We start from the raw sequence: 57,671 nt of genomic DNA on the forward strand, positions 1-57,671 counted from the left end.
TCGGTATTGCCGAGGCTGGCGGAAATGGCGGCGAGCGAAAGCGCCAGCAGGATCAGCGCAAAGCCGGCCTTCAGATTGCCGATGCCAAGCTGCAGGCCGCCCGGCAGCCGAAGGACCGCTTTGCCATCGGTGGCGAATTGCTTCCTCATGACAGCCCCCGCGCCGAAGGCGAAAGATAAAAGCGCTTAACGATGACGATGAAGACAAGGCCGCCGAGCAGGTCCATGAACAGCCCGGTATTGACCACATAGGGCCTGAACAGGGTCTGCGCGCCAAGGTCGGCCAATATGCAGAGACTTGCACCGACAAGGGCGGAAGCCGGCAAAGCGAGCCTGAAGTCCACCCCGACCAGCGGCCGGACCATATGCGGCACGATGAGGCCGACAAAGCCGATCGGACCGCAAATGGCAACGGCCGAGCCGGAGGCCAGCATGGTGGCGAAAAGTGCGACCCGCGAAATGCGCGTGACGTTGACGCCGGCGGAGGCGGCTTTTTCCGTACCCAGCAGAACAAGCGTCAGCGGACGGGCGACCGACCAGAGCATTGCCAGTGCAATGGCGCCGATCCACCAGAAATCGGTGAGGCGCTCGGCATAGACATGGTTGATGTTGCCGCCGACCCAGCTCAGGAATTCGGCTCGCCGTGTGGGGTTTGACAGAAGCAGGGCGTTGGTCATGCCGATCAGCAGCATCGAGACAAGCGCGCCGGAAAGGATGAGCGACAGGCCGCGCGGATCATTTGCCCGTCCGGCCAGCCGGGCGACAAGGAAGCAGGCGCCAAAGCCGAAACCGGCACCGAAAAGCGCGACAAGCCCCTGCACCTCGGAAGGGAAATCGAACACGAGCGCGCCGGAGACCACAAAAAGCGTCGCACCTGCATTCAGGCCCAGGGTGGAGGGCGAGGCGAGGGGATTGCGGGCAAGACCCTGCAGCACACAGCCGCTGACGGCGGTGGTGGCACCGACATAGATCGCAATCAGCAAGCGCGGGATCTGTTGATAGAGGAGAACCGACTGTTCATAGGTTTCGGCTTCGCCACGCAGAAGTGTCGCCACGATTTCGGCAAGTGGCATGTCGGCAGCCATCAGCACGAGGTTGATGACGAGAATAATGACTAGCAGCAGGGCCGCGGCGAAGATCAGCGTTATTTTCGACGTCATGCCGGAATGGCCTGTTCCTGCCGCTCGACGCGGGGCACGCAGATGAGCCGCCCCTGCCGGGAAAATATGTCGGCCTCGAGATCGAAGACCTCCGCGACATTTTCGGGCGTGACCGTTTTTTCAACCGGTCCGGATGCCAGAACCCGCCCTGCCTTCAGCATGATGACGTCGTCGGCGAAAGTGGAGGAGAGGTTGAGATCGTGCAGCACGACGATGACCGTCTTGCCGTGCCTGTCCGTCAGCTCGCGCACGAGGCCGAGAACGGCATATTGATATTTCATGTCGAGGTGGTTGACCGGCTCGTCCATCAGGATCACTTCCGTGTCCTGCGCCAGCACCATGGCGATGAAGGCGCGCTGACGCTGGCCGCCGGACAGCGTGTTGACCTGTGCTCTTGCCTTGTCTTCCAGCCCGACGATCCTCAGCGCCTCCGCAAAAAGTGCACGGTCGCGCTCTGATGGACCGCCGCCAAGCCCGTAACGCGCATAACCCGCAAGCTCGATCAATTCACCAAGCGTCATATAGTCGGGGCAATGGCATTCCTGCGGCAGATAGGCGATGCGGCGGGCCAGTTCGCGACGCCCGATCTCGCCGATCAAACGCCCGCCAAGGCTTATCTCACCGGCAGACAAAGGCACGAAACCCATGATGGTTTTCAACAGCGTCGACTTGCCGCAACCATTGGGACCGACCAGCGCGGTCACGCGGCCGGCCTGAAAGCGGGTGGACAGTCCCTGCAAGACGGGGATGGGGCCGTAGCTGGCGTGAAGGTCCGTGGCGTCAAGCACCGGATACAACTCCTGTTATTCATGGATCCATGCGTCGAGACGCCGCAAGGAAAGTATAAGGTATTGAATTTAAACATCGAACGAGCGGAAATGGGATTTCCTTCCGGCAAGGACGACGGTGCGGTCTTGAAGCGACACTAAACTATAGTAAAACTCTCCACAAATCGAAATTTGCCGATTCAGGGTGTGGATTTCTTTCGGATTATTTCAGTCGAGGTGAATTATGTCAGTCGCGCTCAAGCTTCACGTCGGCATGTCGCTGGCCCCAACCTGGCTCAGCGGCGAGGCATGGCGGCGTGCGGACAGCGATATAGGCGGGGTGTTTTCCAGCGATTATTTCGTCGATCTGGCGAAGCGGGCGGAATCCGCGCATGTGGATTTCGTGTTTCGTCCCGACACGCTTTTCCTGCGCACCGAAGGGCTGGAAACCGGCGGCGCATTTGCGAGCATGGACCCGACTATGCTTCTTGCCGCAATCGCGCGAGAGACCAGCCATGTTGGTCTGTTATCCACCGTTTCGACGACATTCCTGCCGCCCTATGTGGTTGCCCGCCAGATACAGTCGCTGAACTGGCTGAGCAACGGCCGGGCGGGCTGGAACATCGTCACGGCGCTGGATGGCCACGAAAATTTCGGCCTCAAGGAAATGCCGTCGCCGCAGGAGCGTTATGAGCGCGCCGCCGAGTTCACGCAGGTGGTGCGGCAGCTCTGGGCGAGTTTTCCAAACGAGGCGCTGAAGCTGGACAAGGAAAGCGGTCGTTTTGCCGATTCGTCGCTGGTGCGGCCGCTCGCGCATGCGGGGAAGCATTTCAGCGTCAAAGGCCCGCTCAACCTGCCGGCCCATGCCAGCCGCATTCCCCTGGTGCAGGCGGGGGCTTCGCCGGAAGGGCGCGATTTCGCCTCATCCGTTGCGGATGCGGTCTTTGCCTCCACGCCGGATATGCAAGCGGCCATCGAACTCAGGGCTGATTTGCGACGGCGGGCTGAGGGTCATGGTCGCAAGCCCGACGGGGTGAAGCTGATGCCGGGTCTCAGCCTTTATCTGGCGGACACGAAAAAAGAGGCGCTGGACCTGTTTGCGGCGACCCATGGGCGGGCCAATCACGCCCGTACCTTTGCATCCATTCATAATCTGACGGGTCTGGATCTCTCGGACTGGCCGCTCACGCGGGTCGTCACCGCCTCAGACTTGCCTCCACCGCCCGACACACCCAGAAGCCGCACCCATGCCAACCTGCTGCGCCGGTTGATCGAGCGGGAAACGCTGAGCGTCGGCGATCTGCTGCGGCGGCCCGAAGTAATGGGGTCGGGCCACTGGCAGATCATCGGCACGGTGGAGGATGCCTTCGAGACCATTCGTGAATGGACGGAGGCCGGTGCGATAGACGGATTTGTCGCGGTGCCAGGTGGTTCCGTTGCGTCAATGCGGCTGGTGCTGGAGCGGCTGCTTCCCCGGCTTGGCGATGCGGGGCTTTTCCGCACGGCCTATTCCGGCCGCACCTTTGCGGAGCATCTGGCCGAATAGAATTACGATCCGCCGGATTCCGTCGTCGCCTTTCTGGCGGCTTCGAGAAGCTGCTGAAAATGGCCTTCGGTCTCGGCAGTCGCCAGGAAGGATACGGTGGTGACGACGCAACAGATTTCGCCCTGGGCGTCGAAAACCGGGGCGGCCTTGCCTGTGAGGGCTGAAAACAGATGTTCGTTGAGTTCCGCGCCGCCTGTTTCCCGAATGCCGTGCAGAATTCCGGTGTCGGGACGGGAGCCGCGAAAGGCTGCCGGTTGCAGCTTGCGCACTGCCGCTATTCTGTCAGCGCTCAGATAAGCCTGGAAAACCAGCCCGCAGGCGCTGTTGTCCAGCGGCAGAACATCGCCGAGCGCCACGGTGCTGATGGAGAAACTGGCGCTCCGGTGCCATTGCACCACAGTTGGGCCACGATCGGTCCAGATCGCCACACCGCAGCTGGCGCCGATCTGCGAGGCCAGGTTCTTCATCTGCCGACCGGCGGTTTCGACCGGATTGATTCGCCTGAGCGCGCTGATGCCGATCCCAAGCGCCGCCGGACCGAGATCGTAGCTGCCGCTTGCGGGATCCTGCGTCACCAGCCCTTCGCGCACGAGGCTTTGCAGGTAGCGATGGGCGGTCGAGCGGCCGGTGCCGGCGCGTTTTGCAAGTTCGCCGAGCGCAAGCGCCCTGTCCGATCTGGCGAGAAGATTGAGAAAGCGCGCCGCAATCGACACCGACTGGATGAGGGCAGAGCGCTTCTCTCCCTCGTTTTCCGACAGATTTTCCGGCTCTTCATCCATGGCGTTCAAGCCCGCTCCCCCCATTCATGGCGTGACCATGCCTAACCCATCGGCCGGGAAATCGGAATCGATTTCTGTCGCGCTCGCCATGCAGTTCCGGGTCCCATCGTTGAGGTGCGGAAAGGCAGGTCGATAAATTTTGTTGTAAATATGGCACATCCCCTTGCGGAACCCTGATTGTCCGCAATACAGAACGCATTCTCTATTGCGAAACATATAACGCTTCCGTTACTTGAATATGACTTTAATACTCATGTTTATTTAGGGGTGTGTGATGGGGTTTCGTTCTAGCGGTCGTTTGATGAGCGGGGTCAGCGTTTTGACGCTGTCGGCTTTGTTTGTGACACCGGTTTTCGGCCAGGATCAGCAGGCTGCGGCGCCGGGAACGACCGTTCTCAAGCCGATTGTCGTGACCGGTGAAAAAGTCGCGCGCGACATGAAGAACACGGCGTCGTCCGTTTCGGTCGTCTCCAGCGAGAAAATCAAGAAAGAAAAGACCGGCGACCCGACCGTATCCGAAGCGATCAAGGATATCCCGAACATCGTCTACACCGACAATGTCAGCGCGCCCATCATTCGCGGGCAGGACACGCAGGGACCGAATACGGGCTCCATCGCCTTTTTCACCGGCACGGTGCCGCGCGCAACCATCAATGTCGACGGCCACTATCTCGGTTATAACGAGTTCATCTATGGCGCGAGTTCCATCTGGGACGTCGAAAGCATCGAGGTCTTCCGCGGCCCGCAGACCACGTCGCAGGGTGCCAACGCTATTGCCGGCGCGATCATCGTCAATACCAATGATCCGACCTTTACGCCGGAAGCATCCTATCAGGCTGAAATTGGCAATTACCACCAGAAGCGGGCTTCATTCGCTCTTTCAGGGCCGCTGATCGAAGACGAGCTGGCAGCGCGCATGGCGATTGACTATTCCGGCCGCGACACCTTCATCGATTACATTAGCTCGGCTTTTGCCCATGACGGCACGGACCAGAACTTCAAGGAGTTCAACGGACGCTTCAAGCTTCTGTGGGAACCGGCTGAAATTCCCGGCCTTTCGACCAAGCTGACCTATTCCTACAACGCTTCGAACCGGCCAAGCCAGGAGGCGGCGTCGCGCCCCTTCGAGGATCTCAACCACATTACCACGACGATGCCGAGCTTCAGCCAGTATACCAATACCGGGATTCTGGACGTCAATTATGATTTCGAAAACGGCGTGAAACTGTTCAACCAGACGCAGTTTTCCTCGTCCATCGCCAAGCGCCGGGTCGGCATTGCGAATAATGGCGATGCGGATGTCGATCTCAAGAACACGTCGCATGAAACGCGCGTGACCTTCGGCGATCAGGAAGATGTGCTGAGCGGTGTTGCCGGTATTTATTACGCCCACACGCAGGCTGACGAAGTTCTTTATCTGCGCGGGACGTCCAGATTTGACGATACCAAGGACAATCTCGGTCTTTTCAGCGAGTTGAGCTATCGCCTGACCGACCAATGGACCCTGACCGGCGGCCTGCGCTACCAGCAGGACCAGATTCAGCGCAGCGGTTATCGCACATTGAGCGCGACCTCCAGAAGCTCGGTCAATTATGACGAAACCTTCTCGGAAATTCTGCCAAAGGCCTCGCTTGCCTACGCCATCAATGACGACTGGACAGTGGGCGGCCTGATCAGCCGCGGTTACAATCCCGGCGGTGTCGCATTCGACCTGACGACCAGCAAATGGCGGACCTTCGACAAGGAAACCATCTGGAACTACGAGCTGTTCACCCGTGCCAACCTGCTGGACGATACGCTGACGGTAAACGGCAACCTGTTCTACATGGACATGAAGAACGCCCAGTTTAACGTGCCGGTGGTTGTCTCCACGGGCATCAGCGAATCCTACACCGTCAATGCCGAGGAGGCGCATGCCTACGGTCTGGAAATCGGCGTGGATTATCAGGTCCTCGACAATCTGACACTGAAGGCCAGCGCCGGTCTACTGAAGACGAAGATCGACGAGATTTCCAGCAATGCCGCCTATGTCGGCAAGGAATTCGCCAAATCGCCGGGTTACAGCTTCACCGTCGGCGCCAGCTGGGACGTGACCGATAAATTCACCGTTTCAGGGCAGGTGCGCCATCTCGACGGTTATTATTCGGACACGGACAACAAGGCCATTTATGCGATCGACCCCTATACGATCGCGGATCTGCGGGCGAGCTACAAGTTCAAGGAAGAGCTTGAATTCTACGCCTACGTCAAGAACGTCTTCGACGAGCGCGCACCGACGCTGATGAAGGAAAACCGCGGTATTGGCGGCATCGAGGCCAGCATGACCGAACCGCGCATGTTCGGTATCGGCGTGCGCGGCACGTTCTGAGCCGCCACCTGAGTTGAAAAGCAAAAGGCCTTCGAAGCGATCTTCGAAGGCCTTTTTTGATGCAGAACCCTTCACACGCGCCGTCATCCTCGGGCTTGTCCCGAGGATCCAACCACGTAGCGTTAGATCAATCGGTTGCAGATGCTCGGGACAGGCCCGAGCATGACGAAGGAGAGGTTTCAGGCCTCTGTAAAACCTGACTCCTCGACGCCGAGAAAGCCTCAGAAAAACGCTTGAATGCCCGTCTGCGCCCGGCCGAGGATCAGCGCGTGGACGTCATGCGTGCCCTCATAGGTATTGACCGTCTCAAGGTTCTGGGCGTGGCGCATGACGTGATATTCGATCTGGATACCGTTGCCGCCATGCATGTCGCGGGCCTGGCGGGCGATGTCCAGCGCCTTGCCGCAATTGTTGCGCTTGATGATGGAGATCATTTCCGGCGCCATCTTATGGTCGTCCATCAGTTGGCCGACGCGGAGCGATGCCTGAAGGCCGAGCGCGATTTCGGTCTGCATGTCGGCGAGCTTCTTCTGGTAAAGCTGCATGCCGGCCAGCGGCTTGCCGAACTGCTTGCGGTCGAGACCATATTGCAGGGCGCGGAACCAGCAATCTTCCGCCGCACCCATGACGCCCCAGGAAATGCCGTAACGGGCGCGGTTGAGGCAGCCGAACGGGCCTTTCAGGCCGGAGACATTGGGCAGCAGCGCGTCTTCGCCCACTTCCACACCGTCCAGAACGATCTCGCCCGTAATGGAGGCGCGCAGCGAAAGCTTGCCGCCGATCTTGGGGGCCGAAAGTCCCTTCATGCCCTTTTCCAGCACGAAGCCCTTGATCTGGTTGTCATGGGCTTCCGATTTCGCCCAGACGACGAAGACATCGGCGATCGGCGCATTGGAAATCCACATTTTCGAACCGCGCAGGCGATAGCCGCCAGCGATCTTTTCAGCGCGGGTCTTCATGCCGCCCGGATCGGAACCGGCATCCGGCTCGGTCAGGCCGAAACAGCCGATCAGTTCCCCCGAGACGAGGCCGGGCAGATATTTCTTCTTCTGCTCGTCGGAGCCATAGGCGAAGATCGGATGGATGACGAGCGATGACTGCACGCTCATCATCGAGCGGTAACCGCTGTCGATCCGTTCCACTTCGCGGGCGACGAGACCATAGGCCACGTAACTTGCATTGGCTGCGCCGTATTCTTCCGGCAGGGTGACGCCGAGAAGGCCGGTTCGGCCCATCAGGCGAAACAGTTCCGGCTCGGTGGTCTCGGAAAGATAGGCCTCGGAGACACGCGGCAGAAGTTCCGATTTGCCGAAGGCGGCGGCGGCGTCGCGGATCATCCGCTCGTCGTCGGTCAGTTGGTCTTCGAGCAGAAAAGGGTCCTGCCAATTGAATGCTGCGTGTTCGCTCACGTGATGCCTCCGGATTTGCTGGCCGGATTATTGGTATTCGAGCCAGTCGGCACAAGCCATGTTTACTCATTTTTGCATTACATATAGTAATGGCTCATGACGTCTCTCAGCCGCAAACTTCTGCCCTCCACCAGTGCGCTCGCCGCCTTCGATTCCGTTGCCCGGCTCGGCAGCTTTTCCGCCGCAGCGGACGAGCTTGCATTGACGCAGGGGGCGATCAGCCGGCAGGTTATGTCACTGGAAGAACAGCTTGGCGTGCGCCTGTTCGAGCGCGGCGCACGCGGGGTGGCGCTGACGACCGAGGGCAGCGCCTATGCGAAATCGATTGCCGCAGCCCTTGGCGAGATACGCTCCGCGTCCCTCCAGATCATGACCAAAACGCATGGCAATACGCTGAACCTCGCCATGCTGCCGACATTCGGCACCCGCTGGCTTCTGCCGCGTATTCCGGATTTCGTGGCGAACCATCCCGAAATCACCATCAATTTCGCCACCCGTATCGGGCAATTCGATTTTGAGCGCGAGCAGCTGGATATGGCGATCCATATCGGTCAGGCGGACTGGCCGGGGGCGGAAAGCACCTTTCTGATGCATGAAATGGTCGCCCCGGTGTGCAGTCCCGAGTTTCTGAAGGCGCATCCAATCGAAAAGGGCGAACATATTGCGGCGCTTCCGCTTCTGCACATGGCTTCGCGGCCGGGCGCATGGAGCCACTGGTTCGAAAGCCTCGGCCTGTCGCTTGCCCTGCCGCAGGGCATGCGCTTCGAGCAGTTTTCCAGCGTGGCCCAGGCCTGCATCGCCGGACTGGGCGTGGCGCTGATGCCGCTTTTCCTGATCGATAATGAGCTGAAATCGCGGCAGCTGGTGAAAGCCTTCGATCATCAGGCCAAAAGCCCCAGCTCCTATTATGCCGTGGCGCCGCTTTCGCGCGCCAACCACGTTCCGGTCGTGCTGTTTCGCGACTGGCTGGTGCGGCAGGTGGAGGCCTATCGTGCGGCCAGCAATCCACAGCTCTAAAAAATAATAGCACTTTTTTCGGGCATTTAGACTTTATGCCTCGGTTTTCGCCCGGTTTTACCCCGGCCCGGACTCGACAGGGCGGTTTTGCTCGACTATCGTGATTAAACGTTTAATCAGCCCTTTCGGACCATCATGGCGTCTTCACGGCCTGCCACCAATCTGAGCGCGATAGCAGCGGCACTCGGCGTGTCGGTTGCAACCGTGTCCAATGCGCTGTCGGGCAAGGGTCGGGTTTCGCCGGAGCTGGTGGAGCGCATCCGCAAGACCGCAAGCGAGCTTGGTTATGTGCCGAGTTCGGCGGGCAGGGCGCTTCGCACCGGCAAGAGCGGGGTTCTGGGGCTGGTTTTGCCCGATATTGCCAATCCTCTTTTCCCGCAGATTGCACAGGCCATCGAAAAGGCGGCCGTCAATGCGGGTTACGGTGTGCTGATCGCCGACTCGCGCGGTGAGATCGCCATGCAGACGGATGCCATCAACCGGCTGATCGAGCGCGGGGTGGATGGCATGGTGGTCGTTCCCCGCCGGGGGACGCGCATCGCCGATGTCGACTGTCCGGTGGCGGTGATCGACAGTCCATCGACACCTGGAAACACGGTTGCCGCCGACCATTGGGATGGTGGCAGGCAGGTCGGCGAATATCTGGCGGGGCTTGGCCACGACCGGGTGGTGCTGGTGGGCAAGAACCGCGATTCCAACGTGCAGAACGACCGCCTTGGCGGCATTCGCGATGGGCTCGGCAAGGCCTGCTCCACGCAGACGCTATGGATAGATGCCATTGAAAAGGTTGATGGCGCGGGTTGCCGTCTTGGCCTCGCTGACCGGGTTGCGGATGGTTTTACCGCCTTTGCCTGCGTATCGGACCTGCATGCGCTGCGCGCGCTTACCGAATTGCAGCGCGAGGGTATCGAGGTGCCGGAAGAGGCCAGCGTGACGGGTTTCGACGATCTGATTTTTTCGGCCGTCGTGACGCCGCCGCTGACGACGATGCGCATGGATATGGGCCGCATCGCCGATCTGGCGGTCGAGGCACTGCTGCGCGCGATCGATGGCGAAGCCGGCTTCGAAAACGGCATCGCCGCCGAGGTGAAGGCCGAAATATCGAACATACCGATGGCGCTGATCATGCGCGGCTCCACCGGCAGAAAAAAGCATGATGCGATTGAAGCCAAAAACACGACAGCAGGAGAACTCACACCATGAAAAAAATCATTCTTGCATCGGGCACCGCCCTGATGCTGACGATGGGTGCCGCGCAGGCGCAGGACAAGACGCTGACGATCTCGGTCTATGCCTTCGCGCAGGACGAATTCAAGGAACTGGTCTATACGCCGTTCGAGAAGCAATGTGGCTGCAAGCTGGTCGTCGAGACTGGCAACAGCGTCGAACGTCTGGCCAAGATGGAGGCCAACAAGGCCAATCCGGTGGTCGATCTCGCCATCGTTTCCATGGCGGATGCGCTTTCCGCCACCCGCAAGGACCTGATCCAGAAGATCGACGCTTCCAAGGTCCCGAATATCGACAAGCTCTATGATATCGCCAAGGACCCGAATGGCGACGGCATGAGCGTCGGCGTCAATTTCTACGCCACCTCAATCGTTTACCGCACCGACAAGATGAAGGTCGATAGCTGGGCCGATCTCCTCAAGGACGGTATCGTCGATCACGTCGCTTTCCCGAACGTCACCACCAATCAGGGCCCGCCGGCGCTTTACATGCTCGGCAAGGCCATCGGCAAGGATACGCCGGATCTTTCCGGCGCGATCGAGGCCGTGGGCGAAAAGAAGGACGATATCGTCACTTTCTACGTCAAATCCTCGCAGCTGGTGCAGTTGATGCAGCAGGAGGAAATCTGGGCCGCCCCGATCGGCCGCTTCTCCTGGGCGCCTTTCACCAAGCTCGATCTGCCGCTTGCCTGGGCAACACCCAAGGAAGGCCAGACCGGCGGCATGAATGTGCTCGTGGTGCCGAAGGGCACGAAGAACGAAGATCTGGCGTTGCAGTTCATGGATTTCTGGCTCTCGACCGACGTTCAGAAGGCGCTGGCCGAAAAGCTGGTGGACAGCCCGACCAACAGGGAAGTCAAGGTTTCCGACGAGGTGGCGAACAACATCACCTATGGCGACGAAACCGCAAAAAGCCTGCAGCTCATCCCTTCCGACGTGACGCTGGATAACCGCGACAAGTGGCTGTCCGAGTGGAACTCCAAGGTCGGGCAATAAGCCGGGACAGTTTCAGTCAGGAACGGGGTGATTTTCAGCGTCCGCAAGGGCTCGCCCCGTTTCAGGAAAAGCGGTTTGGTCGTCCCCTGACCGCTTTTCCAACCTTTCCAGACCGCAAGCCGGCATCCCGGCTTCAACCGTAACCGGCCGCGTGGCCGTTCAGGGAATAAACCCATGTTTCAGAACCGGGCCGAAGCGCTGGCGCTTGCCTTGCCCGCCGCTATTTTTGCGGCGGCGGTCTTTCTTGTGCCGGTCTTCATGCTTCTGTCGGAGGGCTTCCACAGCGCCGATGGCTGGACATTGTCCGCTTACGCCGATTTCTTTTCCGATCCGCTGAACCAGACGGTTTTCCTGCGCACCCTGAAGCTTGGCGCGCTTGTCACCATCGTCTCGGCGGTGGTGGGTTATGCGGCCGCTTTCGCCATCGTCAATCTTTCGCCGGGGGCAAAAGGCCATGTGGTCAATCTGGTCGTGCTGCCGCTGATGATTTCGCCGGTTGCCCGCACCTATGCCTGGATCGTCATTCTGGGCAGAACCGGCATCGTCAACCAGGCGCTGCAGGCTGTCGGCCTGAGTGACGCGCCGATCCGCATCCTGTTTTCTGAAACGGCCGTCTTCATCGGTCTTTTGCAATTGTTTCTGCCGTTGATGATCATCTCCCTCATCAGCGCACTGGAGAATATGCCGAAGGACACGATCGCCGCCGCGCGCGTTCTCGGCGCAAACTGGTTTCAGGTGTTCTGGAAGGTCATCCTGCCGCTCACCAAGGAAGGGCTGGTCGTCGGCGGCACGCTGGTCTTCACCGGTTCGCTGACGGCCTATATCACGCCCGCCATTCTTGGCGGCTCCAAGGTGCTGATGCTGGAAACCCTGCTTTACCAGCAGGTGACGGTTTCCAACAATTTCGTCGCCGCCAGCGTCATCGCATTCATCCTGATCGTCATGAGCTTTGCCGCCAATATCCTGCTGAAGCGCATCGCCACCGCAAGGAACAAGAAATGACCCGGCAGCTCTTCATTCCGCTCACGCTCCTTCTTGTCGTCGGTTTCCTCATCGGGCCGTTCCTCATCATCGTTGCCGCCTCGTTTTCGGCCGGCGATACGCTTGCCTTCCCGCCGCAGGGCTTTTCGCTGAAATGGATCGCCAAGGTCTTTACCGTTGAGAGCTTCCGGGAAAGCTTTGCGATGTCGATGTTCCTCGCCATTGGCGGCACCTTTGCAGCGCTGATCCTCGGCATTCCCGCCTCCTACGCCATGTCGCGCTACAAGCTGCCTTTTGCAGAGACGGTGCGCACCATCGTTTCCGCGCCGATCATTGTGCCCGGCATCATCGTGGGTCTGGCGCTGCTGCGTTATTTCGTCGTGCCTTTCGGCATCGGCATCACGCTTGCTTTGTTCCTCGCGCACACCGCGCTCATCCTGCCCTATGCGGTGCGGGTGGTATCGGCCAGCCTCAACAATCTGCGCTCGGACATCGAAGAAGCGGCGGTGCTGCTCGGCTCGTCGCGGGTGGGGGCGTTTTTCCGCGTGGTGCTGCCGAATATTCGTGGCGGCATTCTCTCCGCCTTCATTCTCGGTTTCGTGACGAGCTTCAACCAGGTGCCGGTATCTCTGTTCCTGTCGGGTCCGGGCGTGCGCACGCTGCCCATCGACATGCTGGGTTACATGGAAATCGTCTTCGATCCTTCCGTGGCCGCACTCTCCTCGCTGCTCGCCTTCCTTTCCATCGGCATCGTCTTCATGGCCGAACGTTTTCTGGGGTTCTCCCGTTATGTCTGACGCAAATTACCTTTCGCTCCAAAAAGTCTCGCTCGCTTATGGCAACAGCATCGCCGTCAAGGATCTCGATCTCGATATCCGCAAGGGCGAACTGCTCGCCCTTCTCGGGCCTTCCGGCTGCGGCAAGACCACGACGATGCGCGCCATTGCCGGGCTGATGCCGGTGGCGGGCGGACATATCGATCTCGATGGGGCCGATATCACCCGCGTTGCCGCCAACAAGCGCGCCGTGGGTCTGGTGTTCCAGTCCTATGCGCTTTTCCCGCATCTGACGGTCTATGAAAACGTCGCCTTCGGCCTGAAGCTCAAGGGCATGAGCGGCAAGACGCTGGAGGACAAGGTCGCCTCCGGCCTGAAATCGGTGGGCTTGTCCAATTTCGCCTCGCGCAAGCCGGCTGAGCTATCAGGCGGCCAGCAGCAGCGCGTGGCGCTGGCGCGCTCCATGGTCATGGAACCGAAGGTGCTCCTGCTTGATGAGCCGCTTTCCAACCTCGATGCCCGCCTGCGCCTTGAAATGCGCACCGAATTGCAGCGCGTGCAGAAGGAAACCGGCGTGACGATGATCTTCGTCACCCATGACCAGATCGAGGCGCTCGCGCTCGCTGATCGCATCGTCGTCATGAAGGGCGGTAAGATCGAACAGATCGGCACGCCGGAAGAAATTTACAACGCGCCGGTTTCGTCCTTCGTGGCGGATTTCGTCGGTTTCGAAAACATCTTCGCGCTGGAAGGCGGCGCGCTCAAAACCGCAAACGGCACGACACCGCTTCCCGGACCAGTCCTTTCAGCATCCGGACTGGCCTGGCGGCCGCGCATGGTCACCCTTGGTTCAGGTCCTTTCCAGGGAACCGTGCGCGGCACCTCCTTTGCCGGCAACAGCCGCGAATATCTGCTGGATACGCCGCTTGGGCCCATCAAGGCGGAAACCGATGCGGCGCTTGCCGCCCATACGATTGGAGATACGCTCGCTTTCGATCTGCCGGTTGAAAAGGCGGCGAGCCTCAAGGTGTTCAACTGACCATGGGTGTATGGATCGATACCGATATGGGCTTTGACGATATTGCCGCCATCATGGTGGTGCAATCGTCGGGCCTTGCCATTGACGGCATTTCGCTGGTCTTCGGCAATGCGACGCTTCAGGCGGTCTGCCGCAACGCTGCCGGGGCCGTTGCGAGCTTCGGCTGGTCGATGCCGATCCATCAGGGCCGCGCCATGCCGGTGCTCGGCGCGCTCGAAACCGCGCAATGCATTCTGGGCGATAGCGGCATTCCAACCGTCGGCCAAAGCCTGCCGGATGCGCCGGCTCTGCCGAAAAGCGATGCTTTCGCCGCTCTCTGCAGCTGGCTGGAAGGAGCAGGCGAAAAGCGTATCCTCGCGCTTGGACCGCTGACCAATATTGCCGCCCTGTGCCTTGCCAGACCTGATCTTGCGGCCAGAATTTCCGATCTGACCTGGATGGGTGGCGGCGTGACCAGCGGCAACCACACCGCCTCGGCAGAATTCAACGCCTTTGCCGATCCCGAAGCGCTGGCCATCGTGCTCTCCCACGGCCTGCCGTTGCGCATGGTCGATCTGGACGCCTGCCGCAAAGTCACCGCCTCGCCTGCCGATGTGCTGCCGATCCGCAATGCTGGCGGTAAAAACGCCGGGCTGATTGCCGATCTGCTGGAAGGTTTCATCGGCATCGCCACGAGACGTGGCCGGCCGGCCATGGCGCTTTACGATCCTGTCGCCGCCGTCGGCTTCACCTCCGACCTGCTTGGCTGGCGCCATGCACGCATCGATGTCGAACTGCACGCAGCGCTGACACGCGGGCGAACCGTGGTTGAAACGCGCCTGGAGAAGGTTCAGGCCTTCAACGCGCATTTTGCCGAAAGCGTGAATGCCGAAGCCGCGACGGCTGCCGTTCTTGAGGCGCTGCGCCAGGAGGCCGCCCGATGAAGACGCAATTCCCGACGCGCGAGCCGGCGGATCTCACCGACGATGCACTCCGCACCCGCGCGGTTGCCGCCGCACGCGGCGATGCGCCATTTGATGTTCTCATCACTGGCGGAACGCTGGTGGATGTCGTCACGGGAGAGCTTCGCGCCGCCGATATCGGCATCGTCGGCGCGCTGATTGCCAGCGTGCACGAGCGTGCAAGCCGCAGCGACGCTGCACGGATCATCGATGCGGCAGGCGCCTATGTCTCGCCCGGCCTCATCGACACGCATATGCATATTGAAAGCTCGATGGTTACACCGGCCGTCTATGCGAAGGCTGTGGTCGCCCGTGGCGTTACCACCATCGTCTGGGACCCACATGAATTCGGTAATGTGCACGGTGTGGAAGGGGTGCGCTGGGCGGCGAAAGCAATAGAAAACCTGCCGCTGCGCGCCATTCTGCTTGCGCCGTCGTCAGTGCCGTCAGCACCGGGGCTGGAGCGCGGCGGTGCAGATTTCGACGCCGGAATTCTCTCTGATATCCTCTCCTGGCCGCAGATTGGCGGCGTTGCGGAAATCATGAACATGCGCGGCGTCATCGAGCGTGATCCGCGCATGAGCGGCATCGTGCAGGCGGGGCTCGTCTCGGAGAAGCTGCTCTGCGGCCATGCGCGCGGCCTGAAGGATGCCGATCTCAACGCCTTCATGGCGGCGGGCGTTTCTTCCGATCACGAGCTGGTCTCGGCCGAAGACCTGATGGCGAAGCTCAGGGCGGGGCTCACCATCGAGTTGCGCGGCTCGCACGATCACCTGCTGCCGGAATTCGTGGAAGCGCTGAATGCGCTGGGCCATCTGCCGCAGACGGTGACGCTCTGCACCGACGACGTGTTTCCGGATGACCTGCTGCGGGGCGGCGGACTTGACGATGTGGTACGCCGCCTTGTCCGTTATGGACTGAAGCCGGAATGGGCGCTACGCGCCGCAACGCTGAATGCTGCGCAAAGACTTGGCCGTGCCGATCTCGGCCTCATCGCTGCCGGCCGTCGCGCCGACATCGTCATTTTCGAGGATTTGAGCAGCTTTGCCGCCCGCCACGTTCTGGCAGGGGGCAGGGCGGTTGCGGAAGGCGGGCATATGCTCGTTGACATTCCGGCCTGTGATGCGGCGGTGCTCGAAGGCTCGATGAAGCTGCCGCTGCGTGAAGCCGATGACTTCAGGGTTGCCTCCGAGGGCGCGAGGGTGCGCCTTGCCACCATCGACCGCCCGCGCTTCACGCAATGGGGCGAGGTGGAGGCCGAGGTGAAGGACGGCTTCGTCGTTCCGCCTGAGGGCGCGACGATGATTTCCGTCACCCACCGCCACGGCAAGGCCGAGCCGGTCACCAGAACCGGCTTCCTCACCGGCTGGGGAAACTGGAACGGCGCCTTCGCCACCACTGTCTCGCATGACAGCCACAACCTCACAGTTTTTGGCGGCAATGTCGAAGACATGGCGCTCGCTGCCAATGCGGTGATAGTGGCAGGCGGCGGTATGGCTGTCGCCTCTGAAGGCAAGGTCACCGCACTGCTTCCCCTGCCGCTCTCCGGCCTCGTATCCGATGCGCCTCTTGAAGAGGTGGCAAAGGCTTTCGAAGAATTGCGCGAAGCCCTCGGCACGGTGGTGGAATGGCAGCCGCCCTATCTCGTCTTCAAGGCCTGCTTCGGTGCGACGCTTGCGTGCAATATCGGCCCGCACCAGACGGATATGGGCATTGCCGATGTGTTGACGGGCAGGGTGATGCAAAGCCCGGTGATTGCGGTGGTGGGCTGAGCGCCGGGCATTCTGGTGCTCTCTTCCCATTCCGGTGAATCGGCGCAGGCATAAGCGCGGAGATTAAACGGAGAGGGGGCCGCCCACCTGCTTTTCGGCCCAGTCATGCGCCCAGCTGGCGCGCGAGCAATAACCGCGACTGCCATCTTCGCCGAAAAACACGCCAGCCCAGAGCGGCGTCGCATCATCCGTCAGAACCCAGCCGCCGGAATCTCCCTGCGTCGGCATGGGCGTGACGAGATGCCCGAGCGCACCGCCAATCGGAATGACCGGCTGCGGCCGAAGCTCGATCTGGTCGCGAAAACAATAGGTCGAGGTGCCGTCCGTGAAGGCGTAGCTGATCGCCAGCGAACCGAGCTTGCATTTATAGGTGCCGCTTTTGCCCCTGAGTGTCACGTTTTGCCCCGGCGTCAGGCTGGCGGCCACCCCGCCCAAGGAAGGCGCTGCCGGTGCTTTGGTCAGCTCGATCAGCGAGAAGTCGAACATATTCACCGAACCGCTATTGCCGGGATAAGGTTTCGGCATCGGCAGCGCCACCGGATCGCAGATCGTATGGGCCGGCAAAGGGTGAAGGATGGTATGATGTTTCACCGTGCCGATCTGGTAACCCATCGCATCGAAAATATCGACACCGGTTTTGGCGACATGAGCGCATGTCATGCCGTATTCGTTGTTGTTCGTATCCCTCAGCGTCCCGCCATAGGTGCCGATTTCACCTGCGCTGGTGGTGATCTCGTCGCCTGCCGCAAAGGCAAGCCTGGCTCTTGGACGTTCCTCTATCCGGGCGGAAGCGAGACTTTGATCAATGAGAGCGGTTAATCGGCGAAGTGCCACAATATCACCGCCGTCCTCCAGAGCCTCCGGAGTCCCTTTTGCCGGGGTCTTGAGCGGGCCGTAAACGATGGTCATCACGACAGGACCGCTTTTCGTTGGGCGCGGGATTGCGTCCCACAGCGAAACGTCACGCTTGAGGTCGCGGCGCCTATATCCCTGATAGGGCGTCTGGAACGGCCATTCCGGAAAAGCCAGGGGCAATCTCCACCAGTCGCGGAAAGGGCGACCGTCAAGAAGATACTCATACCGGTAGCGCTCGCTCTCCGGCAGGACGCCATCTTCGATATCGTAAAGCAGCATCCATAACGGATCCACGTCGAGGGTGAAGCCGTGCACGATGGGGATTTCCGAGGCCGCCCTCGCCAATTGCGTCATGGCATCGGAAGTGTCGAAATAGGCGCGCAGGTCCTCATAGGTCGGCATGGACGCTTACTCCGGTTTGGGTTCGAAAAATCCGGCGACGAAGGTGAAGATCGGCGCGAGCAGGCCGGCCCAGAAAACGCTGTACCATTGGTGCACGAGAAAGACCGAGCCGCTCAATGTGTAGGCCCAGAGCACGAAGGCGATGGTGGAGATGCCGGCATTCAGCATCCAGGGCTGGCCCGGCAGTCTGCGGCGATAGAGATAGATGGGCGTGCCGATGATGCCGAGGGCCAGAATGGCCCAGCTGACGATCGCGGCCTGCGTGGAGACGACGCTGTCCGCCGTGAGCGTGCTCAGCCCATAGTGGGAATTGACCATTTTATCGACGGCAACGTAAAGCGCGACGGATTCCGCCGGGATATATTTGATTAGACGGTCGCGATAGTCATCGGGCGGCAGGTTTTTCAATGACTTGGCGGAAGCCAAGCGCCCGGTGATCGCACTTTGTGGCACAACAAGTCTCGCCATGATGCTTGCCCGCTTAAAAATTTGAACCGAAAATAAATAATAAATACGACTATGCCGTGTATGTATACTAAATAATTGGTTGAGTCCATTGAATAGTGATGTATACGCTGCGGATTTATTGGGTATGCGCAGTATTGTTTCGTTGCAGTCTTCCGGGGAAGGGAGGCTTCATGGTTGAAGCCGCCCCGGCTCGTGTGCCGGAAAGGCGGACTTCACTCCGCCGCCAGCTCCTGCTCTACCAGTGTCGCCCAGAAGGCCGCACCCGGAACGATTGCGGCGTCGTTGAAGTCGTAGGACGTGTTGTGGTGCAGCGCGCCATCCACCGCCGGGCCGTTGCCGAGCCAGACGTAACAGCCGGGCGCTTCACCGGCGAAGAAGGCGAAATCGTCGCCGGCCGTCGAGGGCGGGAAGGCGGTGCGGGCCTTGTTGCCGAAGACGGTCTTGGCGGCCCGGAGCGCCCGTTTCGTCGCATCGGCATCGTTGATGACGGGTGGAATGCGGCGGATGAATTCGTAATTCGCCTCGATGCCGAACATGGCTGCCGTACCCCGGACGAGCCTGCCGATTTCCGTTTCAAGCTGGTTGCGCACGTCTGGCGCATAGGCACGCGCCGTGCCGCCGATTTCAACGAGATCGGGGATGACATTGAGCGCCTTCGGGTCACCCGCCTGCACCGAGCAGGCGCTGACGACGGCAGGTTGCAGCGGATCGACGACGCGGCCAACGATGCTTTGCAGCGAAGCGAGGAAGGTGCCCGCCGCCGTCACCGGGTCGCGGCCGAGATGCGGCTTGGCGCCGTGGGTGCCGACGCCCCGGAAGGTGACGCGCCAGCTATCGGAAGAGGCAAGCTGTGGTCCTTCCACCACGGCCATCTCGTCAATGCCAAGCCCCGGCATATTGTGCAGGCCATAAACCGCATCGCAGGGGAACAGCGTAAAAAGCCCGTCCTCCACCATTTTTTTCGCGCCGCCGCGGCCCTCTTCAGCCGGCTGGAAGATGAAATGCACGGTGCCGGAAAAATCGCGGCTCCTTGCGAGATAACGCGCGGCACCCAGCAGCATGGCGGTATGGCCGTCATGGCCGCAGGCATGCATCTTGCCGGGGAACTTCGATTTATAGGGCCTGTCAGGCACTTCCGGCATGGCGAGCGCATCCATGTCGGCGCGAAGACCGATGCTGCGGGTGCCGTTGCCGACCTGCAGGGTGCCGACCACGCCGGTGCCGCCAAGACCGCGATGGACCTTCAATCCCGCCCTTTCGAGCAGGTCGGCGACGATGGCGCTCGTCCGCTCCTCTTCAAAGCCCAGTTCCGGATGGGCGTGGAGATCGTGGCGAAGCTCCGTCAGGAATGGCAGGTCCTCGCCGATGCGGTCCAGCAGTCTCATAGCTTGTCCTTGAATATGGGAAAAACTCACGCCATAGGTGAGCTTGTCCGAATGCCTGTTGCTTTGTTTCCTTCTAGCTGAAAAAGCCAATGAAAAGAACCCGCCGCATGTTTGCGGTTGTTGAAATGCCTGATGTGAAGAACCGGGTTGGCGTGGCTGAAAATTGCGAGTGCTGCTTGCCGCCCCGTTCCTGAAAGGAAAAGACCGATGCCGCAATCCGCATCGCCCGCCGCCCAGTCTCCCGCTGCGCCGCATGAGTTCTGGCAGGATATCTGCGCGCCCCGCACATTTGATACGGCAGGCCCGCATTCCGCCTTCTTTCCGGCGGAACTGGATGATGGACGTCAGATCTGCCTGCCTATCCGGCCGCTGGCGGATGGTGAGCACGCGCTGGCCTCGCTTATCGTCAATCAGGCCTCTTTTGAGGTGCTGGAGGCGCTGGCCGCCGATCTTGCCCAGAAGCTTCTCCCCCTCAAGCCCGATGTGGTGATTGGCCTGCCGACGCTCGGGCTGACGCTCGCCGCCGCCGTTGCCCGTCACCTTGGCCATTCGCGTTACGTGCCGCTCGGGACATCGCGCAAATTCTGGTATCTGGAGGAACTGTCGGTGCCCATGTCCTCCATCACCACCAAACAGGAAAAGCGGCTTTATATCGATCCGCGCATGGTGCCGCTCATCGAGGGCAGGCGGGTGGCGCTGGTGGATGATGTCATATCGAGCGGCAGTTCCATCATTTCAGGTCTTTCGCTTCTCGCCTCGTCCGGCATCCGGCCGGTGGTGATCGGCGCAGCCATGCTGCAATCGGATCGCTGGCGGCAAAAAATCGCCGCTTTCGGGCCGGAATGGCCGGAGCGGGTGAGGGGTGTTTTCGTCACGCCGCTGCTGAAAAAGGCGGAAGGTGGCTGGCGGGATTGACGTTTCGCAATTCCCGGTAAAAGGCAAGTGGTGATAATTTCATCGTTGCCTAATTTGCGTCTTGCGGAGCCGCGAGAGATCGTCCTAAGATCATCTTCGACAGATTACAGCGGTCGGCGAAAAATGCGCCGGTTTGCTTTCGCGCGGTGTCATTCCGGCGTCTGCCCACCCCCTTTGGTCTTGCCGCTTACTGGAATTTCTTGACATGCATGCAGTGTTCGACGGTCATAATGATGTGCTGCTTCGGTTGTGGCGCAACAGCAAGGCCGGCGCCGACCCGGTTGCGGAATTCAAAAACGGCACGCGCGAAGGCCATATCGACGGTCCCCGCGCAAGGGCGGGTGGCCTTGGCGGCGGTATCTGCGCCATCTACATCCCCTCGGGCGATCTGATCCTGCAGGAGCCGGACCAGAACGGCCACTACAACACACCGCTTGCCGCCCCACTTGAACGCCAGCCCTCGCTTGATATCGCCATGGAAAAGGCGGCGATCGCGCTGAGGCTCGATCGTGCCGGCGCCTGGCGGCTTTGCCGCTCCACGGCGGAAATCCGCAAAGCCTTTGCCGAGGATGTTTTCGCCGCCGTGCTGCATATGGAGGGCTGCGAGGCGATCGGAGCCGATCTCGACGCGCTGGAGGTGTTTTATGCCGCCGGCCTGCGCTCGCTCGGCCCGGTCTGGAGCCGGCACAATGTTTTCGGCCATGGCGTTCCCTTTTCCTATCCCATGTCGCCCGATACCGCGCCCGGCCTTACCGATGCCGGTTTTGCGCTGGTGAAGGAGTGCAACCGGCTCGGCATTCTCATCGATCTTGCGCATATCACCGAAAAGGGCTTCTGGGATGTGGCGAAGACCACGAACCAGCCTTTGATCGCCAGCCATTCCAACGCGCATGCGCTCACCCCCGTCGCCCGCAATCTCACTGACCGGCAGATGGATGCCATCAAGGAAAGTGGCGGTCTGGTCGGCCTCAACTATGCCGTGACCATGCTGCGGGCGGATGCGCGCGACATTGCCGATACCCCGCTTTCCGACATGGTGCGCCACATCGACTACATGGTGGAGCGCATGGGCATCGACTGCGTGGCGCTCGGATCGGATTTCGACGGCGCGACGGTACCCGTCGGCGTTGCGGATGCGAGCGGCAATCACAATCTGGTTGCGGCGCTGAAATCGGCGGGCTACGGTGACGGAGAACTGGCCAAAATCTGCCGGGAAAACTGGCTGCGCGTCCTATCACAGGCCTGGCATGAACCGGCCTGACGACAAATAAAAGCGAACTAAATCAATCTCATAACAAAAGGGGAGATACTATGATCAAATCGCTCAACAAGTCCATGCGTATCCTTAGCACCAGCGCTGCCCTGTCGCTGATGATGCTGTCTGCGCCGCACGCTTTCGCCGCCACGCCGGCCGACACGCTGGTCGAAGGTTTCGCCATCGACGACATCATCACGCTCGATCCGGGCGAGGCATTCGAGCTGTCCGCAGCCGAAGTTACCGGCAATACCTACAGCAAGCTGGTTTCCATCGATCTCAACGACACCTCCAAGGTGATCGGCGATCTCGCCGAAAGCTGGACGACCTCCGAGGACGGTCTCACCTACACCTTCAAGCTGAAATCGGGCCTGAAATTCGCTTCGGGCAATCCGGTCACGGCTGACGATGTGGCATTCTCCTTCGAGCGCGCCGTCAAGCTCGACAAGTCGCCCGCGTTCCTGCTGACGCAGTTCGGCCTCAAGGGCGACAACGTCAATGAAAAGGCGAAGGCTGCGGATGCGAACACCTTCGTACTGACGGTCGACAAGCCCTATGCGCCGAGCTTCGTGCTGAACGTGCTCACCGCAACTGTCGCTTCGGTGGTCGACAAGAAGCTGATCACCGAAAAGGCGAAGTCCGTTACCCCGAGCGCCGATTACAAATACGACACCGATTTCGGTAATGAATTCCTGAAGACCGGTTATGCCGGTTCCGGCCCCTACAAGATCCTTGGCTGGAAGGCCAATGAAGCAGTCATCCTCGAGGCCAACCCGAATTATTACGGTGAGAAGCCGAAGCTGAAGCGCGTCGTCTATCGTCACATGAAGGAAAGCTCGGGCCAGCGCCTGGCGCTTGAAAACGGTGATATCGATGTGGCCCGCAACCTCGAGCCGGGCGATATGGAAGCCGTTTCCAAGAAGGAAGGCCTTGCCGTCACCTCCGCGCCGAAGGGCACCGTCTATTATTTCAGCCTCAACCAGAAGAACGAGAACCTGAAGAAGCCCGAGGTCATCGAAGCCTTCAAATATCTGGTCGATTACGACGCCATCGGTGCGACGATCATCAAGGGCATCGGCGAAATCCACCAGACCTTCCTGCCGAAGGGCCAGCTGGGCGCGCTTGACGAGAACCCCTACAAGCTCGACGTCGCCAAGGCGAAGGAACTTCTGGCCAAGGCCGGCCTGAAGGACGGCTTCACCGTGTCCATGGATGTGCGCAATACGCAGCCGGTAACCGGCATTGCCGAAAGCGTGCAGCAGACGCTGGCGCAGGCCGGCATCAAGCTGGAAATCATTCCGGGCGATGGCAAGCAGACGCTGACCAAGTACCGCGCCCGCACGCATGATATCTACATTGGCCAGTGGGGCTCGGACTATTTCGATCCGAACTCGAATGCGGAAACCTTCACCATCAACTACGACAATTCCGATGAGGGCAAGAACAAGACGCTCGCCTGGCGCAATGCCTGGGACGTTCCTGACCTGACCAAGGAAACCCAGTCGGCGCTTCTGGAGAAGGACAGCGCCAAGCGCGCCGCCATTTATGAAAACCTGCAGAAGGAAGTTCTGGCGAAAGGTCCCTTCGTCATCATCTTCCAGCAGACGGAAGTGGCGGGATATTCCGCCAAGCTCAAGGGCCTGAAGCTCGGACCGAGCTTCGACACCAACTACGTCTATACGATCTCCAAGGAATGATCCGGAAGGATCGGTCTCTTGAGCATCGTTGAAACGAACAGCCGGGCGAGGCAGGGCAAACGCCGTGCCAACGCCCGTGTGAAGGCCATTCTCGGCTTCGCCGTCACCGTCATCACCACCTTTCTGGGGTTGATGGCGGTCACATTTTTCATTGGCCGTGTGGTGCCGATCGATCCCGCATTGGCGATCGTCGGCGACCGCGCGCCTGCGCATGTGGTCGAGCGGGTGCGTGAGCAGCTCGGCCTCAACCTGCCGCTCTGGCAGCAGTTCTTTCTTTATCTGAAGCAGGCGCTTTCGGGAGATTTCGGCATCTCCGTCCTCACCACCAATCCGGTGATGGAGGACATCAAGCGGGTGTTCCCGGCGACGATCGAACTTGCGACAATCGGCACCATCATCGGCGCCGTTTTCGGCATACCGCTGGGCGTGCTTGCCGCCGTCAAGCGCGGCAGTTTTGCCGACCAGGTGGTGCGCGTCATCGGCCTCATCGGTTATTCCGTGCCGATCTTCTGGCTCGGCCTCCTGGCGCTGCTGGTGTTTTACGCCCGGCTGCAATGGGTCGCCTATCCCGGCCGCATGGATATCGTCTATGAATTCACCTTCACGCCGGTCACGGGCTTTTTCCTGATCGACGCGATCTGGCAGCGGCAATGGGACGTGTTGTGGGACCTGTTCCGCCACATCATCCTGCCAGCCTCTCTGCTCGGTTATTTTTCACTGGCCTATATCAGCCGCATGACGCGTTCCTTCATGCTGAACGAGCTCGCCCAGGAATATATCGTTGCGGCACGCGCCAAGGGGCTTTCGGAAACCCGTATCATCTGGTTCCACGCGCTGCGCAACGCCGCCGTGCCGCTGGTAACGGTGATTGCGCTGTCCTATGCCGGTCTACTCGAAGGTTCGGTGCTGACCGAAACCATCTTCGCCTGGCCGGGGCTTGGCCTCTACATCACCAATTCCCTGCAGAATGCGGATATGAATGCCGTTCTTGGCGGCACGATCGTGATCGGCGCCATTTTCGTCGGCATCAATCTCTTCTCCGATCTGCTTTACCGGACGCTCGATCCAAGGACGCGCAGCCGATGACGATTTCGACCGACACACTGAAACCCTACAGCCGCGAATGGCTGCTCTCCGACCGGCCCGCCTCGCGCAGACAGGCGCGGCTTGGCCGTGCCTATGTCATCTGGCGGCGCTTTTCGGAAAACCGGCTGGCGCTGCTGGGCCTCGGCATCATTGTTGCGCTGCTGTTCGTCGCGCTGTTTGCCAATGTGCTGGCACCGCACAATCCGGTGCAGGGCGATCTGCGCAATGCCCGGCTTCTGCCGCCGGGGACGGAAGGTTACCTGCTCGGCACGGATGATCAGGGGCGTGATATTCTCTCGCGTCTCATTCATGGCTCGCGGTTGACCCTCTTTGTCGTGCTGCTGGTGGCCATCATCGCGGCCCCCATCGGGCTCATTGTCGGCACCGTCTCCGGTTATGCCGGCGGCTGGGTGGATGCCGTTCTGATGCGCATCACCGATATCTTTCTGGCCTTTCCGAAACTGGTTCTGGCGCTGGCGCTGGTGGCAGCCCTTGGGCCGGGCATTGAAAATGCCGTGCTCGCCATCGCGGTCACCTCATGGCCGCCCTATGCGCGCATCGCACGCGCCGAAACCATGACCTTCCGCAATTCCGATTTCATCGCGGCGGTGAAGCTCATGGGGGCCTCGCCCTTCCGCATCGTCCTGAAACACGTCATGCCGCTTTGCATGTCGTCGCTCATCGTGCGTGTCACGCTCGATATGGCCGGCATCATCCTTACCGCCGCCGGTCTCGGTTTCCTCGGCCTTGGTGCGCAGCCGCCGTTGCCGGAGTGGGGCGCGATGATCGCCTCCGGCCGCCGGTTCATTCTCGATCAATGGTGGGTTGCCGCCATGCCGGGCATTGCGATCCTGATCGTCAGCCTCGGTTTCAACCTTCTGGGCGATGGCCTGCGCGATGCGCTGGACCCCAAGGAGGCAAACCAATGAGCGCACCGCTTCTGACCGTCGAGAACCTGCGCGTTTCCTTTCCAACCCGCACCGGGATGGTGGAGGCGGTGCGCGGCGTCTCCTTCACGCTGGGACGCGAACGCCTCGGCATTGTCGGCGAATCCGGCTCCGGCAAATCGCAGACCGGCCGCGCCATCATGGGGCTGACCCCGAAAAGTGCGCGCATCGAGGCCGATGCCCTGCGCTTCGGGGATATCGATCTTCTCAAAGCTTCGGCGAAGGAAAGGCGGCTCATGCGCGGCAAGCGCATGGCCATGATCCTGCAGGACCCGAAATATTCGCTGAACCCGGTCATGCCCATCGGCCGCCAGATCATGGAAACGCTGCGCACCCATGAAAATATCGGCTCCAGCGAGGCGCGCCAGCGCACGCTCGCCATGCTGGAAGCCGTGCAGATCCGCGATCCCGAGCGCGTCTTCGATCTTTACCCGCACGAGGTTTCAGGTGGCATGGGCCAGCGTGTCATGATCGCCATGATGCTGGTCTGCGGCCCGGAATTGCTGATCGCCGATGAACCGACTTCGGCGCTCGACGTGACCGTTCAGCTCGAAGTGCTGGACATTCTCGACAAGCTGGTGCGGGATCGCGGCATGGGGCTGATCTTCGTCAGCCACGATCTGCGGCTAGTATCGTCCTTCTGTGACCGTGTTCTCGTCATGTATGCCGGCAAGGTGGTGGAAGAGCTTGCTTCCGCCAATCTGAAAGAGGCAAAGCACCCCTATACGCAGGGCCTGCTGAACTGCCTGCCTGAAATCGGCGGCCACCGGCATCCGCTGCCGGTTCTGGAACGCAAGCCGGAGTGGCGAGCATGAGTTCAGTTCTTTCCGTTCGCGACATGGTGGTCGATTTCGACGGTTACATCGCGCTCGACAGCGTCAGCATCGATGTGGCCGAGGGTGAATCCTTCGGTATTGTCGGCGAATCCGGTTCCGGCAAGTCGACACTGCTGCGCGCCATTGCCGGTCTCAACCATTTCGATGAAGGCTCCTTGATGGTGGCCGGGCGCTCCTATTCCGGCAAGCACCGCGACAAGAGCTTTTATAGCGATGTGCAGATGGTGTTTCAGGACCCCTATGGCTCGCTTCACCCGCGCCAGACGGTGGATGCGCTGCTGCTCGAGCCGCTCGTCATCCACGGCCTCGACAATCGCGAACAGCGCATTGCCCGGGCGCTGGATGAAGTGGGTCTCGGCACCGGTTTCCGCTTCCGTTATTCGCACCAGCTTTCCGGCGGCCAGCGGCAGCGTATCGCCATTGCCCGCGCGCTGATCGTCGAGCCGAAAATCCTGCTGCTGGATGAGCCGACCTCGGCCCTCGACGCCTCCATTCAGGCGGAAATCCTCAACCTGCTCGAACAAGCCCGCAAGGACCGCAATCTCACCTTCGTCATGGTCAGCCACGATCTCGGTGTCATCAGCCACATGTGCGATCGCCTTGCGGTGATGAAAAGCGGCAAGGTGGTGGAAATGCTGGAGGCGGAAGCGCTGGAAAGCCGCGAATTCAGTGCGGATTATACAAGGCAGCTGCTGGTGGCGAGCGAGGGCTTCAAGCGCGCTTGAGGTGCCGCTATAGTCGGGTCAAATGACATCTTCCGTCATTCCGGCCTTGAGCCGGAATCCAGCGACCGCGCGTCTGCGCGGTCAGAGACTCTATTGCGATCAAGGACTTGATCGCGCTGGATGCCGGGTCAAGCCCGGCATGACGGACGGTGTCGGCCAAAACAAGGTATCCAGACCATGCAACTGCGCGCATTGATGTATTTCGACGAACTGGTCCGCACCAATTCCATGCGCGCCGCGGCGGAAAACCTGAATGTCGCGCCGACTGCGGTCAGCCGGCAGATCGAGAACCTCGAATATTATTTCGGCTCGCCGCTGGTGGAGCGTTCCAGCCGCGGCGTGAAGCTGACCGCTGCAGGCGAGCTGCTCGCCGCTCGCGCCGGCAAGACGTTGCGGGAACTCGACCATGTGCACCAGCTGATCGACGATCTGAAAGGCCTGCAGCGCGGCCGGGTCACGGTCTATGCCAATGGCGCGACGGTGGCGAACCTTCTGGCGCCGGTGCTGGCGCAGTTCAGCCTGAAATACCCAAAACTGCGCTTCGAGGTGCATATTACCAGCGCCCGCCAGGCAATGGAGGCGCTGGGCGCGGCGGAGGCCGATCTGGTCGTCAGCCTGTTTGCCCCGAAGGTTTCCGGTGTGAAAGTGCGCTCGCGCACCCGTATCAGCTATGACGCGATCTTTCCCGCCGGTCATGCGCTCGCCGGGCAGGCGGAAGTCTCGCTCAAGGAGCTGGCCAGCCTGCCGCTCGCCCTGCCTGACAAGAGTTTTGCCGCGCGTCAGGCCTTCGACACGCTGTTTGCCGATGCGGGCATCGAGCTTGATCCCGTCTTCATCACCAGCTCTTTGGAAATGCTGAAGGAACTGGTGCTGGGCCACGCCGCCGCCACGCTTCTGCCGGCGCTTTCGGTGGCGCGGGAAATTCGCAGCGGCCAGATGGTCGCCGTTCCGCTCTCCGGCAAGAAGGGTATCCACACCCAGATCGATCTCTGCGTTGCGCCCGACCGGCAATTGTCCTTCGCCGCCTCCAAGCTTGCTGATTTCATTGAGCGCTTCATGCGCGAGGCGACGGCGGGATAAGCGAGATGGCCGGCAATCTGCCCGAAAGGTTGATTTCCATCCGCATTTCCGTGTAGCCATTTCAGCTACACGGAGCACACAAAAATCGAGATTGTGTGTGCGCCTGCAACATGACACTCTTTTTGCAACGGGCGGTCTTCCGAGGGCAAAAATGCCCCGGCCGCCAGACAGGGGACAATGATGCCACGCACTTATCTTTCGCAGGCGGCAACGCTTTCGCGCCGTACCGCGCTGACCCTTGCATTGGGCACGGCGCTCTGGCTGCCGCTTTCGGCAACGGTCGCCGAAGCCGCGCCGAAAACCGCGCTGACGCTTGGCATGGCCGTCGAGCCGGCCGGTCTCGATCCGACCATCGCCGCCCCCGTCGCCATCGGCCAGGTCACCTGGCAGAATGTCTTCGAGGGTCTGGTGAAGATCGACCGCGAAGGCAAGGTAAAGCCGCAGCTTGCCGAAAGCTGGGAAATCTCCCCTGATGGCAAAACCTATACGTTCAAGCTGCGCAAGGGCGTGAGCTTCCATGATGGCGAGACCTTCGATTCCGCTGTCGCGAAATTTGCGCTGGATCGAGCGCGTGGCGACAGCTCGGTCAATCCGCAGAAACGCTTCTTCGCCGCCATCGACAGTATCGAGACGCCGGATGCCGCAACGCTGGTGCTGAAGCTGAAGCAGCCGGCCGGCAGCCTTCTCTACTGGCTCGGCTGGCCGGCCTCCGTGATGGTGGCGCCGAAAAGCGCGGAGAATAACCGCACTATTCCTGTCGGCACCGGCCCGTTCAAATTCGTCGCCTGGGCCAAGGGCGACAAGGTCGAGTTGCAGAAGAACGACGCCTATTGGGACAAGGCCGTTTCGGTGAAGCTGGAGAAAGCGACCTTCCGTTTCGTCTCTGACCCGCAGGCGCAGGCCGCGGCTCTAAAATCCGGCGATATCGATGCCTTCCCGGAATTCGGCGCACCGGAACTGATGACCTCCTTCGATGGCGACGCGCGCCTCGGCACCTTCGTCGGCAATACCGAGCTGAAGGTCGTGGCGGGCATGAACAATGCCCGCAAGCCCTTTGACGACAAGCGCGTGCGTCAGGCGCTGATGATGGCGGTGGATCGCGGTACGGTGATCGAAGGCGCCTGGTCCGGCTTCGGCACGGCCATTGGCAGCCATTACACCCCGAATGACCGCGGCTATATCGATACGACGGGCGTTCACCCCTTTGATATCGACAAGGCAAAGGCGCTGCTTGCCGAAGCCGGTTATCCGGATGGTTTCAACTTCACCATCAAGGCGCCGCAAATGGCCTATGCCCAGCGCACCTCGCAAATCCTGCAGGCGATGTTTGCCGAACTCGGCGTGACCATGACCATCGAGACCACCGAATTTCCGGCGAAATGGGTGGCGGATGTTCTCAAAGGAGCGAATTACGACATGACCATCGTTGCCCATGCCGAGCCGATGGATATCGATATCTACGCGCGCGACCCCTATTATTTCAATTACAAGAATCCGACCTTCAATGAGGTCGTGGCGAATGTCGAAAAGACGGCGGATGCCGGCGAGCAGGAAAAGCTCTATGGCGAAGCCCAGAAAATCCTCGCGGAAGATGTGCCTGCTCTCTTCCTTTTCGTCATGCCGAAACTCGGCGTCTGGGACAAGAAGGTGAAGGGGCTTTGGGAAAACGAGCCCATTCCCTCGAATGTGCTGACGGATGTGCATTGGGAAGAGTGACGTTTGTCGATAGCCGTTTCTTCCGTCATGCCGGTCCCCGGGTCGAGCCCGAGGATGATCCGGCATCCAGCCAGCCCAAGTCCTTGGGCTGAGAGGGCTCTCTCCGCCGCGCAGATGCGCGTCGGCTGGATTCCGGCTCAGGGCCGGAAGGACGGGAGAGAGATAACTGGACCTTCGACCGCAGGCGAAACGAAGCAAGGAGAAGATGCCAGATGTTAGCCGTCCTCATCCGGCGTCTTTTAAGCCTCGTCATCACGCTGTTTGCCGTTTCCCTCGTCATCTATGTCGTCATGGGCCTGCTGCCGGGCGATCCGGCGGCCATCATGCTTGGAACCTCGGCGAGCCCCGATACGCTGGCCGCCCTGCAGAAGCAGATGGGCCTCGATCAACCGCTGCCGCTGCGCTATCTCCACTGGCTGGCCGGCGTGTTTCATGGCGATCTCGGGCAATCCTATACCTATGGCGTGCCGGTTGCGGGGCTGATCCTGGAGCGGCTGGCCGTTACCCTGCCGCTTGCGCTGCTGGCCGTCTGCCTTTCGGTGGCCATCGCCATTCCGCTTGGCGTGGCGGCGGCGAGGAGCCGCAACGGGGCGCTGGATTTTGCGGCCGGGCTGTTTTCGCATGTGGGCATTGCCGTGCCCGGCTTCTGGGTCGGGCTGCTGCTCATCATCGTCTTTTCCACCACGCTCGGCTGGATGCCGGCTGGTGGGTTTCCCGGCTGGACGCCGAATTTTTCAGCGGGCCTCACGGCGCTTATCCTCCCGGCGGTCGCGCTGGCGCTGTCGCAGGCCGGAGTTCTTACACGCGTCTGCCGCTCCGCCGTGCTGGAAGTGATGAATGAGGATTTCGTGCGCACCGCGCGGGCCAAGGGCCTGAGCGAGCGGGTGGCGCTGTGGCGGCATGCGGTGCCGAATGCGATGATCCCTGTCGTCACCATGATCGGCCTGCAATTCACCTTCCTCATTGCTGGCGCGGTGCTGGTGGAAAATGTCTTCAACCTGCCGGGGCTCGGGCGGCTTGCCTATCAGGCGCTGACCCAGCGCGATATCGTTGTCATGCAATCCGTCGTGCTGTTTTTCTCGGCGCTGGTGATCGTCATGAATTTCGTGGTCGATATCGCCTATCTCTTCATCGATCCGAGACTGCGGGCAGGTGCGCGATGATGCGATTGATCCGCCGCCGCCCCGCCTTTGCCGTCGGCATCGCCGTCACGGTCTTTCTGGTCGCAGTCGCCCTGCTGTCGCTGGTCTGGACGCCGGTGTCCCCCACAAAGATGCAGATCGTTCAGAAGCTGAAATCGCCCTTCGTTTATGGCGGCCTCGGCACGGATCATTTCGGCCGCGACGTGTTGTCCATGCTGATGGCCGGTGCGTGGAACTCGCTGTCCACCTCCATCGCCGCCGTCGCCATCGGCGCATTTATCGGCACGACCATCGGCGTTGCGGTTGCGGCGCTGCGCGGTCTCACCGAAACCGTGGTCATGCGCATCTGCGACATCATCTTCGCCGTGCCGCCCATCCTGTCGGCTATGATGCTCGGCGCCTTCATCGGCACGGGCCGTTTTACGGCCATCATCGCCATCGCCACCTTCATGGTGCCGGTCTTTGCCCGGCTGACGCTGGGGGCGGCGTTGCAGATATGGTCGCGGGAATATGTCACCGCCGCCACCAGCATCGGCCAGAACCGCGCCAAGATCACGCTTTTCCACATCGTGCCGAATATTTCCAACCAGATCATCGTGCAGGTGACGATCCAGCTCGGTCTTGCGATATTGACGGAAGCAGGCCTTTCCTTCCTCGGTCTCGGCATGCCGCCGCCCGCCGCCACCTGGGGGCGGATGCTGGCCGATGCCCAGACCTATCTCGGCACAGCACCCTGGCTCGCCATCATGCCCGGCCTTGCGATTGCGCTCGCCGTCTTCGGCCTCAATCTTCTCGGCGACGGCCTGCGCGACCTGCTGGACCCGCGCGATACCAGCTGACCGTTTCAAGCCGATATCGCCCTATCTCCTGTTTTTCTGACGAGACGATGCCATGACCGATCTCATAGACTTCAACACGCTCGAAATCCTGGCGCTTTACCGGGAGAGGAAGCTTTCGCCATCGGAATATTGGCAGGCGGTGGAGGCGCGTATCGATGCTTTCGAACCGGTGGTGAACGCGCTTTACGCCTACGATCCGGAAGATGCACGCAGGCAGGCGCTGGCCTCGACGCAACGTTGGCAAAAAGGCGAAACGCTCGGGGCCCTCGATGGCATTCCGGTCTCGCTGAAGGAATTGATCGCCACGAAAGGCCATCCGGTGCCGCTTGGCACCAAAGCGGTGGAACTGGTGCCTGCGATCGACGACGCGCCGGTGGCCGCCCGCTGCCGTGAGGATGGCGCGATTATTTACGCCAAGACGACCTGCCCGGATTACGGCATGTTGTCCTCGGGTCTTTCCAGTTTCCACAAGCTCAGCCGCAATCCGTGGGACCCCACCCAGAACCCCGGCGGCTCCAGTGCCGGTGCTGTCTCGGCCGGGGCTGCGGGTTACGGCACGCTGCATATCGGCACGGATATTGGCGGCTCGGTGCGGTTGCCGGCGGGGTGGACCGGCCTGTTCGGTTTCAAGCCGAGCCAGGGCCGCATTCCGGTCGATCCCTATTATACCGGCCGCTGCGCCGGGCCGATGACCCGCACCGTTGCCGATGCCGCCTATGCCATGGCGACGCTTTCGCGTCCCGACTGGCGCGATGGCACATCGCTGCCGCCCAATGATATCAACTGGATGAACCTCGATATTAATGTAAAGGACCTGAAAATCGGCCTGATGCTGGATGCTGGCTGCGGCCTGCCGCTGGACGAAGAGGTGCGCGACGCCGTGCTCTCCGCCGCGAAACTGTTCGAGGCTGCCGGCGCCATCGTCATCCCGGTCGAGCCGGTGCTGACGCGGGAAATGCTGGATGGGCTGGATGATTTCTGGCGGGCGAAGTTCTGGGGCGACATGGCGGCTCTGAGCGCGGACCGTCGCGCCGCGATTCTTCCCTATATTCATGAATGGGCGCAGAAGGGGGCGGATATTTCCGGTTCGCGCGCCGTTTTCGGTTTCAACCAGACCATGGAAATGCGTAAGGCTTGCGGGCGGTTGATGCAGTCCGTTGATGTTGTGATTTCGCCCGTCAATCCCATCGTGTCCTATCCCGCCGACTGGGCCTCGCCCACCAATGATCCCGAACTTCCCTTCGAACATATCGCCTTCACGGTGCCGTGGAACATGTCGGAACAGCCGGCCTCCTCGATCAATTGCGGCTTCTCCAGATCGGGAATGCCCATCGGCTTGCAGATCGTCGGGCCGCGTTACGAGGATTTGTTCGTGCTGAAGCTTTCAAAGGCCTTTGAGGCTTGGAGCGGCGGTGTGAGACGCTGGCCGCAGCCGCCGCAGGCCCGCTGATCCCATCTTTATCGGCCCTGTAGTATTGCCATAATACCCGCATCTCGATCCTGCCTGTTAGGGTGCCCAAAGGCATTCGAAAACGGGAGGAGCAGACATGCCGAAGAAGATTTTGATGATCACCGGCGATTTCGCCGAGGATTATGAGACCATGGTGCCGTTCCAGACGCTGCTCGCTGTCGGCCACACGGTCCATGCCGTCTGCCCCGGCAAGAAGGCGGGCCAGACCATCGCCACGGCCATCCACGATTTCGAGGGCGACCAGACCTATTCGGAAAAACGCGGCCATAATTTCGCGCTCAACGCCACCTTCGCCGATATAAAGGTTGCGGATTACGATGCGCTGGTCATTCCCGGCGGCCGCGCGCCGGAATATCTGCGGCTCAATGCGGATGTGCTGGCGGCGGTGAAACATTTCTTCGAGGCCGACAAGCCGGTGGCGGCCGTCTGCCACGGTGCGCAATTGCTGGCGGCGGCCGGTGTGTTGAAGGGCCGCACCTGCTCGGCCTATCCCGCCTGCCGCCCCGAAGTCGAGCTTGCGGGCGGCACCTATGCCGATATCGCTATCGATGCGGCCGTTACCGACGGCAAGCTGGTAACGGCGCCCGCATGGCCGGCGCATCCGGCCTGGCTTTCGCAATTCATGGCCGTGCTCGGCAAATAAGGCTGACGAAACGGGGCTTTTTCCGGCCCCGTTTTCCGCCTATCTTTCAGGCGTGGTAAGGGAGGAAACCATGTGCAAGCTTTTCATCAAGGCAGACCCGACGCTCTGGGAGAGCCATACGCGGTCGCTCAGGATTGATGGCATGGTCACCAGTGTCAGGCTCGAGAATTTCTTCTGGTCGACGCTGGACGAGATCGCGCGCCGCGACGGCATGAACAGCGTGCAACTCATCGCCAAGCTTTATAATGAATCGATCGATGCCGGGCACGATCTTGGCAATTTCACCTCGTTCCTGCGGGTCTGCTGCGGGCGTTATCTGGCGCTTCAGCTTTCCGGCGACATTCCGGCGCGCAGCAATATTCCGATTGCGGCGCTGGATGCGGACAGCATCCTTGAGGCAGAGCAGGTGAATTACCACTAGGTGGCAACTTTGCGCTTGATAGTTGGTCAACGTGCATTCGACGTCATCCTCGGGCTTGTCCCGAGGATCCACCATCACGTGTGGCAATGGATCCTCGGGTCAAGCCCGAGGATGACGTGGAGAGGTTCTTGTGACGCAGGAACGCGTCTTCTCAGCTCTTCAGCGCCCTTGGATCAAGCGCATCGCGCACGGCATCGCCGATATAGTTGACGCTCAGAACCGTCAGCGAAATCGCCAGCCCCGGCCACAGCACGCGAGAAGGCGTCAGTTGCAGGAAGTTCGCGCCATCAAACAGCAGCCGTCCCCAGGTCGGGAAATCGGAGGGGAAGCCGAGGCCGAGGAAGGACAGCGCGGATTCCGTGATGATGGCGGCGGCGATGCCAAGCGTGGCCGAGACCATGATCGAGCTCAGCACATTCGGCAATATATGCCTCAGAATGATACGGTATTCGCGCATGCCGCTCGATTTCGCCGCCATGATGAATTCCTGGCTTTTGATCGTCAGCACATCGCCGCGCACGATACGGGCCGTATGCATCCAGCTGGTTATCCCGATCACGAAGACGATCAGGATGAAGATGCCGGTTTCCGGCCCGAAGGCCGCGCGCAGCGTATCGCGAAACAGCATCAGGATGACGAGCAGCAGCGGCAAAAGCGGCAGCGCCAGGAACAGGTCGGTCAGCCGCATCAGTGGCCCGTCGAGCCTGCGAAAATAGCCAGACAGCACGCCCACCAGCGTTCCGAGAAACAGCGCCAGCAACATGGCGGTGATGCCGACGGCAAGCGAGATGCGGCCGCCGGCCAGAACCTGCGCCAGCATGTCCTTGCCGAGATTATCGGTGCCGAAGGGATGCGCCCATGATGGCCACTGGTTGCGCTCCCTCACATTGATGGCGTTGGGCGCGACGGTGTGGATATAGGGGCCGACATAGACGGCAAGCAGGATGAAGACGAAAACGATCAGCCCCGCCACGCCGCCCTTGTGGACGCGGAACTGTTTCCAGATGTCGGCAAGGGCGGATTGTGTGGGGGTGGCCGCAACCGTCGGCGCTGCGATGGTGGCGTCAGTCATAGCGGATCCTCGGGTCGAGAATGCCGTACAGCACGTCGGCAATCAGGTTGAAGAGCACGATCAGCACCGCGAAAATGAAGGTCAGCGTCTGCACCAGCGGAATATCCGCGCCCTGAACGGCGGTGATCAGCAATTGGCCAAGCCCGTTCACGCGGAATATCTGCTCGGTGATGATGGCGCCGGAAAAGATCGTCGGCACGCCGAGCGCGATCACTGTCACCACCGGGATCAGGCTGTTGCGCAGCACGTGGATGAGCAGCACGGATTTTTCCTTCACGCCCTTGGCACGTGCGGTGCGCACATAATCCTGATGCAGATTGTCCAGCATGGAGGCGCGCACGAAGCGGCTGATCTGCGAGACATTGTAGAGCGTCAGCACCAGCACGGGCAGGAACATCTGCTTCACCTGCGCCACGAAACTTCCCCAGTCGGTCACCTGAAGGTTGGTGTCATAAACGGAAGGGAACCATTGCAGGTAGGAGCTGAAGATGACGACCAGCAGCACGCCGGTGAAGAAAGTCGGCACCGAATAACCCACCATCGAGACGAAGGTGCCGATCTGGTCGAAGATCGAATATTGCTTATAGGCGGAAATGACGCCGATCGGGATCGCCAGCAGCGCGCCGAAGAGATAGGCGAGGCCCACCACCCACAGCGTCTGCGGCATGCGCTGGATGACGAGATCGACCACCGGGCTGCGTGTCGCCCAGGAGAGCACCCGCATGCGGCTGCCATCGCCGATCTGCCAGCCGGTCAGCCTTTCAATGAGGTTCAGCGGTTCGTTGATGAAGAATTGCTGCAGCCACATCAGGTAACGGATGAAGAAGGGCTGGTCGAGGCCAAGCGAGGCGCGGATTTGCTCACGCACTTCAGGCGGGATGGTGAGCGGCAGGTCGCCGGTCGGGTCATTCGGCGCAAGATCTAGCAGCGCGAAGATGACGAAGCTGATGACAAGCAGCGTCGGTACGGCAAAGGCAAGCCGCCGGAGCGTAAAGGTAAACATCTGAAACTCTCCAGACCCAGAGCACGGCAGGACGAAAATTGGGAGCGTTTTCGCCTTAGCGCGGCAAATGTGTCTTCAGATCATGGTCCAGGGGCATGCAGAAGGCCGGCCTCTCCGGGGGGAGAAGCCGGCGCATCTGCGTGTTACTTTTTGCGGGACCAGTCCGCGACGTTCCAGAGTTCCGAATCCCAGGCATTCATGCGAACGCCTTCCAGCGTCAGCGAATGCGAGGAAACGCTGCCGCGGTGGATGAGCGGAATATGCGCGCCTTCCTCCGTCAGCATGTCGTTCAGCTGCTTGGAAATCTCACCGCGCTTGGCAAGGTCTGCGGTCTTGGAGAGTTCGCCGACCAGCTTGTCGAATGCCGGGTTGCAATAACGCGGAATGTTTTGCCCCTGCCAGCCGTTAGCGGGTGCCGGGATCTTGTCGCACAGCCATTCCGCCAGATATTTTTCCGGGTCGGTGCCGTCGAAATTGTTGGTGTACATTTCAACGTCGGCATAAAATTTCTGGAAGGTATCCGGGCTTGCCGGGTCGCCGCCGAAGAAGACCGAGGCGCTGACATTGCGCAGCTCGGAGGCGACGCCGATCTGCGACCACATGTCCTTCACCAGCTCCTGCGTGGCCTGGCGAACGGAATTGGTGGAGGTCTGGTAGAGGAAGGAGAGCTTCACGCCGTTCTTGGCGCGGATGCCATCGGCGCCCTTCACCCAGCCGGCATCGTCCAGCAGCTTGTTTGCGCCTTCCACATCCTGCTTCAGGCACCAGCTGTCATTCTTGGTGGACGCGACGGCTTCCGGCGCCGGCACAATGTTGCAAGTCGGCTTGCCAGCTTCGCCGTAACCGGCCTCATCGATGATCTCGCGGTCGATGGCAAGCGAAAGCGCACGGCGCACGGCCGGGTCTGATAAGGCCGGGTGCGGGCCGCCCTCCTTGGTGGAGCGCTTGTCGCCGAGCGACGGATCGGCATTGTACCAGTTGAGATTGATACGTTCGACCTGCGTGCCGAAGGCGGTTTCCAGCTTGCCCTTGCCGGCAGCCACCATGGTTGCGAGAATTTCCGGCTCCACCTGCATGTTCCAGGCATAGTCGAATTCGCCGGTTTCCAGCACGGCGCGTGCGGCGGAAGCGGCGTCGCCGCCGCCCTTCAGGGTCGCGGTTGCGAAGGCGGGCTTGGCGGGGTCGCGATAATTGGTATTGGCGACGAAGCTGATCACGTCGTTCGGCTTGAAATCCTTGACCACGAAGGGGCCGGTGCCGATGGGACCGAAATTGGCGGAAGTGCAGCCGGGCGCAGCAGCGCCAACGCATTTTTCAAACTGCTTCTTCTGGATAACCGGCGATTGCGCGCCGACGAATGCGGAATAGGGGTAAGGTTTCGGTTCGGTGAAGCTGACCTTGACGGTATGGGCGTCGACGGCCTCGACATTCTTCACGCCTTCATATTGCGCGGCCTGCGCGCAGCCGCCATCCGGTGCGGTACAATATTTCCAGGTGAAAATGACGTCCTCGGCGGTGAGCGGCGTGCCATCCGACCATTTCACGTCGCTTTTCAGCTTCCAGGTCATGCTGAGCAGATCCTTCGCGACGCCGCCATTGTCGACAGTCGGAATTTCGGTGACCAGCATCGGCACCAGCTCGCCCTTTTCGTCGTAGCGCGCCAGCGGCTCAATCACCATGGACGAGCTGTAGACTTCCTTCGTGCCACCGGAAAGATAAGGGTTAAGTGTCGATACGGCCTGCCAGAACAGGATTTTCAGTTCGCCGTCACTGCCACGCTCGGCATGGGCGGCAGAGCCTGCGAGAGCCATGGCCGCCACCGTGCTGGCAAAGAGAACGCTGCGCTTCTTCATTGTTGTTTTCCCCTTTTTGGATTTTATCTATTTGAATGTTTGACGCTTTTCCCGTCGTCATGTGCAAGGTCTGTTCTTGTAAGTATTTGACTTTGCTAAGGAATAATCCTCCATTCCCGATGATGCTATTGTCAGTTTTTTTGAAAAGCAAGCCCCAAACTTTTATTGATGAACAAAATTTGTGCCATTCGCCTTTAGGCCTATTTTTCGCTCATGCAGCAAAATTCATACTTGCAAAAGCAGAAATTCCAAACGCAATATGGCTCCCGACAACCCGGCGGGGAACAAAAAAAGGAAAAATGGGAATGCCGATATTGAACCGTGTGGCCGAGATGCAGGAAGATGTTGCCGGCTGGAGGCGCCACCTGCACGAGACGCCGGAACTGCTTTACGATGTCTTCGAAACATCGAAATTCGTGGCCGAAAAACTGACGTCTTTCGGCTGCGACATCGTTGAGACCGGCATCGGCAAGACCGGCGTGGTCGGCATCATCCGGGGGCGGCACGGGGATGGCCCCACCATCGGTTTCCGTTCCGACATGGACGCTTTGCCGATTCTGGAAACCAGCGGCAAGCCCTGGGCTTCCAAAATTCCGGGCAAGGCCCATTCCTGCGGTCATGACGGGCACACCGCCATGCTTCTGGGGGCGGCGCAATATCTGGCCGAGACCCGCAATTTCAAGGGTTCCGTCGCGGTCATTTTCCAGCCGGCGGAGGAGGGCGGGGCAGGCGCGCTTGCCATGCTCAACGACGGCATGATGGAGAAGTTCGGCATTTCACAGGTCTATGGCATGCATAACGAGCCCGGCATTCCCGTCGGGCAATTCGCCATTCGCAAGGGCTCGACCATGGCGGCGGCGGATGCCTTCGAGATCACGATTACCGGCAAGGGCAGCCATGCGGCCGCGCCGCATCTTTCCATCGATCCGGTTCTGACGTCGGCCTATATCATCATCGCCCTGCAATCCATCGTCTCGCGTGAGACGGACCCGTTGAAATCGCTCGTCGTCACCGTCGCCACCACCCACGGCGGCACCGCGGGCAATGTCATTCCCGGTTCGGTGACGCTGACGGGCACGGTACGCACCCTGCTGCCGGAAACCCGCGATTTTGCCGAAAAGCGCCTGAAGGAAGTGGCCACCGCCACTGCCATGGCGCATGGCGCGACGGCCGAGGTGAAATACGACCGCGGTTATCCCGTCACCTTCAACCACAATGACGAGACCGAATTCGCGACCGGCGTGGCGATGGGCGTGGCCGGTGCAAATGCCGTCAACACCAATCCCAACCCGCATATGGGGGCGGAGGATTTCTCCTACATGCTGGAAGCGCGCCCCGGCGCCTTCATTTTCATCGGCAATGGCGATACCGCCGGGCTTCACAATGCGGCTTACGATTTCAACGACGACGCCTTGCCCTATGGCATCAGCTACTGGGTCTCGATGGCCGAAACCGCGCTTGCTGCGTAAGACATCCGGCGGCCTTCATGGCCGCCTTTCGCTTTTCAGGAGATCGGCATGCTTTTGGCGGCAACGTCCATGGAACAGACCGGCGGCTCGGTAAGCCCGGTTCTTTCGGTTGAAAATCTGACCACATCCTTCCGCGTCGATGGCGGCTGGAAATCCGTGGTCCGCAACATGAGTTTCGAGATCGCGCCGCGTGAGACGGTGGCGATCGTCGGGGAAAGCGGCTCGGGCAAAAGCGTGACGTCGCTGTCGATCATGCGGCTTCTGGATAAGAAGACCAGCCGCATCGAGGGCAAGGTCATGCTGGGCGGGCGCAATCTGCTCGCCCTTCCGGAAGAGGAGATGCGCAAGGTTCGCGGCAAGGACATTTCGATGATCTTCCAGGAGCCGATGACCAGCCTCAACCCGATCTTCCCGATCGGCAAGCAGATCGCCGAAGCGCTGACGGTACATCAGAATATTTCCTCATCCGCTGCGAAGGCGGAGGTCATTCGCCTGCTTGAAAAGGTCCGTATTCCCAATGCGAAGAACCGTTTCGACGATTATCCGCACCAGTTTTCCGGTGGCATGCGCCAGCGCGTGATGATCGCCATGGCGCTCGCCTCCAGACCGAAGCTCCTGATCGCCGATGAACCGACAACCGCGCTCGACGTGACCATTCAGGGCCAGATCCTGGACCTGATCAAGCAATTGCAGGAAGAAGAGGGCATGTCGGTCCTGTTCATCACCCATGATATGGGCGTGGTGGCTGAAGTCTCGGATCGCACCATCGTCATGTTCCGTGGTGATGTGGTGGAAACCGGCACCACCGACGATATCTTCCACCGCGGCCGCCACCCCTATACGCGCGCTCTTCTTTCGGCGGTGCCGAAGCTCGGCTCGATGAAGGAGCGCGTGCTGCCGGCCCGTTTCCCGATCATCGATATCAAGACCGGCGAAAGCCAGCCCGTGGTGGAGGTGAAGGACACGGTATCCGGCTCGCGCACGCCCATTCTCTCCGTGAAGGACCTGACCACGCGTTTCGATATCCGTTCCGGTCTTTTCGGCCGCAAATCCGGCGCCGTGCATGCGGTGGAAAAGGTTTCCTTCGATCTGGCCGAGGGCGAGACGCTGTCTCTGGTCGGCGAATCCGGTTGTGGCAAATCCACGACGGGGCGGTCGATCACCCGGCTGATCGAGCCTACCTCGGGCAATGTGACGCTCGACGGTTACGAGGTCCTGAAGCTCGACAAGACGACGCTGCGCACCATGCGCCGCAGCGTGCAGATGATCTTCCAGGACCCCTTCGCCTCGCTCGATCCGCGCATGAGCATCGGTACGGCGATCATGGAACCTTTCATCGAGCATCGGCTGGGAACGAAGCCGGAGGCGCGTGAAAAGGCGGCGGATCTGATGGAAAAGGTGGGCTTGAGCCCGGATATGATGCGGCGTTTCCCGCATGAATTTTCCGGCGGCCAGCGTCAGCGCATCGCCATCGCCCGTTCGCTGATGCTCGACCCCAAGGTCATCGTCGCCGATGAAGCAGTGTCGGCGCTCGATGTGTCCATCAAGGCGCAGGTCTGCAACCTGCTGCTCGACCTGCAACAAAGCCTCAATCTGGCCTTCCTGTTCATCTCGCACGATATGGCAGTGGTGGAGCGCGTCAGCCATCGTGTGGCGGTGATGTATCTCGGCGAAATCGTGGAAATCGGGCCGCGCGCGGCGGTTTTCGATAATCCGCAACATCCCTATACGAAGAAGCTGATGTCTGCCGTTCCGGTGCCGGATCCGGCGCGGCGGCAGATCCGGCGCAACATGGCGACGGATGAGATCAAAAGCCCGATCCGGCCGGTGGATTATGTGCCGCCGCAGCGGCATTACCGCGAGGTTTCGGCGGGGCATCTGGTGCAGGAAGCGGCGTGATTGAGGGTACGTGCATAAACCCAGCATCGTCACCCCGGACTTGATCCGGGGTCCAGCGCGATCAAGTCCTTGATCGCAAGAGACTCTTCTCACGGCGCAGACGCGCCGTGGCTGGATTCCGGCTCAAGGCCGGAATGACGGAAAAATAGCGACACGACGTATAAGTCGTCAGTCACCGTTCCTCATCCGCCGATTTTCGCGCCGTATAGTCTTTCCGCCCATCCCCCGTTTGACAGCCGACGCAAAAAAATGCCAGCAAATGCGCAAGCATAATTCCTGGAGGGCAGCGGCATGGCCAGACGAAACGACGCACATGGACGGCTGGACGATGCGGCCCGTGCCGGCTGGCTTTATTATGTCGCCGGCCGCACGCAGGATGAGATCGCCGCCGCCATGGGCATTTCCCGGCAATCGGCACAGCGGCTGGTGTCGCTCGCCGTCGCCGAGCGGTTGATCAAGGTGCGGCTCGATCACCCCATCGCCGCCTGTCTCGAAAAAGCCGAGCGGCTCAAGGAAAAATTCGACCTTAGATATATCGAGGTGGTGCCGAGCGATCCGGCCGGCGTCTCCTCCACTGTCGGCATTGCCGAGGCCGGGGCGGCGGAGATCGAACGCTGGCTGAAGAATGCCGATCCCATCGTGCTCGCCATCGGTACCGGCCGTACCTTGAAGGCCGCCGTCGACCAGCTGCCGCCAATGGAATGCCCGCAGCATCGCATCGTCTCTCTGACGGGCAATATCGGGCCGGATGGCTCCGCCGCTTATTATAACGTCATCTTCAGCATGGCCGATGCCATCAAGGCGCGGCATTTTCCGATGCCGCTGCCGGTCCTCTGCTCCTCTGCGGAAGAGCGGGAACTGCTGCACGACCAGTCCATGGTGCGCTCCACGCTGGCGCTGGGTGCTGCGGCGAATGTCACCTTCGTCGGTGTTGGCGAACTCGGCGAAAACGCGCCGCTCTGCGTCGATGGTTTTCTCGGTGTCGACGAGATGAAGGCGCTGATGGCAAGTGGTGCCGTCGGTGAGATCTGCGGCTGGATGTATGATGCCAATGGCCGCATTCTCGAGCATTCCGTCAACGAGCGTGTCGCCTCCGTTCCCATCCCTTCAAGAGAGACCTGCACCGTCATCGGCATGGCGCAGGGCGCGCGCAAGAATGCCTCGATTCTGGCGGCGCTGAGGGGTGGACTTCTGAACGGCCTCATCACTGATGAAGTGACAAGTGAATATTTGCTCACGCATTGAGCAAAAATTAATTTCATAAAATCAATAGCTTGATTTTTCCATGTGCGTCGCAGCACAGGAAGTCGCTTGACTTTTTTCGGTTGTGGGTGAGTAAATGCCCCAGAGCAAAGCGAATGCTCATCATTTTTCTTCTGGGAGGAAGATATGACACTGAAGACCATTTTGCTGGGCGCATGCTCGGCCCTCGCCTTTTCGACACTTGCTTCCGCTGAGACGCTGACCATCGCCACCGTGAACAACGGCGACATGATCCGCATGCAGGGGCTGACCTCCGACTTCACGGCAAAGAACCCCGACATCAAGGTTGAATGGGTCACGCTTGAAGAAAACGTCCTGCGCGAGCGTGTGACGACCGATATTGCCACCAATGGCGGCCAATACGACATCATGACCATCGGCAACTATGAAGTGCCGATCTGGGCCAAGCAGGGCTGGCTGCTGCCGCTCGAAAAGCTCGGCGACAAATACGACGTGGATGACATCCTGCCGGCGATCCGTGGTGGTCTCTCCGCCGAAGGCAAGCTTTATGCAGCACCCTTCTACGGCGAATCCGCCATGATCATGTATCGCAAGGACCTGTTTGAAAAAGCCGGCCTGAAGATGCCTGAAAACCCGACCTGGGAATTCATCGGCGACGCCGCCCGCAAGATCACCGACCGCAAGGCCGATATCAACGGCATCTGCCTGCGGGGCAAGGCCGGCTGGGGCGAAAACATGGCCTTCATCAGCGCGCTCACCAACTCCTTCGGTGGCCGCTGGTTCGATGAGAACTGGAAGCCGCAGTTCGATCAGCCGGAATGGAAGAGCTCGCTGCAGTTTTACGTGGATCTGATGAAGGATGCCGGTCCGTCGGGCGCGTCCTCCAACGGCTTCAACGAAAACCTGACGCTGTTCCAGCAGGGTAAATGCGGCATGTGGATCGACGCCACGGTGGCTGCCTCCTTCGTATCAAACCCGAAGGATTCGACCGTTGCCGACAAGGTTGGTTATGCACTCTTCCCGACGCATGGCGAGCTGAAGAACCATGGCAACTGGCTGTGGTCGTGGAACCTTGCGATCCCGAAGAGCTCGAAGAAGGCCGATGCGGCTGAAAAGTTCATCTCCTGGGCAACCAGCAAGGATTACACCACGCTCGTCGCTTCCAAGGAAGGCTGGGCAAACGTGCCTCCGGGCACCCGCACCTCGCTTTACAAGAACGCCGATTATGAAAAGGCCGCCGCCTTCGCCAAGCCGACGCTTGCCGCGATGGATGCCGCCGATATCACCAAGCCGACCGTAAAGCCCGTGCCTTATACGGGTGGCCAGTTCGTGGCGATCCCTGAGTTCCAGGCGCTCGGCACCACGGTCGGTCAGTTGTTCTCGGCGGTCGTTGCCGGTCAGTCCAGCGTTGACGATGCGCTTGCGGGCGCCCAGTCGACAGCAACGCGTGAAATGACCCGCGCCGGTTACATCAAGTAATCCTCCCGAAGATCGCTGTCCGGCGCCAATGCCGGGCAGCGAACTCTCCGGGCCGGAAGCCGCGATGCGGCTTTAATGCCTTTCAAATCAAAACAAGAATGAGCCGGTTCTTCCGGATATGCCGGGCGCATGTCATGGCGCGCAGGCCCAAGGGGAGGTTAGTGTAATGGCAACCCGAAACACGAGCGGTCTTGCGCGGGTTATGCTTGCGCCATCGGTGCTGTTATTGCTGGTGTGGATGATCGTGCCTCTGGCGATGACGCTCTGGTTCTCGTTCCAGAACTACAATCTCCTCAACCCGGCCAATGTCAGCTTCGCGGGCCTGTTCAATTACCAGTATTTCTACACCGACCCGGCCTTCTTCCAGTCGATCTGGAACACGCTGTTGATCGTCGGCGGCGTGCTTGCGATCACCGTCATCGGCGGCATCGCCATTGCGCTTCTGCTCGACAATGACATTTTCGGCCAGGGCATCGTGCGCATTATGATCATCTCGCCCTTCTTCGTCATGCCGCCGGTGGCCGCATTGGTGTGGAAGAACATGATCATGCATCCCGGTTACGGCGTGCTTGCCGATCTCTCCCGCTTCTTCGGTTTCCAGCCGGTCGACTGGTTCGCGCAGTTTCCGCTGCTCTCCATCATCATCATCGTCGCCTGGCAATGGCTGCCCTTTGCGACGCTGATCCTCTTGACCGCCCTGCAGTCGCTCGATGGCGAACAGAAGGAAGCCGCCGAGATGGATGGCGCCAACTTCGTCAACCGCTTCGTCTATCTGACCCTGCCGCATCTGTCGCGCGCCATCACCGTCGTCATTCTGATCCAGACGATCTTCCTGCTCGGCGTTTACGCGGAAATCCTCGTCACCACCAATGGCGGACCGGGTTATGCCTCCACCAACCTCGCCTTCCTCATCTATCGCACCGCGCTTCTCGGTTACGACGTCGGCGGCGCTTCGGCCGGCGGCATCATCGCCGTCATCCTCGCCAATATCGTCGCCATCTTCCTGATGCGCGCCGTCGGCAAGAACCTCGACCGGTAAAGGGGGAAACATCATGGCCCGCAAGACAACCACACGTGCGAAGATCGGCTTTTCCATCGCGGCCTGGGCCGTGGCGCTCCTGCTATTCTTCCCGATCCTCTATGCCTTCCTCACCTCGATCAAGACCGAGCCGGAGGCAATCGCCGGCTTCAGCCTCATTCCCTCGGGCACGCTTGAGAATTACGTGACGGTGCAGACCCAGCGCGATTACTTCAAGCCGTTCATGAACTCGGTCGTGCTGTCGCTCGGCTCGACGATCATTGCGCTGATCATCGCCATCCCCGCCGCCTGGGCCATGGCGTTCTCGCCGACCAAGCGCACCAAGGACATTTTGATGTGGATGCTCTCCACCAAGATGATGCCGGCCGTCGCCGTGCTGGTGCCAATCTATCTGATCTTCCGCAATGCCGGCCTGCTCGATACCCGCATTGGGCTCACCATCATGCTCACCTTCATCAACCTGCCGATCGTCATCTGGATGCTCTACACTTACTTCCGGGAAATCCCCGGCGAGATTCTGGAAGCGGCCCGCATGGATGGTGCATCCTTGTGGAACGAGATCGTGCATGTGCTGACGCCGATGGCGGTGCCGGGCATTGCCTCGACGCTGCTCCTCAACGTCATCCTCGCCTGGAACGAAGCCTTCTGGACCATCCGGCTGACGACCACCAATGCCGCCCCGCTGACGGCCTTCATCGCCTCCTTCTCAAGCCCACAGGGGCTGTTCTGGGCAAAACTCTCGGCCGCCTCGATGATGGCGATCGCCCCCATTCTCGTCATCGGCTGGTTCTCGCAGAAACAACTCGTGCGTGGCCTGACCTTTGGCGCCGTGAAATAAGGAACGACAAACATGGGCAGCATTTCCCTTCAGAACGTGTCCAAGCTCTTCGGTGAGGCGAAAGTCATCCCGTCGATCGATCTCGATATCAACGACGGCGAGTTCGTCGTCTTCGTCGGCCCGTCCGGCTGCGGCAAGTCGACGCTTCTGCGCCTCATCGCCGGGCTGGAAGACGTCTCCGGCGGCAAGATCGTCATCGACGGCAATGACGCCACCGAAAAGGCCCCGGCCGAGCGCGGCCTTGCCATGGTGTTCCAGTCCTATGCGCTTTATCCGCATATGAGTGTCAGGAACAACATCGCCTTCCCGCTGAAGATGGCCAAGCTCGACAGGGCGGTGATCGACAAGAAGGTGGAAGACGCCGCCCGGGTGCTGAACCTTACCGATTATCTCGAACGCCGACCCTCGCAACTATCAGGCGGCCAGCGCCAGCGTGTCGCCATCGGCCGCGCCATCGTGCGCGAACCGAAAGCCTTCCTGTTCGACGAGCCGCTTTCCAACCTCGATGCGGCGCTGCGCGGCACCATGCGGCTGGAAATCTCCGAGCTGCACAACACGCTGAAGACGACGATGATCTACGTCACCCACGACCAGGTGGAAGCCATGACCATGGCCGACAAGATCGTGGTGCTCAACCGCGGCAATATCGAGCAGGTCGGCTCGCCGATGGAGCTTTACCGCTCCCCCGCCAACCTCTTCGTCGCCGGCTTTATCGGCTCGCCGCGCATGAACCTCATTACCGGCGATTACGCCCGCCAAAAGGGTGCGACCACCGCCGGCGTGCGGCCCGAGCATCTGGTGCTGTCGAAGGAAAGCGGACTGTGGCAGGGCAAGGTCACCGTCGCCGAACATCTCGGATCGGATACCTTCCTGCATCTCGAGGTCGATGGCATCGGGCCGATTACCGCAAGGACCGATGGCGAGTTCGAATGCAAACACGGCGATACCGTCTTCATCACCCCGGACGAGACCAAGATCCACAGGTTTGATGAAAAGGGTAAGGCGATATGACGGAGAGACTGGAAGGCAAATCCGCGCTGATAACAGGTTCGGCGCGCGGCATCGGCCGTGCCTTTGCGGAGGCTTACATACGTGAAGGCGCAACCGTCGCCATCGCCGATATCGATTTCGAGCGCGCCAGCAAGACCGCCCGCGAGATCGGCGAGAATGCCTATGCCGTCGAACTTGACGTCACCAAACAGCATTCCATCGACACCGCCATTCGCACCGTGGAAGGCCAGACGGGCGGGCTCGATATCCTCATCAACAATGCCGCGCTGTTCGATCTGGCACCGATTGTCGAGATCAAACGCGAGAGCTACGAAAGACTGTTTTCGATCAACGTGTCCGGCACGCTGTTCATGATGCAGGCCGCCGCAAAAACAATGATTGCTCGGGGAAAAGGCGGCAAGATCATCAACATGGCAAGCCAGGCGGGCCGGCGCGGCGAGGCCTTGGTGGCGGTTTATTGCGCCACCAAGGCCGCCGTCATCAGCCTCACCCAATCGGCCGGGCTCGATCTCATCAGGCACGGCATCAACGTCAATGCGATTGCGCCGGGCGTGGTCGATGGCGAGCACTGGGACGGCGTGGATGCGCTGTTTGCGAAATATGAAAACCGCCCCGCCGGTGAAAAGAAGCGGCTGGTCGGGGAGGCCGTACCCTTCGGCCGCATGGGCCGTGCTGAAGACCTGACCGGCATGGCGATCTTCCTTGCCTCCGATGAGGCACAATACATCGTCGCCCAGACCTATAATGTCGATGGCGGCAACTGGATGAGCTGAGTATCGGGCGCCTGTCGCCCGGCCTTGGCACGAACAACGTTTCCCCTTCGAGGATCGTGATATGACATGCAAACTCTCCCTCGCAACGCTTGACGACGCCAGAAAAACCGCGGCGGTTCCGGCCTATTCCCGGGCCGATCTTTCCGCCGGCATCGTGCATTTCGGCGTCGGCAATTTCCACCGCGCCCATCAGGCGGTCTATCTGGATGACCTCTTCAATACCGGAACGGACCATGACTTCGCCATCATCGGCGCGGGCGTTCTGCCCTCCGATGCGGTGATGCGCGAGAAACTCGCTGCGCAGGATTTCCTGACGACGGTGGTAGAGCAGGACAATAACCGCACCGGCGCGCGCGTCACCGGGCCGATGATCGACATTCTGAAGGTGGGCGACACAAAGGCGATCATCGATACGCTCGCCGATCCGAAAATCCGCATCGTTTCCATGACGATTACCGAGGGCGGTTATTTCATCGATGCTTCCGGTTCCTTCAACCCGCAGCATCCGGCCATTGCCGAGGATGGCAGAAACCCGGCTTCGCCGAAAACCGTGTTCGGCCTCATCGTCGCCGGGCTGAAGGCACGGCGGGACAAAGGGCTGCAACCCTTCACCGTCATGTCCTGCGACAACATTCCGCATAATGGCAAGGTCACGAAAAATGCCGTGGTCGGGCTGGCGGCTCTCTCGGATCCGGCTTTCGCCAACTGGATCGGCGAAAACGTCGCTTTCCCCAATTCCATGGTCGACCGCATCACGCCGGCGACAGGCGAGCGCGAACGCAATATCGCCCGCGACGATTTCGGCATCGAGGACAACTGGCCGGTCTTCTGCGAAGAGTTCAAGCAATGGGTGATGGAGGATAATTTCCCCGCCGGCCGCCCGGCGCTGGAAAAGGCCGGCGTGCAGTTCGTCAAGGATGTTGCGCCCTATGAGCACATGAAAATCCGCATCCTCAATGGCGGCCATGCGGCAATCGCCTATCCGGCGGCTCTGCTCGATATTCATTTCGTGCATGAGGCGATGGAACATCCGCTGATCCGGGCGTTTCTGGCAAAGCTCGAAAAGGAAGAGATCATCCCGGTCATTCCGCCGGTTCCCGACACGAATCTTGCCGACTATTTCGGGCTGATCGAACGGCGTTTCCTCAATCCGAAAATCGGCGACACCATTCCGCGTCTGGCGCAGGATGGCTCCAACCGCCAGCCAAAGTTCATTCTGCCCTCCACCGCCGACCGTCTGGCGCGCGGCGAAGATATTGTCGGCCTGTCGCTGGTTTCTGCGCTGTGGTGCCGTTATTTCCAGGGCACCTCCGACAGCGGCAAGGAAATCGCTTTCAACGATGCCAGCGCGGAGCGGCTCCAGGCGGCGGCCATCAAGGCCAAGGACGATCCAATGGCCTTCCTCGCGCTTAGCGATATTTTCGGGGAGGTTGCCGAATCGGCGCTTTTCCGTAAACGCTTTGCCCATGCATTGAAAACGCTGTGGCAAGAAGGCACGGCGAAGACCTTGCAGCTTTATCTGGATGACAAGCTGGCTGAAAAGTGACGTGAGATGAAAGACCGGACCGGACCCCTTTTGATTTTCGACTGCGACGGCGTTCTCGTCGACAGCGAGCCGGTCTCGATTTCAGTGCTTCTCGACATGCTCTCCCATCTCGGTGTGACGATGGGAGAGGAGGAAGCCTATGAGCGCTTCCTCGGCCGCAGCGTCGCCAGCATGACGGCGACGCTGTTTGAGGATTACGGTGTCGAGACCGATATCGATTTTCTTGATCATATGCGGGCAACATTGTTCGAGCGTTTCCGCACCGAACTCAGGCCCATTGACGGCATTGCCGAAACGCTGGACAGGCTTGTGGCCCTGAAACGTTGCGTTGCCTCTTCCAGCCAGCCGGAGCGCATCCGTTATTCGCTGGGGCTGACCGGCCTGATCGACAAATTCGAGCCGCATGTCTTCAGCGCCACCATGGTGAAGAATGGCAAGCCGGCGCCCGATCTTTTCCTGCATGCCGCGCGTGAAATGGGTGCTGATCCGCGTCACTGCATCGTGATCGAGGACAGCCCGGCGGGCATTGCGGCGGCGAAGGCGGCCGGCATGGCGGTTTTTGCCTTTACCGGCGGCTCGCATGCGCGGTTTCCCGCATTCCGGGAAAAGATCGCGGATCTCGGGGCCGATGCCACGTTTGACGCCATGCCGGATTTGGTCCAACTTGTCGACGGTTATGTGGGGAAGGGCGGTTTTGACAGCCGGGTGGCACGTGACGCAGGCTGAAGCAAACCTTGCCTGCCGCCGCCGGGACGTCGTTGCGCAAGGGATGGAATTGAAGTCTTGATGCGTCAGAATCTTGTGGCTGTCGATGTCGGTACGGCGAGCGCGCGCGCCGGGATTTTCGATCCGGCCGGCAGGCTTCTGGCCCGCTCCACCCATCCCATCCTGATGCAGAGGCCGCAGGAAAACCACGCCGAACATGATTCCACCGACATATGGAACGCGGTCTGCATTGCGGTCAGGGCAGCGCTTGCCGATGCGGGTGTTTCACCGCAAAGCATAGCGGCAATCGGTTTCGACGCCACCTGCTCGCTCGTTATCCGCGATGAAAGCGGAGAACCGGTTTCGGTTTCGGTGACCGGCAAAGACCGGTTCGATACGATCGTCTGGCTCGACCACCGGGCAATCGACGAGGCGGACCGGCTGACGGCATCCGGCCACCGGGTGCTGGATTTTGCCGGCAGAAGCATGTCGCCGGAAATGCAAATGCCGAAGCTGATGTGGCTGAAGACGCATATGCCGGCAAGCTGGTCGCGCATGTCCTTCGCCTTCGATCTGGCGGATTTCCTCACATGGAAGGCGACCGGTTCCGCGAAGCGTTCAAATTGCACGCAGACGGCGAAGTGGAATTTCCTGGCGCAGGAAAATCCGGGCTGGCAGGCGGATTATCTCGAAATGGCCGGGCTCGGTGACCTGAAAGAACGGGCCGGGCTTCCCGATACCACGGTGATGCCGGGGGAGAGCATCGGTTCGCTGTCGCCGCAGGCCGCCGCAGATCTTGGTCTGGACACCGGCTGCCAGGTGGCGGCGGGCATGATCGACGCCTATGCCGGTGCTCTCGGTGCTCTTGGCGGCTGCCTTTCGGCGGATGTGGGCCGGCATGTGGCGCTGATTGCCGGCACCTCGAGCTGCCTTGTCGCCATGTCTGAACGGCAGATGCCTGGTCACAGTCTCTGGGGTCCCTATTGGCAGGCGATCCTGCCCGGCCACTGGCTGGTGGAGGGTGGGCAATCGGCCACCGGTGCGCTGCTCGATCATATCGTGCGCATGCATGCGGCCGGCGGTGAGCCGGATATGGCCCTGCATGCCCGCATCGTTGCGCGGGTAACGGAGTTGCGCGCGCTTGAGGGCGAGGCCTTCGCCGATCGGTTGCATGTGTTGCCGGATTTCCATGGCAACCGCTCGCCGCTTGCCGATCCGCATGCGGTCGGCGTCATCAGCGGGCTGACGCTGGACACATCTTTCGACAGTCTCTGCCGTCTTTACTGGCGTACCGCCGTGGCGATCGCGCTCGGCGCGCGCCATGTGCTCGATGCCATGGAGCGTTTCGGTTATGCGGTCGAAAGCCTGCATGTCACCGGCGGGCACGTGAAAAACCAGCTCCTGATGGAGCTTTATGCCGATGTGACGGGCAAGCGCATCGTGGTTCCCGCGACCGCCGATGCCGTTCTTCTCGGCACGGCGATGACGGCGGCGGCTGCCGGGGGCGTCCATGCGGGGCTTGCGGCGGCTGGTGCCGCCATGTATCCGGGCAATGCGGAAATTTCCGGGAATACGGCGCTTGCGCCCCGCTATGAGCGTGATTATCGCCGGTTTCTCGCCATGCACCGCCATCGCCAGGAGCTGGAAAGCCTCTGATTTTCTGCAAAATGTTTGGCGATGGCGTCGCCGCATATTTCTTCTCCCCGGCGGGGAGAAGGTGGCCCGAAGGGTCGGATGAGGGGGCAAGCTCTCCGCATATCTCACCCTCACCCCCTCATCCCGCTGCCGCGGATTTCTCCCCGGCGGGGAGAGAAAATACGCGGCACCCGCTCGATCCTTATGCCTGCAGGACGCCGCTCAGATGCCCAGCGAGCGCTTCAGGCCGGTGAGGTTTTTCATGCGCGTCCTGCGGGTCTCGTCCGCGCCGGCAATCAGGCTGCAAAGGGTGAATTCCATCAGCGCGACCAGTTGCAGCAAGCCCTGGCCGCCATTCTGGGCGTGCGGCATGGCAAGACAGATATCGGCGCTTTCAGGTCCCCATTCATAAAACCGGGTGGTGATGAGCAGGGTTCTGTAGCCGCTCTTGCGCGCCGTCGAAGACAGGCTCTGCAGCGGCGACAGGCTGCCGCCGCAATCCATGAGGATGAGAAGGGCTTTTGCCGGGTCAAAATCCCATAGCGCGACATAAGCGGCGCTATCGCTGCCGAGATAATGGACCTGCCTGCGGTATTCCAGCAACCGTCCGTGGAAGTGGCGGCCAGTGCCCATGCTTTCAGGGGATGTGGCCAGAAAAATATCGGGGGTGGAGGCGATCTCGTTCATTGCCAGACGCCAGATCGGCTGGGAGGTCATGTCGAAAGCGGTCTGGATGGCCTGAATCTGTTGTGACAGAAGCTGGGAAAACGGATTGGACTGTTCTCCACCTGCAATGGATACTGTTTGCTCCTCACCCCCCATTTCTTCCGCATGGCGCAGATCGGCGCGGATATCGCTGAATTGCCGGTATCCAAGCGAGCGCAGGAAGCGGCCGACCGTCATCGGGCTGAGGCCGAGCTTCGCAGCCAGCGTCTGCGCCGTTTCGAATGGCAACTCGTCCAGATGCTCGATCAGATATTTGGCGATCTTGCGCTCGGAGGGTGTGCCAGCCTTCATGGCACGCGTGAGGTTCAACAGCAGCTTTTCCACCAACGCCTCATTCTTATGATTATTGAACGATGATGCATGCGCGCGCGCCAAACAGCGTGCGAACCGCGTTTTGACGGTGGGGGAAGCTTTTCCGGCCATGTCCTCCACCGGACCGGAATGCGAATTATAATAGGTATTTTATTATATTTTAGAGATATCTTTTATTCAAGGGAAATTCCATCTGCGGTTTAATTCCAGGCAGTTGGCGGCTTGCTGTGGTTCTTGTACAGCCGACGGCAAGCTCCTATCTCTCGCTGGGTCAGAAAGTTTCAACGCAGGAAGCGGCAAGGGAGTTCCGAATGATATTCGATGCGGCAAGGCTGGCGTTTCAAAATCTCTTTGCCGCCGAAACCCGGTCGGTTTTCTGGAAGGTTCTGGGGCTGACGCTTCTCGTGCTGGCGGCGCTGTGGTTCGCCATTCGGTCGATCTTCATCTATTTCGCCCTGCCGTGGGTGGATACGCTGATCCCCGGCGTGCCGGACTGGGCGGGCTGGCTGACCTTCGTTTTCGCCATTTTCGCCGGCATCGGACTTGCCCTGGCGCTGGCGCTGCTCATTTCGCCGGTCACCGCCGTCATTGCCGGCCTGTTTCTCGACGATGTCGCCGACGTGGTTGAGAAAAAGAACTATCCGAACGACCCACCGGGCAAGGCGATGCCGGTGGGTGAGGCTGTTCTGTCGTCCATCAAGTTCTTCGGCGTCATCATTGCCGGCAACCTTGTCGCGCTGTTGCTGCTTCTGGTGCCGGGTATCAATCTTATCGCGTTTTTTCTGGTGAACGGCTATCTGCTCGGCCGGGAATTCTTTGAGTTCGCGGCGATGCGTTTCCGCTCGCCCGCCGAAGCGAGGTTGTTCCGTTCAAAACACCGCACCACCGTCTTCATGGCAGGGCTGGTAATTGCGGCCTTCCTGGCGGTGCCGTTCCTCAACCTGTTGACGCCGCTGTTTGCCGCCTCGATGATGGTGCATTTGCACAAGGCCGTCAGCCGGCGCGATCCCTCATTCGCCGCCGGCCACACCGAACAGCTGCGCGGGTAATTCCACCAGCGGCGCCGGAATATCGAAGGTCTTTTCCGGCGACTTGCAGATATCGGCAATCACGCAGCGTTCGCATTCCGGCTTGCGCGCCTTGCAGCAATAACGCCCATGCAGGATCAGCCAGTGATGGGCATGGAACAGATATTGTTCGGGAATGATGCGGATCAGCCGGTCTTCAACCTCGTCAGGGGTTTTGCCCGGCGCAAGACAGAGCCGGTTGGCGATGCGGAACACATGTGTATCCACCGCAAGCGTGGGCACGCCGAAGGCCATGGACATCACCACATTGGCCGTCTTGCGGCCCACACCCGGCAGCGTCACCAGCTCCTCGCGGGTTTTCGGCACCTCGCCGCCGAAATTGTCGATTAGCATCTGCGACAGGGCGATGACGTTTTTCGCCTTGTTGCGGTAAAGGCCGATGGTCTTGATATGGCCGATCAGTTCTTCCTCGCCGAGCGCCAGCATTTTTTCCGGCGTATCGGCCACCTTGAACAGTGCGCGTGTGGCCCGGTTCACGCCCACATCGGTCGCCTGCGCGGAAAGCGCTACGGCTACCAGCAGGGTGAAGGGATTGGTATGTTCCAGCTCGCCTTTCGGCTCCGGCCGCTGAATGGAAAAACGCCGAAAGATCTCGGTGAGCTCGTCCTTCGAATAGGCCGTTTTCACCCGCGCCGGCTTGCGCGCGGATGCCGGATTTGACTTTTTCAATGTTTGGGTGCTGGATCGTTTTTTGGCGACTGTCATGGACTATCTATAGCCAGCCCGCCTTGAGGAAAGCAACGTGGATACGCTCAACGACCAGCCGATTTTCGCGGCGGAACTCGTTCCGCACCGTTCGCTTGGCAGAAGGGGTTTCCGGCTGCTCCTGCTTTTCTCCGGGTTGGCCTGCCTTGTCTATGGCGGATTTTTCCTCGCCACCGGGGCATGGCCGGTCGGCCTGTTCTTCGGGCTGGATTTCCTGCTGCTTTATGCCGCCTTCCGCGCCAATTACCGGGCGGCGAAGGCGCGGGAAGAGGTCAGCGTCTCGCGCACCAGCCTGTCGATCCGTAAATTTTCTCCCGCCGGGCGGATGGTGGAACATCGCTTCAATCCCTTCTGGGCGCGCTTCAGAGTGAGACGGCATGACGAGATCGGCATCGTCTCCATGCATGTGACGGGTGAAGGCCGGGCGACCGATATCGGGTCGTTTCTCAATCCGGATGACCGGGAAAGTTTCGCCAAGGCGTTTGGCGGTGCGCTAGCGACTGTCAGGCGGCGGATGTGAACGGATAATCCCGCTCACCACCTGTCATTCCGGCCCGGAATCCAGCCGACGCGCGTCTGCGCGGCGGGAAGGACTCCTTACAGCCCAAGGACTTGGGCTGGCTGGATACCGGCTCGAGGCCGGTATGACGGTAGAAACGGAGCACCGCGCAAGAAACGGGTGGAGACGAAGTCGCTTTAATGGTTTTCTCTTACCCGTTAGGAGATTTGCGATGAACGCCAATATTACGCTGAACGAAGACATCACCCCCATCGGAACGGATTACGACACGGTGCGCGGGGTTATCGAGCTTTTGACGCTGGATTATCGCGAGCAGCCCTCCCTCGAAGCCATAGCCGCAGAGCTCGGCCAGTCGCCGACGCAATTGCAGAAGACCTTCACCCGCTGGGCCGGCCTTTCGCCCAAGGCATTCCTGCAGGCCGTAACGCTCGATCATGCCAAGCGGCTGTTGCGCGAAGAGGATTTGCCGCTGCTGGAAACCTCGATCGAGGTCGGCATGTCGGGGCCTGGACGTCTGCACGATCTGTTCGTCACCCATGAGGCCATGTCGCCCGGCGAATGGAAGGCCAAGGGCGGCGGGCTGACGATCCGTTACGGTTTCCACACCTCGCCCTTCGGGCTTGCGCTGGTCATGGTGACCGATCGTGGCCTTGCCGGCTGCGCCTTTGCCGATCCGGGTGAGGAAAGGGCCTGTTTCGAGGACATGGCCGGCCGCTGGCCGAATGCGGACTATGTCGAGGATCGCGAAGCGACCGCGCCCTATGCCGCCCGCATCTTCGATCCGTCCATGTGGTCGGCGGACAGGCCGTTGCGCGTCGTGCTGCTCGGCACGGATTTTCAGGTGCGTGTCTGGGAAAGCCTCCTGAAAATCCCGATGGGCCGCGCCGTCACCTATTCGCACATCGCCTGCGATATCGGCCAGCCCACCGCGTCGCGTGCGGTCGGTGCGGCGGTCGGCGCCAACCCGGTGTCCTTCGTCGTTCCATGCCATCGCGCCGTGGGTAAAAGCGGGGCTCTGACGGGGTATCACTGGGGCCTGACCCGGAAGCGCGCGATGCTCGGCTGGGAAACGGGGAAGGTGTGATTGGATTGATTATCTTTTCCGATCTGACTTAGATCTCTTTGATCTAGGCGCATATTGCACGGGTTCTTCATATGCGACGTCATCCTCGGGCTTGACCCGAGGATCCACGACCAAGCCGCTTGTGGATCCTCGCCTCAAGGGCGAGGATGACGGGGGGCGAACATTGCCCGCGAATGGCCTGACGAGACTTAAACCAGTTCCATCAACGCCCGCGCCGCCGCCTCGTCTGTTATCAGCGTATTGCAGCCGATCCGCTTGATCGTGGCCCGGATGGCGATGGCGCGGTGGGCGCCGCCGGAGGCCAGCACGATGTGTTTTGCCTTACGTAGCGTATCGAGATCGATCGCCATGGCGCGCTGGTTGATCGGGTGATCGACCGAGCGGCCTTCGGCATCGATGAAGTTGAACATGGTGTCGCAGACGCAGCCGGCATCGATGAGTTCCTGCAGCGTCGCCTTGGAAATGAAACCTTCCGACAACGAGGTCGAATGCGGGCCGATATCGCCGCAGGAGACGATGGCGAGATCGAGCGTTTCGGCGAGATCGTAAAGCGTCGCAAGCCCGCATTTTTCGATCAGCGCCCGTTTTGTCTCGACGGAATCCACCAGAAGCGGCGCAAGGAACATGTAACATTCCGCCCCGAGCGCGCTCGCCAGCCGCCAGGTGTAATCGAGCGGGTTGGTCTGGTGCACGGCGACGATGCCGCCGAGCAGCGACACGACCTTGCAATTTTCCCGGCGCGGCGGGCGGAAGCTGGAAAGCGAAGCGGTCATGGTGCGGCCCCAGCCGACGCCGATGGTGGCCTCGTTCGGCACCGCTTCGGAGAGAAATTGCCCGAGCGCCAGCCCGACGGCCTTTGCTGTGCCTTCGGCGTTCGCTTTATCCGGGGATGGGCCGGGGGAAGGGATGATCACCGCCTCGTCCAGCCCATAAGCCGCCTCCAGCTGGCCGGCCAGCTCGACGAAATCCTCGATGCCTTCGTTGATCCAGATCTGCACTTCGGAGCGCTTCATCGCCTCGTCCAGAAGGCG

Annotated in this window: 52 protein-coding genes (2 of these 52 cut by a window edge); 38 read left to right on the forward strand and 14 right to left on the reverse strand. The window is 60.5% G+C overall.

What is annotated here, in order from left to right:
- The 3 genes in view from AGR13A_RS22740 to AGR13A_RS22750 are tightly spaced (each overlapping or abutting the next) and all read right to left on the reverse strand, a layout consistent with a single transcriptional unit that may run on beyond the window.
- Positions 1-149 carry the beginning of a FecCD family ABC transporter permease gene (locus AGR13A_RS22740; protein ID WP_080839722.1) on the reverse strand. It extends 916 nt beyond the left edge of the window, so 149 of the gene's 1,065 nt are visible here — the first part of the coding sequence; the start codon lies at positions 147-149; the stop codon falls past the left edge of the window.
- Complete coding sequence (locus tag AGR13A_RS22745; RefSeq protein ID WP_080839724.1) at positions 146-1,159, reverse strand: FecCD family ABC transporter permease; 1,014 nt, start codon at positions 1,157-1,159, stop codon at positions 146-148. The genes AGR13A_RS22740 and AGR13A_RS22745 overlap by 4 nt, the downstream gene beginning before the upstream one ends.
- Positions 1,156-1,956 carry an ABC transporter ATP-binding protein gene (locus AGR13A_RS22750; RefSeq protein WP_080839726.1) on the reverse strand — a complete coding sequence of 267 codons (801 nt, stop codon included), beginning with the start codon at positions 1,954-1,956 and terminating at the stop codon, positions 1,156-1,158. Before AGR13A_RS22750 ends, AGR13A_RS22745 begins: the two co-directional genes overlap by 4 nt.
- 214 nt (positions 1,957-2,170) lie before the next feature.
- Between AGR13A_RS22750 and AGR13A_RS22755 the strand changes: the two genes are divergently transcribed.
- Positions 2,171-3,472: an NtaA/DmoA family FMN-dependent monooxygenase gene (locus AGR13A_RS22755; RefSeq protein WP_080839728.1), complete on the forward strand. Its 1,302-nt coding sequence runs from the start codon at positions 2,171-2,173 to the stop codon at positions 3,470-3,472.
- A gap of 2 nt (positions 3,473-3,474) precedes the next feature.
- Here AGR13A_RS22755 and AGR13A_RS22760 read toward each other — a convergent pair whose 3' ends face one another.
- A complete protein-coding gene (locus AGR13A_RS22760) occupies positions 3,475-4,251 on the reverse strand; it encodes an IclR family transcriptional regulator (protein WP_080839730.1) in 777 nt (258 codons plus the stop codon).
- Positions 4,252-4,525: 274 nt separating this feature from the next.
- Between AGR13A_RS22760 and AGR13A_RS22765 the strand changes: the two genes are divergently transcribed.
- Positions 4,526-6,619, forward strand: a complete 2,094-nt coding sequence (locus tag AGR13A_RS22765) for a TonB-dependent receptor (protein WP_167377613.1) — start codon at positions 4,526-4,528, stop codon at positions 6,617-6,619.
- Between the two features lie 221 nt (positions 6,620-6,840).
- On the opposite strand, the gene AGR13A_RS22770 is transcribed toward AGR13A_RS22765, so the two are convergent.
- Entirely contained in the window at positions 6,841-8,028 is a 1,188-nt protein-coding gene (locus tag AGR13A_RS22770) for an acyl-CoA dehydrogenase (RefSeq protein ID WP_080839734.1), read from the reverse strand.
- A gap of 96 nt (positions 8,029-8,124) precedes the next feature.
- Between AGR13A_RS22770 and AGR13A_RS22775 the strand changes: the two genes are divergently transcribed.
- The 8 genes from AGR13A_RS22775 (at position 8,125) to AGR13A_RS22810 (ending at position 16,776) form a co-directional block, all read left to right on the forward strand.
- Positions 8,125-9,045, forward strand: a complete 921-nt coding sequence (locus AGR13A_RS22775) for a LysR family transcriptional regulator (protein ID WP_003499002.1) — start codon at positions 8,125-8,127, stop codon at positions 9,043-9,045.
- A gap of 135 nt (positions 9,046-9,180) precedes the next feature.
- Positions 9,181-10,248 (forward strand): LacI family DNA-binding transcriptional regulator, encoded by a 1,068-nt coding sequence (locus tag AGR13A_RS22780; protein ID WP_080839736.1) that lies wholly within the window; start codon positions 9,181-9,183, stop codon positions 10,246-10,248.
- The gene (locus AGR13A_RS22785; protein WP_035227020.1) at positions 10,245-11,267 is read left to right on the forward strand and encodes an ABC transporter substrate-binding protein; all 1,023 of its coding nucleotides are present in this window, start codon (positions 10,245-10,247) and stop codon (positions 11,265-11,267) included. The genes AGR13A_RS22780 and AGR13A_RS22785 overlap by 4 nt, the downstream gene beginning before the upstream one ends.
- A gap of 174 nt (positions 11,268-11,441) precedes the next feature.
- A complete protein-coding gene (locus AGR13A_RS22790) occupies positions 11,442-12,269 on the forward strand; it encodes an ABC transporter permease (protein ID WP_080839739.1) in 828 nt (275 codons plus the stop codon).
- Positions 12,266-13,045: an ABC transporter permease gene (locus AGR13A_RS22795; protein ID WP_065655279.1), complete on the forward strand. Its 780-nt coding sequence runs from the start codon at positions 12,266-12,268 to the stop codon at positions 13,043-13,045. Before AGR13A_RS22790 ends, AGR13A_RS22795 begins: the two co-directional genes overlap by 4 nt.
- Positions 13,038-14,063: an ABC transporter ATP-binding protein gene (locus AGR13A_RS22800; RefSeq protein ID WP_080839741.1), complete on the forward strand. Its 1,026-nt coding sequence runs from the start codon at positions 13,038-13,040 to the stop codon at positions 14,061-14,063. The genes AGR13A_RS22795 and AGR13A_RS22800 overlap by 8 nt, the downstream gene beginning before the upstream one ends.
- 2 nt (positions 14,064-14,065) lie before the next feature.
- A complete protein-coding gene (locus AGR13A_RS22805; RefSeq protein ID WP_080839743.1) occupies positions 14,066-14,986 on the forward strand; it encodes a nucleoside hydrolase in 921 nt (306 codons plus the stop codon).
- Positions 14,983-16,776: an adenine deaminase gene (locus AGR13A_RS22810; RefSeq protein WP_080839745.1), complete on the forward strand. Its 1,794-nt coding sequence runs from the start codon at positions 14,983-14,985 to the stop codon at positions 16,774-16,776. The genes AGR13A_RS22805 and AGR13A_RS22810 overlap by 4 nt, the downstream gene beginning before the upstream one ends.
- A 63-nt stretch (positions 16,777-16,839) precedes the next feature.
- Here the strand turns inward: AGR13A_RS22810 and AGR13A_RS22815 are convergent, their stop codons facing one another.
- From AGR13A_RS22815 to AGR13A_RS22825, 3 genes are all read right to left on the reverse strand, one after another.
- Positions 16,840-18,033: a hypothetical protein gene (locus AGR13A_RS22815; protein ID WP_080839747.1), complete on the reverse strand. Its 1,194-nt coding sequence runs from the start codon at positions 18,031-18,033 to the stop codon at positions 16,840-16,842.
- Positions 18,034-18,039: 6 nt separating this feature from the next.
- Positions 18,040-18,501: a hypothetical protein gene (locus AGR13A_RS22820; protein ID WP_080839749.1), complete on the reverse strand. Its 462-nt coding sequence runs from the start codon at positions 18,499-18,501 to the stop codon at positions 18,040-18,042.
- A 212-nt stretch (positions 18,502-18,713) separates the two neighbouring features.
- Positions 18,714-19,886, reverse strand: coding sequence for a M20 aminoacylase family protein (locus AGR13A_RS22825; RefSeq protein WP_080839751.1), 1,173 nt, complete (start codon positions 19,884-19,886; stop codon positions 18,714-18,716).
- 207 nt (positions 19,887-20,093) lie between these two features.
- On the opposite strand from AGR13A_RS22825, the gene AGR13A_RS22830 reads away from it, so the two are divergent.
- The 14 genes from AGR13A_RS22830 (at position 20,094) to AGR13A_RS22895 (ending at position 34,659) form a co-directional block, all read left to right on the forward strand.
- Entirely contained in the window at positions 20,094-20,801 is a 708-nt protein-coding gene (locus AGR13A_RS22830) for a phosphoribosyltransferase (protein ID WP_080839753.1), read from the forward strand.
- A gap of 205 nt (positions 20,802-21,006) precedes the next feature.
- Positions 21,007-22,062 (forward strand): dipeptidase, encoded by a 1,056-nt coding sequence (locus tag AGR13A_RS22835; RefSeq protein ID WP_080839755.1) that lies wholly within the window; start codon positions 21,007-21,009, stop codon positions 22,060-22,062.
- Between the two features lie 50 nt (positions 22,063-22,112).
- Positions 22,113-23,753, forward strand: coding sequence for an ABC transporter substrate-binding protein (locus AGR13A_RS22840; protein ID WP_003499025.1), 1,641 nt, complete (start codon positions 22,113-22,115; stop codon positions 23,751-23,753).
- Positions 23,754-23,771: 18 nt separating this feature from the next.
- Complete coding sequence (locus tag AGR13A_RS22845; protein WP_080839757.1) at positions 23,772-24,839, forward strand: ABC transporter permease; 1,068 nt, start codon at positions 23,772-23,774, stop codon at positions 24,837-24,839.
- Positions 24,836-25,768, forward strand: coding sequence for an ABC transporter permease (locus tag AGR13A_RS22850; protein WP_003499027.1), 933 nt, complete (start codon positions 24,836-24,838; stop codon positions 25,766-25,768). The genes AGR13A_RS22845 and AGR13A_RS22850 overlap by 4 nt, the downstream gene beginning before the upstream one ends.
- The gene (locus AGR13A_RS22855) at positions 25,765-26,601 is read left to right on the forward strand and encodes an ABC transporter ATP-binding protein (protein ID WP_080839759.1); all 837 of its coding nucleotides are present in this window, start codon (positions 25,765-25,767) and stop codon (positions 26,599-26,601) included. The genes AGR13A_RS22850 and AGR13A_RS22855 overlap by 4 nt, the downstream gene beginning before the upstream one ends.
- Positions 26,598-27,347, forward strand: a complete 750-nt coding sequence (locus AGR13A_RS22860) for an ABC transporter ATP-binding protein (RefSeq protein ID WP_080839761.1) — start codon at positions 26,598-26,600, stop codon at positions 27,345-27,347. Before AGR13A_RS22855 ends, AGR13A_RS22860 begins: the two co-directional genes overlap by 4 nt.
- Before the next feature lie 177 nt (positions 27,348-27,524).
- Positions 27,525-28,427, forward strand: a complete 903-nt coding sequence (locus AGR13A_RS22865; protein ID WP_035228385.1) for a LysR family transcriptional regulator — start codon at positions 27,525-27,527, stop codon at positions 28,425-28,427.
- A 180-nt stretch (positions 28,428-28,607) separates the two neighbouring features.
- Complete coding sequence (locus AGR13A_RS22870; RefSeq protein ID WP_080840428.1) at positions 28,608-30,143, forward strand: ABC transporter substrate-binding protein; 1,536 nt, start codon at positions 28,608-28,610, stop codon at positions 30,141-30,143.
- 212 nt (positions 30,144-30,355) lie between these two features.
- Complete coding sequence (locus tag AGR13A_RS22875) at positions 30,356-31,306, forward strand: ABC transporter permease (RefSeq protein WP_080839763.1); 951 nt, start codon at positions 30,356-30,358, stop codon at positions 31,304-31,306.
- The gene (locus AGR13A_RS22880) at positions 31,303-32,124 is read left to right on the forward strand and encodes an ABC transporter permease (protein ID WP_167377615.1); all 822 of its coding nucleotides are present in this window, start codon (positions 31,303-31,305) and stop codon (positions 32,122-32,124) included. The genes AGR13A_RS22875 and AGR13A_RS22880 overlap by 4 nt, the downstream gene beginning before the upstream one ends.
- 52 nt (positions 32,125-32,176) lie before the next feature.
- Positions 32,177-33,574: an amidase gene (locus tag AGR13A_RS22885; RefSeq protein ID WP_080839765.1), complete on the forward strand. Its 1,398-nt coding sequence runs from the start codon at positions 32,177-32,179 to the stop codon at positions 33,572-33,574.
- 97 nt (positions 33,575-33,671) lie between these two features.
- Entirely contained in the window at positions 33,672-34,238 is a 567-nt protein-coding gene (locus tag AGR13A_RS22890; RefSeq protein WP_003504778.1) for a DJ-1/PfpI family protein, read from the forward strand.
- A gap of 70 nt (positions 34,239-34,308) precedes the next feature.
- On the forward strand, positions 34,309-34,659 hold the full coding sequence (locus AGR13A_RS22895; RefSeq protein WP_080839768.1) for a ribbon-helix-helix domain-containing protein: 351 nt from the start codon (positions 34,309-34,311) through the stop codon (positions 34,657-34,659).
- A gap of 151 nt (positions 34,660-34,810) precedes the next feature.
- Here the strand turns inward: AGR13A_RS22895 and AGR13A_RS22900 are convergent, their stop codons facing one another.
- From AGR13A_RS22900 to AGR13A_RS22910, 3 genes are all read right to left on the reverse strand, one after another.
- Positions 34,811-35,731, reverse strand: coding sequence for an ABC transporter permease (locus AGR13A_RS22900; RefSeq protein WP_080839770.1), 921 nt, complete (start codon positions 35,729-35,731; stop codon positions 34,811-34,813).
- Entirely contained in the window at positions 35,724-36,734 is a 1,011-nt protein-coding gene (locus tag AGR13A_RS22905) for an ABC transporter permease (protein WP_020813216.1), read from the reverse strand. The genes AGR13A_RS22900 and AGR13A_RS22905 overlap by 8 nt, the downstream gene beginning before the upstream one ends.
- A 143-nt stretch (positions 36,735-36,877) precedes the next feature.
- Entirely contained in the window at positions 36,878-38,587 is a 1,710-nt protein-coding gene (locus tag AGR13A_RS22910) for a peptide ABC transporter substrate-binding protein (protein ID WP_080839772.1), read from the reverse strand.
- 305 nt (positions 38,588-38,892) lie between these two features.
- Between AGR13A_RS22910 and AGR13A_RS22915 the strand changes: the two genes are divergently transcribed.
- From AGR13A_RS22915 to AGR13A_RS22965, 11 genes are all read left to right on the forward strand, one after another.
- Positions 38,893-40,056, forward strand: a complete 1,164-nt coding sequence (locus tag AGR13A_RS22915; protein WP_080839774.1) for a M20 aminoacylase family protein — start codon at positions 38,893-38,895, stop codon at positions 40,054-40,056.
- Between the two features lie 48 nt (positions 40,057-40,104).
- The gene (locus AGR13A_RS22920) at positions 40,105-41,955 is read left to right on the forward strand and encodes an ABC transporter ATP-binding protein (RefSeq protein ID WP_080839776.1); all 1,851 of its coding nucleotides are present in this window, start codon (positions 40,105-40,107) and stop codon (positions 41,953-41,955) included.
- Between the two features lie 291 nt (positions 41,956-42,246).
- The gene (locus AGR13A_RS22925) at positions 42,247-43,200 is read left to right on the forward strand and encodes a sugar-binding transcriptional regulator (protein WP_080839778.1); all 954 of its coding nucleotides are present in this window, start codon (positions 42,247-42,249) and stop codon (positions 43,198-43,200) included.
- A gap of 144 nt (positions 43,201-43,344) precedes the next feature.
- Positions 43,345-44,658, forward strand: coding sequence for an ABC transporter substrate-binding protein (locus AGR13A_RS22930; protein ID WP_003499050.1), 1,314 nt, complete (start codon positions 43,345-43,347; stop codon positions 44,656-44,658).
- Positions 44,659-44,824: 166 nt separating this feature from the next.
- On the forward strand, positions 44,825-45,697 hold the full coding sequence (locus tag AGR13A_RS22935; protein WP_080837071.1) for a carbohydrate ABC transporter permease: 873 nt from the start codon (positions 44,825-44,827) through the stop codon (positions 45,695-45,697).
- A gap of 13 nt (positions 45,698-45,710) precedes the next feature.
- Positions 45,711-46,535: a carbohydrate ABC transporter permease gene (locus tag AGR13A_RS22940; protein WP_080837073.1), complete on the forward strand. Its 825-nt coding sequence runs from the start codon at positions 45,711-45,713 to the stop codon at positions 46,533-46,535.
- Positions 46,536-46,547: 12 nt separating this feature from the next.
- Positions 46,548-47,546 (forward strand): ABC transporter ATP-binding protein, encoded by a 999-nt coding sequence (locus tag AGR13A_RS22945; RefSeq protein WP_080839780.1) that lies wholly within the window; start codon positions 46,548-46,550, stop codon positions 47,544-47,546.
- Positions 47,543-48,319 (forward strand): L-iditol 2-dehydrogenase, encoded by a 777-nt coding sequence (locus AGR13A_RS22950; RefSeq protein WP_080839782.1) that lies wholly within the window; start codon positions 47,543-47,545, stop codon positions 48,317-48,319. Before AGR13A_RS22945 ends, AGR13A_RS22950 begins: the two co-directional genes overlap by 4 nt.
- A gap of 61 nt (positions 48,320-48,380) precedes the next feature.
- Entirely contained in the window at positions 48,381-49,865 is a 1,485-nt protein-coding gene (locus AGR13A_RS22955; RefSeq protein ID WP_080839784.1) for a mannitol dehydrogenase family protein, read from the forward strand.
- Positions 49,866-49,871: 6 nt separating this feature from the next.
- Complete coding sequence (locus tag AGR13A_RS22960; protein ID WP_080839786.1) at positions 49,872-50,591, forward strand: HAD family hydrolase; 720 nt, start codon at positions 49,872-49,874, stop codon at positions 50,589-50,591.
- Positions 50,592-50,651: 60 nt separating this feature from the next.
- Positions 50,652-52,226 (forward strand): FGGY-family carbohydrate kinase, encoded by a 1,575-nt coding sequence (locus AGR13A_RS22965; protein ID WP_167377616.1) that lies wholly within the window; start codon positions 50,652-50,654, stop codon positions 52,224-52,226.
- A 201-nt stretch (positions 52,227-52,427) separates the two neighbouring features.
- Here AGR13A_RS22965 and AGR13A_RS22970 read toward each other — a convergent pair whose 3' ends face one another.
- On the reverse strand, positions 52,428-53,258 hold the full coding sequence (locus AGR13A_RS22970; protein WP_080840434.1) for a MurR/RpiR family transcriptional regulator: 831 nt from the start codon (positions 53,256-53,258) through the stop codon (positions 52,428-52,430).
- Positions 53,259-53,554: 296 nt separating this feature from the next.
- Between AGR13A_RS22970 and AGR13A_RS22975 the strand changes: the two genes are divergently transcribed.
- A complete protein-coding gene (locus AGR13A_RS22975; RefSeq protein WP_080839790.1) occupies positions 53,555-54,292 on the forward strand; it encodes a sulfate transporter family protein in 738 nt (245 codons plus the stop codon).
- On the opposite strand, the gene nth is transcribed toward AGR13A_RS22975, so the two are convergent.
- Positions 54,254-55,036 carry an endonuclease III gene (gene nth / locus AGR13A_RS22980; RefSeq protein WP_080839792.1) on the reverse strand — a complete coding sequence of 261 codons (783 nt, stop codon included), beginning with the start codon at positions 55,034-55,036 and terminating at the stop codon, positions 54,254-54,256. The two genes, AGR13A_RS22975 and nth, sit on opposite strands and share 39 nt — an antisense overlap.
- 37 nt (positions 55,037-55,073) lie before the next feature.
- Between nth and AGR13A_RS22985 the strand changes: the two genes are divergently transcribed.
- Both AGR13A_RS22985 and AGR13A_RS22990 read left to right on the forward strand, forming a co-directional pair.
- Positions 55,074-55,556 (forward strand): DUF2244 domain-containing protein, encoded by a 483-nt coding sequence (locus AGR13A_RS22985; protein WP_003523126.1) that lies wholly within the window; start codon positions 55,074-55,076, stop codon positions 55,554-55,556.
- A gap of 211 nt (positions 55,557-55,767) precedes the next feature.
- Positions 55,768-56,640 (forward strand): methylated-DNA--[protein]-cysteine S-methyltransferase, encoded by an 873-nt coding sequence (locus AGR13A_RS22990; protein ID WP_080839795.1) that lies wholly within the window; start codon positions 55,768-55,770, stop codon positions 56,638-56,640.
- A 188-nt stretch (positions 56,641-56,828) separates the two neighbouring features.
- Here the strand turns inward: AGR13A_RS22990 and AGR13A_RS22995 are convergent, their stop codons facing one another.
- Positions 56,829-57,671 carry the 3' portion of a sugar-binding transcriptional regulator gene (locus AGR13A_RS22995; protein WP_035259694.1) on the reverse strand. Its footprint extends 144 nt past the window's final position, so the window shows 843 of its 987 coding nt (coding positions 145-987); its start codon lies beyond the right edge, outside the window; it ends in the stop codon at positions 56,829-56,831.

Source organism: Agrobacterium genomosp. 13 str. CFBP 6927 (assembly GCA_900012615.1).
Classification (GTDB): Bacteria; Pseudomonadota; Alphaproteobacteria; order Rhizobiales; family Rhizobiaceae; genus Agrobacterium.

Bases quoted from the DNA above. Each gene is read 5' to 3' on its own strand.
- AGR13A_RS22745 (WP_080839724.1), bottom strand. From the start codon at position 1,159: ATGACGTCGAAAATAACGCTGATCTTCGCCGCGGCCCTGCTGCTAGTC.
- AGR13A_RS22755 (WP_080839728.1), top strand. From the start codon at position 2,171: ATGTCAGTCGCGCTCAAGCTTCACGTCGGCATGTCGCTGGCCCCAACC.
- AGR13A_RS22760 (WP_080839730.1), bottom strand. From the start codon at position 4,251: ATGGATGAAGAGCCGGAAAATCTGTCGGAAAACGAGGGAGAGAAGCGC.
- AGR13A_RS22765 (WP_167377613.1), top strand. From the start codon at position 4,526: ATGGGGTTTCGTTCTAGCGGTCGTTTGATGAGCGGGGTCAGCGTTTTG.
- AGR13A_RS22775 (WP_003499002.1), top strand. From the start codon at position 8,125: ATGACGTCTCTCAGCCGCAAACTTCTGCCCTCCACCAGTGCGCTCGCC.
- AGR13A_RS22780 (WP_080839736.1), top strand. From the start codon at position 9,181: ATGGCGTCTTCACGGCCTGCCACCAATCTGAGCGCGATAGCAGCGGCA.
- AGR13A_RS22785 (WP_035227020.1), top strand. From the start codon at position 10,245: ATGAAAAAAATCATTCTTGCATCGGGCACCGCCCTGATGCTGACGATG.
- AGR13A_RS22790 (WP_080839739.1), top strand. From the start codon at position 11,442: ATGTTTCAGAACCGGGCCGAAGCGCTGGCGCTTGCCTTGCCCGCCGCT.
- AGR13A_RS22795 (WP_065655279.1), top strand. From the start codon at position 12,266: ATGACCCGGCAGCTCTTCATTCCGCTCACGCTCCTTCTTGTCGTCGGT.
- AGR13A_RS22800 (WP_080839741.1), top strand. From the start codon at position 13,038: ATGTCTGACGCAAATTACCTTTCGCTCCAAAAAGTCTCGCTCGCTTAT.
- AGR13A_RS22805 (WP_080839743.1), top strand. From the start codon at position 14,066: ATGGGTGTATGGATCGATACCGATATGGGCTTTGACGATATTGCCGCC.
- AGR13A_RS22810 (WP_080839745.1), top strand. From the start codon at position 14,983: ATGAAGACGCAATTCCCGACGCGCGAGCCGGCGGATCTCACCGACGAT.
- AGR13A_RS22815 (WP_080839747.1), bottom strand. From the start codon at position 18,033: ATGCCGACCTATGAGGACCTGCGCGCCTATTTCGACACTTCCGATGCC.
- AGR13A_RS22820 (WP_080839749.1), bottom strand. From the start codon at position 18,501: ATGGCGAGACTTGTTGTGCCACAAAGTGCGATCACCGGGCGCTTGGCT.
- AGR13A_RS22825 (WP_080839751.1), bottom strand. From the start codon at position 19,886: ATGAGACTGCTGGACCGCATCGGCGAGGACCTGCCATTCCTGACGGAG.
- AGR13A_RS22830 (WP_080839753.1), top strand. From the start codon at position 20,094: ATGCCGCAATCCGCATCGCCCGCCGCCCAGTCTCCCGCTGCGCCGCAT.
- AGR13A_RS22835 (WP_080839755.1), top strand. From the start codon at position 21,007: ATGCATGCAGTGTTCGACGGTCATAATGATGTGCTGCTTCGGTTGTGG.
- AGR13A_RS22840 (WP_003499025.1), top strand. From the start codon at position 22,113: ATGATCAAATCGCTCAACAAGTCCATGCGTATCCTTAGCACCAGCGCT.
- AGR13A_RS22850 (WP_003499027.1), top strand. From the start codon at position 24,836: ATGACGATTTCGACCGACACACTGAAACCCTACAGCCGCGAATGGCTG.
- AGR13A_RS22855 (WP_080839759.1), top strand. From the start codon at position 25,765: ATGAGCGCACCGCTTCTGACCGTCGAGAACCTGCGCGTTTCCTTTCCA.
- AGR13A_RS22860 (WP_080839761.1), top strand. From the start codon at position 26,598: ATGAGTTCAGTTCTTTCCGTTCGCGACATGGTGGTCGATTTCGACGGT.
- AGR13A_RS22865 (WP_035228385.1), top strand. From the start codon at position 27,525: ATGCAACTGCGCGCATTGATGTATTTCGACGAACTGGTCCGCACCAAT.
- AGR13A_RS22870 (WP_080840428.1), top strand. From the start codon at position 28,608: ATGCCACGCACTTATCTTTCGCAGGCGGCAACGCTTTCGCGCCGTACC.
- AGR13A_RS22875 (WP_080839763.1), top strand. From the start codon at position 30,356: ATGTTAGCCGTCCTCATCCGGCGTCTTTTAAGCCTCGTCATCACGCTG.
- AGR13A_RS22880 (WP_167377615.1), top strand. From the start codon at position 31,303: ATGATGCGATTGATCCGCCGCCGCCCCGCCTTTGCCGTCGGCATCGCC.
- AGR13A_RS22885 (WP_080839765.1), top strand. From the start codon at position 32,177: ATGACCGATCTCATAGACTTCAACACGCTCGAAATCCTGGCGCTTTAC.
- AGR13A_RS22890 (WP_003504778.1), top strand. From the start codon at position 33,672: ATGCCGAAGAAGATTTTGATGATCACCGGCGATTTCGCCGAGGATTAT.
- AGR13A_RS22895 (WP_080839768.1), top strand. From the start codon at position 34,309: ATGTGCAAGCTTTTCATCAAGGCAGACCCGACGCTCTGGGAGAGCCAT.
- AGR13A_RS22900 (WP_080839770.1), bottom strand. From the start codon at position 35,731: ATGACTGACGCCACCATCGCAGCGCCGACGGTTGCGGCCACCCCCACA.
- AGR13A_RS22905 (WP_020813216.1), bottom strand. From the start codon at position 36,734: ATGTTTACCTTTACGCTCCGGCGGCTTGCCTTTGCCGTACCGACGCTG.
- AGR13A_RS22910 (WP_080839772.1), bottom strand. From the start codon at position 38,587: ATGAAGAAGCGCAGCGTTCTCTTTGCCAGCACGGTGGCGGCCATGGCT.
- AGR13A_RS22915 (WP_080839774.1), top strand. From the start codon at position 38,893: ATGCCGATATTGAACCGTGTGGCCGAGATGCAGGAAGATGTTGCCGGC.
- AGR13A_RS22920 (WP_080839776.1), top strand. From the start codon at position 40,105: ATGCTTTTGGCGGCAACGTCCATGGAACAGACCGGCGGCTCGGTAAGC.
- AGR13A_RS22925 (WP_080839778.1), top strand. From the start codon at position 42,247: ATGGCCAGACGAAACGACGCACATGGACGGCTGGACGATGCGGCCCGT.
- AGR13A_RS22930 (WP_003499050.1), top strand. From the start codon at position 43,345: ATGACACTGAAGACCATTTTGCTGGGCGCATGCTCGGCCCTCGCCTTT.
- AGR13A_RS22935 (WP_080837071.1), top strand. From the start codon at position 44,825: ATGGCAACCCGAAACACGAGCGGTCTTGCGCGGGTTATGCTTGCGCCA.
- AGR13A_RS22940 (WP_080837073.1), top strand. From the start codon at position 45,711: ATGGCCCGCAAGACAACCACACGTGCGAAGATCGGCTTTTCCATCGCG.
- AGR13A_RS22945 (WP_080839780.1), top strand. From the start codon at position 46,548: ATGGGCAGCATTTCCCTTCAGAACGTGTCCAAGCTCTTCGGTGAGGCG.
- AGR13A_RS22950 (WP_080839782.1), top strand. From the start codon at position 47,543: ATGACGGAGAGACTGGAAGGCAAATCCGCGCTGATAACAGGTTCGGCG.
- AGR13A_RS22955 (WP_080839784.1), top strand. From the start codon at position 48,381: ATGACATGCAAACTCTCCCTCGCAACGCTTGACGACGCCAGAAAAACC.
- AGR13A_RS22960 (WP_080839786.1), top strand. From the start codon at position 49,872: ATGAAAGACCGGACCGGACCCCTTTTGATTTTCGACTGCGACGGCGTT.
- AGR13A_RS22965 (WP_167377616.1), top strand. From the start codon at position 50,652: ATGCGTCAGAATCTTGTGGCTGTCGATGTCGGTACGGCGAGCGCGCGC.
- AGR13A_RS22975 (WP_080839790.1), top strand. From the start codon at position 53,555: ATGATATTCGATGCGGCAAGGCTGGCGTTTCAAAATCTCTTTGCCGCC.
- nth (WP_080839792.1), bottom strand. From the start codon at position 55,036: ATGACAGTCGCCAAAAAACGATCCAGCACCCAAACATTGAAAAAGTCA.
- AGR13A_RS22990 (WP_080839795.1), top strand. From the start codon at position 55,768: ATGAACGCCAATATTACGCTGAACGAAGACATCACCCCCATCGGAACG.